This is a genomic window from Streptomyces megasporus (genome assembly GCF_000718985.1).
Lineage (GTDB): Bacteria > Actinomycetota > Actinomycetes > Streptomycetales > Streptomycetaceae > Streptomyces > Streptomyces megasporus.
This window is the reverse complement of record NZ_JODL01000015.1, coordinates 56395-112930: the sequence shown is the minus strand read 5'-3', so window position 1 is coordinate 112930 and position 56536 is coordinate 56395. Positions and strand designations below refer to the sequence as shown.

The following is a 56536-nucleotide window of genomic DNA, read 5'->3' as shown; positions in this document are numbered from 1 at the left end:
AAAGGGGGCGTACGGGTGACGGTGTCCCGTGGCTCTTCCCGTGATTCCGCTCTGGGCGAACAGAAGCCCGCCAAACGAGTCGCGGCGGCGAGAGCGACGAGAGCGGCGAGCGGAGGCAAGCCGGAGTCCCGGCTCGCCATGGTGCGCCGTGCCCGGCGCATCAACCGCGAGCTGGCCGAGGTGTACTACTACGCCCACCCCGAGCTGGACTTCGAGAACCCGTTCCAGCTCCTGGTGGCCACCGTGCTCTCCGCCCAGACCACCGACCTGCGGGTCAACCAGACCACCCCCGCCCTCTTCGCCGCCTATCCCACCCCCGAGGAGATGGCCGCGGCCGATCCCGAGCGGCTGGAGGAACTGATCCGCCCCACCGGGTTCTTCCGCAACAAGGCCAAGTCGCTGCTCGGGCTCTCCGCGGCCCTGCGCGACCGTTTCGACGGAGAGGTGCCCGACAGCCTGGAGGCCCTGGTCTCCCTGCCCGGCGTCGGACGCAAGACGGCCCACGTGGTGTTGGGCAACGCATTCGGCAGGCCCGGCATCACCGTGGACACGCACTTCGGGCGGCTGGTGCGCCGCTGGAAGCTGACCGAACAGACGGACCCGGAGAAGGTCGAGGCCGAGATCGCCGAGATCATCCCCAAGAGCGAGTGGACGATGTTCTCGCACCGGGTGATCTTCCACGGCCGCCGCATCTGCCACTCCCGCAAGCCCGCGTGCGGGGCCTGTCCGATCGCCTGGTTGTGCCCCTCTTACGGGGAGGGCGAGACGGACCCGGAGAAGGCGAGGAAACTGCTGAAGTACGAGATGGGCGGCCTGCCCGGCCAACGACTCAAGCCACCGGCGGACTACCCGGGGCAGCCCGCGCCGCCGCTGGGCGCGGGGTGAGGCTCATGAGTCACGTCCACCACGTACACGAGGCGCCCGGCCGCTCTGTCACCGGATCCGCCACCGGGTCTGTCACCGGATCCGCCACCGGGCCCGTCACCGTCACCGACCAGGGGCTGCCCGACTGGCTCCGCCCGGTCGCCGAGGCCGCCGCGACGGTGCGGGCACGGCAGCTCAGCCGCTTCCTGCCGCCCAAGGAGGGCGGGCGGCAGTCGGCCGTCCTGGTGCTCTTCGGGGACGGAAACCGCCGGGAGGACGGCACGGAGGGCGGTGAGCCCCGGCCCGAGCTGCTGCTGACCGAACGGGCGTCCAGCCTGCGCTCCCACGCCGGACAGCCCTGCTTCCCCGGTGGCTCCCTCGACCCGGAGGACGGGGACCCGGAGGGCGAGGGGCCGCTGCGGGCCGCGCTGCGGGAGGCGGAGGAGGAGACCGGGCTCGACCCGTCCGGGGTGCAGATCTTCGCCCGGCTGCCGCGCGTCTACATCCCGGTGAGCGACTTCGTCGTCACGCCCGTGCTGGGGTGGTGGAAGGAGCCGAGTCCGGTGGCGCCGGTGGACCCGGCCGAAACGGCCCGGGTGTTCACCGTGCCGGTGGCCGACCTCACCGATCCGGCGAACCGCGCCACCGTGGTGCACCCCAGTGGCTACCGAGGCCCGTGCTTCTTCGCGCGCGGAGCCCTGGTGTGGGGCTTCACGGCCGGGATCATCGACAGGGTGCTGCACTTCTCCGGTTGGGAAAGACCGTGGGACACCGAGAGGCACGTCCCCCTCGACCGGCACGCATGAGACGGTGAGCGACGTGAACGTGCTGGACGTACTGCTGCTGCTCGCCGCCGTGTGGTTCGCGATCATCGGCTACCGCCAGGGTTTCGTGGTGGGCGTGCTGTCGGTGGCCGGGTTCCTCGGCGGTGGACTCGTCGCGGTCCACCTGCTGCCGATCATCTGGAACGAGGTGACCGACGGGGCGTCGCCCGGCACGCTGGGCGCGGTCGCGGCGGTGGTCGTGGTGATCGTGTGCGCCTCGGTGGGCCAGGCCTTCACCACCCACCTGGGCAACCGGCTCCGCGGCCACATCACCTGGTCCCCCGCGCGGGCCCTGGACGCGACCGGCGGCGCGCTGGTGAACGTCCTGGCCATGCTGCTCGTCGCCTGGCTGATCGGTTCGGCGCTGGCCCGCACCACCCTGCCCACCCTCGCCCGCGAGGTGCGCGACTCCACGGTGCTCCAGGGCGTCTCCGGAGTGCTGCCGGACGACGCCGACACCTGGTTCGCGGACTTCACCTCCGTCCTCGCGCAGAACGGGTTCCCGCAGGTCTTCTCGCCGTTCGCCAACGAACCCATCACCTCCGTGGACCCCCCGGACCCGGCGCTCGTCGACAGTCCGGCCGTGGTCCGCGCCAAGCGGTCCATCGTCAAGGTGACGGGGACGGCGCCCAGTTGCGGCAAGTCCCTGGAGGGCACGGGTTTCGTCTTCGACGAGGGGCGCGTGATGACCAACGCGCACGTCGTCGGCGGCGTCGACGAGCCGGCCGTGCAGGTGGGCGGCGAGGGCCGGCTCCACAACGCCACGGTCGTCCTCTACGACTGGGAGCGCGACATCGCCGTACTCGACGTGCCGTCACTCGACGCGCCGGCGCTGCGGTTCGCGCGGGACGACGCGGAGACCGGTGACGACGCGATCGTCGCGGGCTTCCCCGAGAACGGCGGGTTCGACGTCCGCTCCGCGCGGGTACGCGGACGCATCCAGGCCACCGGCCCGGACATCTACCAGCGCGGCACGGTGCGACGCGACGTCTACTCCCTGCACACCACCGTCCGGCAGGGCAACTCCGGCGGCCCGCTGCTCACCCCCGACGGAAGGGTGTACGGCGTCATCTTCGCCAAGTCCCTGAAGGACGACAGCACCGGGTACGCCCTCACCAACGACGAGGTGCTCCCGGACATCCGGCAGGGGCGCGCGGCCCAGGGTCCGGTGGACAGCCAGGGCTGCGCGATGTGAGGCGAAGACGACGCCGGGGCGGACGCCGGGATGGCGGGGCGGTGGCCGTCAGCCGCGGGTATGCCGCAGCCGCGCGCCGACCCAGCGGGCGCGCCGGCGCAGGATGTGGGGAATGCCGAGTCGGGGATCGCGGGGATCACGATGATCCAGCGGGGAATGCGGGGACGAGCCCCGCGCGCTGCTCTGTTCCCTGATGTCGCGTGACACGTCACGGTAGTCGTGCGTCCAGCTCATACCCCGGACTCTGCCCGGGCCTCAAGGTCGGTAATCGCCCAATGGTCCGTCAATTGGCCTATGCGCGCGACACGTGCCCATATCATCGGTCCGGTTCGGGGTCCTTGAGCCAGTCGATCAGTTCCGTGGTGAACGCCTTCGGGTCCTCCTCGTGCGGGAAGTGGCCGAGCCCGTCGAAGAGACGCCAGCGGTAGGGGGCCTCCACGTACTCGCCCGAGCCCGCCGCGCTGCGGGTGCGCATCACCGGGTCGAGGGAACCGTGCAGATGGAGGGTGGGGACGCGGACCGGGCGCTTCATGCGCCGGTTGAACTGGAAGCCGTCCAACCGCGCCAGCGACCGGACCAACCAGCGGTACGGCTCGATCGAGCAGTGCGCGGTGGACGGAACGCACATCGCCTGCCGGTAGACCTCGACGGCCTCCTCCTCCGGCAGCCGCGGCCCGGACCACTCCCGCAGCAACCGACCGACCAGCGCCCCGTCGTCCGCCACCAGCCGGCGCTCGGGGAGGAAGGGGCTCTGGAAACCCCAGACGTGCGCGCCGGCCGCCGTCTGCCGGGGATCGCCCAGCATCGCCGCGCGCCAGCGGCGCGGGTGCGGCATCGAGGCCACGGCCAGCCGACGGATCAGCTTCGGACGCATCACCGCCGCCGTCCACGCCAGGTAGCCGCCCAGGTCGTGCCCGACCAGCGCCGCGTCCGGTTCGCCCAGCGAACGGATCACACCGGTGACGTCGAGCGCGAGGTTCGCCGGGTCGTACCCCCGGGGGGTGCGGTCGCTGCCGCCCACCCCCCGCAGATCCATCGCGACCGCGCGGTAACCCGCCTCGGCCAGGGCGGGGAGCTGGTGCCGCCAGGTCCACCAGAACTGTGGGAAACCGTGCAGCAGCAGCACCAGCGGGCCCTCGCCCATCTCGGCGATGTGGAAACGAGCGCCGTTGGCCGCGACGTCCCGGTGCGTCCAGGGGCCGTCCATCCGGACGACGGACGAGGGGGATGACGAGGAGGGGTCGGGGGGTGTGGTGCCGGTCATTCCTGTCGTGCCCGTCTTGTCGCTCATGCGGAAGAGCGTGACATGCGCTCGATGGCCTCGGGTGCCGTCCTCCCCTTCGGGACGGCCCGCGGGTGCGGCTTGACGTTCGACAGCAGGGCCGCCGACTCCTTGGCCGAGGCGATCGAGCGCCGCGGCGGCTTGACCTTGGACAGCTTGGCCTTGGCCAGCAACAGGAGGATGGCCGCGAGCACCAGGTACACGCCGCCCACGATGGTGAAGGACCAGGCGAGCCCGATCCCCAGGTTGTGGATGCCGTACGCGGCGGCGAAGCTGAACACGGGCAGCGAGAAGAGCAGCAGCACCCCCGCCGCGACGGCGGCGCCGCTGCCGATCGCGCCGCGCTTGACGTCCTGCCGCAGTTCGGCCTTGGCCAGCGCGATCTCCTCGTGGACCAGCGCGGACAGCTCGGTCGTGGCCGCGGCGACCAACTGGCCGACGCTGCGGCCGTCTTCGGCTGCGCTCATCGCGTGCTTCCTCCCGTCGTGGGCTATCGAATGGGTCAGATCATGCCGGACCGCGGTCCCCGGCGTCGCGGCGGCGAGCCGTCGGAGCCCGGTCGAGGCGTATCTCACCCCTGATCTCACCCCCTACCTTGCCCTGTTCTCGCTCCTTCCGGTCCCACCCCGCCCGACGACGGACGCGGGGCGTGCCGGCCACCGTGTCGACGGCGGCCGGACGCCCCGCGTCCGTCGTGTGCCGGCTGTGCTCGTGTGCCGGCGCGGCCTCGCTCAGTCGTCGCCGCCGGTGGAGCCCGGCAGCTTGGCCTGGATGAGGTCCATCACCGTGGAGTCGGTGAGGGTGGTGACGTCGCCCAGCGCCCGGTTCTCGGCGACGTCGCGCAGCAGGCGCCGCATGATCTTGCCGGAGCGGGTCTTGGGCAGCTCGTCCACGGGCAGGATGCGCTTGGGCTTGGCGATCGGGCCGAGGTGCTTGGCGACGTGGGCGCGGAGCTCCTCGACCAGGCCCTCGTCCTCGGCGGCGTTGCCGCGCAGGATCACGAAGGCGCAGATGGCCTGGGTGGTCTGCGGGTCGGCGGCGCCGACGACCGCGGCCTCGGCGACCTTCGGGTGGGAGACGAGCGCGGACTCGACCTCGGTGGTGGAGATGTTGTGGCCGGAGACCAGCATCACGTCGTCCACCCGGCCCAGCAGCCAGATGTCGCCGTCGTCGTCCCTCTTGGCGCCGTCGCCCGCGAAGTAGCGGTTCGGGAAGCGCGACCAGTAGGTGTCCAGGTACCGCTGGTCGTCACCCCAGACCGTCCGCAGCATCGACGGCCACGGCTCGGTCACGACGAGGTAGCCGCCCGAGCCGTTGGGGACCTCGTTGCCCTCGTCGTCCAGGACGGTCGCGGAGATGCCGGGCAGCGGCACCTGCGCCGAACCGGGCTTGGCCTCGGTGACGCCCGGCAGCGGGCTGACCATGATGGCGCCGGTCTCGGTCTGCCACCAGGTGTCCACCACCGGGGTGCGGTCGCCGCCGATGTGGTGGCGGTACCAGACCCATGCCTCGGGGTTGATCGGCTCGCCGACCGAGCCCAGCACGCGCAGCGAGGACAGGTCGAACTTCGCCGGGATGTCGTCGCCCCACTTCATGCAGGTGCGGATGGCCGTCGGGGCGGTGTAGAGGATCGTGACCTTGTACTTCTCGACGATCTCCCACCAGCGGCCCTTGTGCGGGGTGTCGGGGGTGCCCTCGTACATCACCTGGGTGGCGCCGTTGGCCAGCGGGCCGTAGACGATGTACGAGTGGCCGGTGACCCAGCCGACGTCGGCGGTGCACCAGTAGACGTCCGTCTCCGGCTTGAGGTCGAAGACGGCGTGGTGGGTGTAGGACACCTGGGTGAGGTAGCCGCCGGAGGTGTGGAGGATGCCCTTGGGCTTACCCGTCGTGCCGGAGGTGTAGAGGATGAACAGCGGGTGCTCGGCCTCGAACGCCTGAGGGGTGTGCTCCTCGGACTGGCGGTCCACCAGCTCGTGCCACCACACGTCCCGGCCCTCGGTCCAGGCGACCTCCTCGCCCGTGCGGCGGACGACGAGGACGGTGCGCACGTTCTCGGTGCCCGGCTGGGTCAGGGCCTCGTCCACGGCGGGCTTGAGCGCGCTGGGCTTGCCGCGCCGGTAGCCGCCGTCGGAGGTGATGACGACCCGGGCGTCGGCGTCCTGGATGCGGGAGGCCAGCGCGTCGGCGGAGAATCCGCCGAAGACCAGCGAGTGCGGGGCGCCGATACGGGCGCAGGCCAGCATCGCCACGACCGTCTCGGGGATCATCGGCATGTAGATCGCGACCCGGTCGCCCGCCTGGACGCCCAGCTCGATGAGGGCGTTGGCGGCCTTGGAGACCTCGCGTCGCAGCTCGGCGTAGGTGATGGAGCGGGTGTCGCCGGGCTCGCCCTCGAAGTGGATGGCGACCCGGTCGCCGAGGCCCGCCTCGACGTGGCGGTCGACGCAGTTGTAGGCCACGTTGAGCCGGCCGTCCTTGAACCACTTGGCGAACGGCGGGTTGGACCAGTCCAGCGTCTCGGTCGGTTCGGTCTCCCAGCTCAGTCGACGGGCCTGCTCGGCCCAGAAGCCCAGCCGGTCCGCTTTCGCCCGTTCGTACGCCTCCGCGGTGACGTTGGCGTTCGCTGCCAGCTCGGCGGGCGGCGCGAACCTCCGTTCCTCCTTGAGCAGGTTGGCCAGGCTTTCGTTGCTCACGACATCTCCCTTTCCCAGGGTGTCTGCTGTGTCCCAGGTCTTAGCTCATCAGCCCATGTGCCTGCTGACAAGACTTGTCTGCCAGGTGGTGTAGACCTTTTGCGCCCAGGGGTTCATGTGCGTCGGCGAGCGGGCGACGAGCGGTCGAACGGCACGTTCCGCCCCCTCCGGACCACGCCGTCCGCTCGCCCGATCCGTCGTTCAGACCACCACCACATCGGGACGCACGGGAGTGAACACCGGCCCTTCCGCACCGTCGCCGCCGGCCGTGTCGTTCAGGACGTACGCCTGTGCCTCGCCCACGTGGAAGTACATCCCGTGCAGCTCCAGCGAGCCCTCGGCCAGGCGTCGGGCCACACACGGATGGGCCCGCAGGTGCTCCAGTTGCTGCACCACGTTGGTCAGGCACAGCGCCTCCGACTCGTCGGCCTCGCGCGGGGCCGGGCCCCGGTCCGCGATGCGCGGGCCCGAATCGCGCCGCGCGGCCGGCCGCTCCAGGCTGGGGCGGCCGTGGCGCAGCCAGCGGTGCAGGGGAGTGGCGGCGGCGTTCGGCCCGGAACGGCGCAGCGCCTGCATGGCCCCGCAGCCGGAGTGCCCGCAGACGGTGATCGACCTCACGCGCAGCACCTCCACGGCGTATTCGATCGCCGCCGCCACCGAGTCGTCGTTCACCTCCGAGCCCGGAGGCGGCACCAGATTGCCGACGTTGCGCACGGTGAAGAGGTCTCCCGGCCCGCTGGAGGTGATCATGCTGGTGACCAGCCGTGAGTCGGCGCAGGTGATGAAGAGGTGGGAGGGCCGTTGTCCCTCCCGCGCCAACCGGGCCAGTTCCTCGCGGACCAGTGGCGCGGTGGCGCGCTGGAAGTTGCGCACCCCGCCGAGGAGCAGGCCCCGCTCGGAGCCCCGCTCGGAGCCCGGGTCGGAGCCCCGTTCGGAGCCGGTCCGGGGCCTGGTGCACTGGTGATCGCGCCACGGGAGCCACGGCGTGCAGCCGTGCGGGGACGAGGGCTCCCGCACGCAGGGCGCGGAACGGCCGGTGATCTCCACGCTGCCGCCGCGCGCCGTGTGGGAGGTCCGCCAGTCCCGCAAGGTCTCGTACGCGGCGTGGTCCATGAAGGAGTCGCCCAACTCGACCGCCACCCGGCTTCCCTCGGGCACCCGGCCCAGGACCCGGCTCAGCCGCGGCACCGCGAGGAACGTCAGCCGGCCGCGCACCCGTACCCGGTGGACTCCACTCTCCTCGTCGATCTCGCAGTCGATCCGGGCGCGGGCCAGGCGGTGCAGGGCGACGGCGGCGGCGACCGCGACGCCGATCCCCACCCCCTCGAGCACGCCGAGCAGGACGACGCCCGCCGTCGTGGCCGCGTACACCGGCGCCTCGCGATGGCGGGTGACGCTGCGGATGTGGACGATCTTGACCATCTGCACGCCGACCACCATCACCAGGGCGGCGAGGACGGCCAGCGGGATCAGCTCCAGCGCGCCGACCAGCAGCCCGGTGGCGAGCAGCACCCACACCCCGTGGAGGACGGTCGAGTCGCGGCTGACCGCGCCGGCCTGGATGTTCGCCGCGGTGCGCACCGCCACTCCGGTGATCGGCAACCCGCCCAGGGCTCCGGAGACCATGTTGGCCAGGCCCTGGCCACGCAGCTCCCTGTCCAGATCGGCACGTGGAATCCGCACCGTCGACAGGTGCTCCGGGAGGGTGCGGGCGACGGCCAGTTTGTCGGAGGCCATGGCGGACAGCAGCGACTCCACGCTGGCGACCAGGGTGACGGTCAGCACGGCGGCGAGCAGCCCCAGGACCGGCCCGTTGGGCAGGGAGGGGAGGGCGTGGCCGTGCCAGGACGGCAGGTCCACGCGGGGCAGCCGCAGGCCGACGAGGGCCGCCACCGCGGTCGCCGCCGCCACCGCGGCCAGCGCGGGAGGGAACACCCCGCGGACCCGTTCGCCCGCCCGGCCGGGCAACCGAGGCCACAGCAGGACGACGGCCACCGTGAGGACGCCCACCGACAGGGCGTCGGGACGGGGGTCGGCCAGTTGTCCGGGCATGGCCAGCACGTTGGCGACGGCGGAGCTCTCCGGGCTTCCGCCGAGCACGATGTGCAGTTGGGCGAGGGCGATCGTCACGCCGATGCCCGCGACCATGCCGTGCACGATCGCGGGGCTGATCATCAGCGCGGAACGGGCCGCCCGCAGCGCGGACAGGCCGAGCTGGGCGAGACCGGCGAGCACCGTGATGGCGCACGTGGTGCGCCAGCCGTACCGCTGGATCAGTTCGGCGACGACCACCGTCAGGCCCGCGGCCGGCCCGCTGACCTGGAGGGGAGCGCCACCGAAGCGTCCGGCGACGATGCCGCCGACGGCCGCCGCGACCAGGCCCGCCTGGAGGGGCGCGCCGGTGGCCAGGGCGATGCCCAGGGAGAGGGGCACGGCGATGAGGAAGACGGCCATGGAGGCCGAGAGATCGGCGGACAGGGCGCCCTTGGGGCGGCCCCTGAGCCAAGGCGAGCGGGTGGGGAGGTCGGACCGGCCGGTACGACCGGTGGGGTCGGAGTCAGGGGAGCGGGAAGGGGCGCAGGCGGACATATCCGTCTCCGTCACAGAGATCCATCACGTTCCGTGTGTGAGTAATCACTCAAAGTTTTGGTAAACGAACCGTAATGTCACGTAAAGGATCTTGGAAGGAGGTCCGGGCAAATGGGCTCATTGTTCATGCCTGAGGGTGAATAAATCATGGGAACCGCTTGTCGCACTTGCGCCTCTCACAGTGCGTGTGAGGTTGGTCGCAGGCCGAACGCGTCGGCCGTACGAGCACAGAAGCGGTGAGGTGGAACTCATGGGAATCACAGGGAGGTTGACCAGAAGCGTCGCGGGGGTGGCCGCGCTGGTCGTGCTGGCAGCCGGTTGTTCGAGCGCCTCGACCACGCCGGGGAACGGCAAAGGGAACGGCAAAGGGAGCGGCAAGGGGGACAAGGCGAACAAGGACGGGCGGGAAGAGAACCGAGCGGGCACGATAGAACTGATAGGCGACGGTTCCACCGCCTACATAGGCGCCCAACCCAACCAACCCGAGTTCGAGGAGCTCCGGCCCGGTCGGAAGCCCCCCCAGTTCGTCATCTTCTCCTGGGACGGCGCCGGCGAGGACGGCAAGAAGCTCTTCTCCCACTTCCGCGAGGTGGGCAAGGAACACGACGCCCACATGACGTACTTCCTCAGCGGCATCTACGTCCTCCCCGAGTCCAAGGCCGACCGCTACGCCCCGCCCGGCCGCTCGCCCGGAGCCTCCGACATCGGCTACCTCAAGGACGAGAACGTCAAGGCCACGCTGGAGCAACTGCGTGGCGCCTGGCTCGACGGCAGCGAGATAGGCACCCACTTCAACGGCCACTTCTGCGGGCCCGGCGGCGTCGGCACCTGGACGACCGAGCAGTGGAAGAGCGAGATCGAACAGGCCAAGTGGTTCGTCAAGAACTGGAAGACCACCACCGGCTGGAAGGACGAGGAGCCGCTCCCCTTCGACTACGACAAGGAGCTGGTCGGCGGCCGGACCCCCTGCCTGGAAGGCCGTGACAACCTGCTGCCGGCCGCCAGGGAGATGGGCTTCCGCTACGACTCCTCCGGCAGCGGCACCCAGGTCTGGCCCGACAAGGAGGGTGGACTGTGGGACCTCCCGCTCCAGCAGGTCCCGATGCCCGGACGCTCCTTCGAGACGCTCGCGATGGACTACAACTTCCTCGCGAACCAGTCGGGGACCGTCAACGGCGACCCATCACAGCGCGAGGCGTGGGGACGTCAGATGCGCGACGGTCTGCTGCAGGGCTTCGAGCGGGCCTACGAAGGCAACCGGGCTCCGATGATCGTCGGGAACCACTTCGAGGACTGGAACGGCGGCGTCTACATGAAGGCCGTCGAGGACGTCATCAAGGAGATCTGCCCGAAGAAGGACGTCCACTGCGTCTCCTTCCGGCAGCTCGTGGACTGGCTCGACCGGCAGGACCCCGCCCTCCTGGAGGAGCTGCGGACCCTGGACGTGGGGCAGGCCCCCGAGGGCGGCTGGGGGAACTTCCCGGCCGGACCTGCTGAACCTGCTGAGCCTGCTGAACCTGCCGGGCCGGCCGAGAAGCGGACCGCTCCGCCGTCCGTCTCACCCGACCCCGCCGCGTGACCGTCCGCGTGACCGTCCCGTCCGTCACCGCGCCGGGCCGGAGCCGGACGGGCTCCGGCCCGGCGCGGTGGGGCGGATCAGGCGGGCCGGGTCAGGCGGGCTGGGGCGTCGGGGCCCGCTCCTCGCCCAGCACGAAGGAGGGGTCGACCTGGGCGGCCAGATCGACCCCCGTCCTCGCGTTGCCCCAGCTCTCGGCGTTCTTCAGGTGGAAGTGCACCATCTGCCGGGTGTACCGCTCCGGGTCGCGCGACTCGTACGAGGCGTCCGCCGCCTCGTACATCGCGTGCAGCGCCTCGCGGACCCCGTCCTCCAGCTCCGAGAAGGGCCGGGGACGGCCCCGCTCCATCGCGCGGACCCAGTCGGAGTCCCCCACGGTCACCAGCAGGTCGTCGCCCGTCTCGGCGCGCAGGAAGTCCAGGTCGTCCCGGCCGCGCACCTTGTTGCCGATCACGCGCAGGGAGACGCCCCAGTCGCGGGCGTACTCCTTGTACTGCCGGTAGACCGCCACGCCCTTGCGGGTCGGCTCGGCCACCAGGAACGTCGTGTCGAAGCGCGTGAACATCCCGGAGGCGAAGGAGTCGGAACCCGCCGTCATGTCGACGACCACGAACTCCCCCCGCCCGTCGACCAGGTGGTTCAGGTACAGCTCCACGGCGCCGACCTTGGAGTGGTAGCAGGCCACGCCCAGATCGGCCTCGGTGAAGGGGCCGGTGACCATCAGCCGCACCTCGCCGCCGTCGAGCCGGACGCGGCGGGCGCAGGCGTCGTGGACGGGGTTGTCCTCGGTGATCCGCAGCAGCCGGGAGCCCTCGCCCGGCGGGGTCGTCTTGATCATCGTCTCGGTGGAGGCGATCCGCGGGTTGGTGCCGCGCAGGTACTCCTTGATCAGCGGCAGGTGGGCGCCCATCGCGGGCAGGGCGGCGGCCTCCGCCTCGCCCAGCCCCAACGCGACCCCCAGGTGCTGGTTGATGTCGGCGTCCACGGCGACGACGGGGGCACGGTGGGCGGCGAGGTGACGGACGAACAGCGAGGACAGCGTCGTCTTGCCGCTGCCGCCCTTTCCAACGAAAGCGATTTTCATAACCGGGAGCGTAGTCGGACATCCCAGGGTGAGACGGAACCACGTGAAGAAGACCACTCGAACGTGGGGCATGGCCGTCGTTCGGGGATGCGTAGGGTCTAGGCATGCCTACGACTGCTGATCCCCTCGCCGCGCTGGGCGCGCTGCCCGGCGTCGCCGACTCCGTCGAATCGGTGCGCGGAGCCGTGGACCGGGTGTACGGACACCGGGTGATGCGGCGCCGCAGCAGCGAGGTCACCGCGGAGGCGACGCTGCGCGGGGCCAGGGCCTCCGCCGCGCTCGGCGGGGCCGACTGGCCGCTGGAGGAGGTGCGCCGCCGCAGTGACTTCGGGGCGGACGCCGAGGCGCGCACGGTCGGCGCGGCGCTCCGGGTGACGGCCGAGGTCGGGCAACTGCTGGACGTGTGGCGGCAGTCGCCGCTGCGGGTGCTGGCCCGGCTCCACCTGGTGGCGGCGGGCGGTGACGTGCGGAACGCGAACTCGGTGCGCTCCGGGGACGAGCCGGTGGGCCGGCCGCGGCTGCCGGGCGAGCCGGTCACCGAACCGCTGCTCGACGGGTTCCCGCTGCTGGATGCCACCGAGGTCTCGGCGCGGTTGGACGGTCTCGCCCAACTCGTCGTGGCGGGCACGTCCGCGCCGGCGCTGGTGTCCGCGGCGGTGGTGCACGGCGAACTGATGGCCCTGCGCCCCTTCGGCATGCACAACGGCCTGGTCGCCCGGGCGGCGGAGCGGATCGTCCTGATCGGCGGCGGTCTGGACCCGAAGTCCATCTGCCCGGCGGAGGTCGGCCACGCCGAGCAGGGTGGCGAGGCCTACGTCCGCGCGCTGGAGGGGTACGTCTCGGGGACGCCGGAGGGCATGGCCGAGTGGATCGCCCACTGTGGCCGGGCGGTGGAGTTGGGGGCGCGCGAGAGCACGGCCGTCTGCGAGGCCCTTCAGCGGGGAGCGGCCTGACGACCCTCCGGGCGCTCGGCGAGGCGCCCGGTCTCGTGCGGCGGCCTCGGGTGACGGCCCCGCCCCGGAACGGAGATGCGGCGGCACCGACGCGAAGTCGGTGCCGCCGCTGGCATGTCCACCGGGGTACCAGGCGTGCACGGTATCTGCCGGAACATCAGGGGGGACTTCGCCCGACCCCGATGCGGCTGGCCCGATCGCGGGTCTGCTGCGCGTGGGTTCCCGGTTTCCATGTGTCAGGTCCGTGGGGCCTTTGTCTGTACCGGACTTCCTCTCGGATGTGTTTCGGTTCAGGTCTCGCGGGCCTTCTGATTCCTTTGTACTCCACCGGGCGACGAAGCGGAACATCTCCCGACGGAATTCACTTCTGACTTCAAACGCCTCTATACGGCGTCGAATCGGGCGCGTCGTCGGCTCGCGTACCACACCAGGCCGGCGGTGGCCGCCGCCGCGCCGACCGCCACCGCGGCGGCGAGGGCGGGCCGTTGGGGCATGGAGAACGCGGGCAGTCGCTGCTTGAGGCGGACCGGACGCTGGAAGGTGAGGATCGGCCACTCCCGGGCCATCGCCTCCCGGCGGAGCGCCCGGTCGGGGTTGACGGCGTGCGGGTGGCCGACCGCCTCCAGCATCGGTATGTCGGTGATCGAGTCGCTGTAGGCGTAGCAGCGGGAGAGGTCGTACCCCTCGGACTCCGCCAGCTCGCGCACCGCCTCGGCCTTGGTCGGGCCGTACGCGTAGTACTCCACCTCGCCCGTGTAGCGGCCGTCCTCGACGACCATGCGGGTCGCCACGACGCGGTCCGCGCCGATCAGCTCGCCGATCGGCTCGACCACCTCGGAGCCGGAGGTGCTCACGATCACGACGTCGCGCCCGGCGAGGTGGTGTTCCTCGATGAGGGACGCGGCCTCGTCGTAGATGATCGGGTCGATGAGTTCGTGGATCGTCTCGGCGACGATCTCCTTGACCTGTTGGACGTTCCAGCCGCGGCACAGCGCGGACAGGTAGGCGCGCATCCGTTCCGTCTGGTCGTGATCGGCGCCGCCCACGAGGTACACGAACTGGGTGTAGGCGGTGCGCAGAGCGTCGCGTCGATTGATCAGACCGCCCTGGTAGAAGGACTTGCCGAAGGTGAGCGTGCTCGACTTCGCAATGACCGTCTTGTCCAGGTCGAAGAAGGCGGCGGTGCGCGGCAGCGAGTGGTTTTCCACGAGGGTGAGCATATGCGCCCACCATTCGGCGTAAGGTGGGGCGCGTGGGTTTGCCTGAGAAGGCTCTCGGGTACACCATGGAAGTCACGGATCGTTCGCGACCGTGCTACCCCGGTCCGGCTCCTCCCCCCCCCGAGTCGGCCGTGGGGACGACCCCCGCTCTCCCCCCCGGCGGGGGTCGTCGCATGTCCGGGGGCTTTCGCGTCGTTCGACGCCTTTCCCGCGCCCTGCTCGACCTTCCGAGGTTCGAGCGTTCGCACCCTTGTGGACCGTTACTCTCGGTATTCGTCAGGCTGCTCACCGGAGGCCACTCGTTTGGGTGAGCGAGTTATTCACAACTGCCGAGTTGTCCACGTATTTAGACCAAGATCATCTCGTTTTTCCGATCCCCCGCACGGTGATTGAGCACGGCGTTCGCGGATGTGCCGCGAACCGGGAGGTGCGAATCCGGAAGGGGATCGTGATGGTGACCGGAAGTGTTCTGATCGTCACCGAGGACGAGAAACTGCTGGACGATCTGCTCCGGCTCTGCGCGGCGGCGGGAGCCGAGGCGGAGGTGGCGCACGGGGGTCCGCCGGGGCCTGGCGCGTGGGAGAGCGCTCCGCTGGTGCTGGTCGGGGACGACCGGGCCGGTCCACTGGCCCGCTCGGCGCGTGCCCCCGCGCGTCGGGCCGGCGTGCTGCTGGTCGGCAGGGACGTGGACGACCCCGGCATCTGGCGGCGCGGCATGGGGATCGGAGCGGAGCACGTGGTGCTCCTGCCGGACGGGGAGTCCTGGCTCGCCGGGCGGATCGCCGACGCGGCCGAGGGCGTCGGACGGCAGGCGCTGACCGTGGGGGTGATGGGCGGTCGGGGCGGTGCCGGGGCGTCCACCCTGGCGTGTGCGCTGGCCGTCGCGGCGGCGCGGGCCGGGCACCGCACGGTGCTCGTCGACGGCGATCCGCTCGGCGGCGGGCTGGACATCCTGCTCGGCGGGGAGCGGACGGAGGGCCTGCGCTGGCCCGCGTTCGCCGAGTCGCGCGGCCGGGTCGGCGGTGTGGCCCTGGAGGAGTCCCTGCCGAGGCTGCACGGGCTGCGCGTGCTCAGTTGGGACCGCGGGGGCAGCGTGGTCGTCCCGCCCGAGGCGGTGCGCGCGGTCCTGGGCGCGGCCAGACGCCGTGGCGGGGTGGTCGTGGTGGATCTGCCGAGGCGGCTGGACGAGGCGGTCGCCGAGGCGCTGGCGCAGCTCGACCTGGGCCTGTTGGTCGTCCCCGCCGAACTGCGGGCGGTCGCGGCGGCGCAGCGGGTGGCCTCCCGGGCGGGCATGGTGCTGCGGGATCTGCGGGTGGTGGTGCGCAGACCCTCCGGGGGCGGTCTGGGCGGTGCGGAGATCGCCGGGCTGCTGGGGATGCGGCTCGCCGGTGAGGTTCCCACCGAGGAAGGACTCTCGGCGGCGGTGGACGGGGGTCGGCCGCCCGGCGCGGACGCGCGGGGCCCACTGGCCCGGTTCTGCTCGGAGTTCTGGGCGCGTGCGCTCCCCGAGAGCGGTGGGGCGCCGTCCTCCGGCGGACTGGGGAGCGTGGCCGTATGAGCGCGCGCACGGATGTCCGCGCGGGTACGGGCACGGAAGGCCCGGCCGTCGGAGCCGGAGCCCCGCGGACGCTGGTGGACGCGGTGCGGCTGCGGCTGGCGGAGACCGGCGCCGAACCCACGCCCGCCAGGGTCGCGGCGGCGCTGCGCGCCCAGGGACGGCTGCTCGGGGACAGCGCTGTGCTGGGCGTGGTGGAGGCCCTGCGTTCGGAGATGGTCGGCGCGGGCCCGCTCGAACCGCTGCTGGTCGAGCCGGACGTGACGGACGTGCTGGTGACGGCTCCGGACGAGGTCTGGGTGGACCGGGGGAACGGGGTGGAGCGCACCGAGGTCCGCTTCCCGGACGCGGCGGCGGTCCGCAGGCTGGCCCAGCGGCTGGCGACCTCGGCGGGACGGAGGTTGGACGACGCCCGTCCCTGGGTGGACGCCCGGCTCCCGGACGGCACCCGGCTGCACGCGGTGCTGCCGCCGGTGGCGGTCGGCTGCACGTGCCTGTCCCTGCGGGTGGTGCGACCGCGCGCCTTCGCCCTGTCGGAGCTGGTGGCGGCCGGAACGGTGCCGCCCGGCGGTGACGGGCTGCTGCGGGCGGTTCTGGAGGCCCGGCTGTCGTTCCTGGTCAGCGGCGGGACGGGCTCGGGAAAGACCACTCTGCTGTCGACGTTGCTGGGATTGGTCGGGTCGCGGGAGCGGATCGTCCTGGCGGAGGACTCCGCGGAGCTGCGCCCCGATCATCCGCACGTGGTCCGGTTGGAGACCAGACCGGCCAACCAGGAGGGCGCGGGACGGGTTTCCCTGCGGGACCTGGTGCGGCAGGCGCTGCGGATGCGGCCGGACAGGCTCGTGGTCGGCGAGGTGCGCGGCGCGGAGGTCACGGATCTGCTGGCGGCGCTGAACACCGGCCACGAGGGCGGCTGTGGAACGGTGCACGCCAACGCGGCGGCCGACGTGCCCGCCCGGTTGGAGGCGCTGGGCACCACGGCCGGGCTCGACCGGGCCGCGCTGCACAGCCAACTCGCGGCGGCGCTGTCGGTGGTGATCCACCTGGCGCGAGACCGCCGCGGACGGCGCCGGATCGCCGAGGTCCACGTACTGGAGCAGGACCGCCACGGTCTGGTGACGACGGTGCCGGCCGTGGTGTGGGGTTCGGAGGGCTTCCTCCGAGAGCGGGGCTGGCCGCGCTTGGAGCGGCTGTGCGCGCGAGGCGGGGGTGGTGCGCCGTGACGGCGGTGGGGACGTCGCTGGGGGCATCACTGGGGACGCAGCCCGAGGCGGTGTACGCGGGGTCGGTGTGCGCGGCGATGGTGTGCGCCGGCGTGCTGAGCCGGTTGTCGGGCGGCTCCCGGGAGGGGGCGCGCCGGGCACGGTTGCTGTGCGCGGACGGCGCCGAACCGGTCTTTCGGTGGGGTGGCCCCGGACGATCGGTGGCGGAGGCCGTCGCCCGGGTCGGGCGGCGGCTCGGGGCCCGGCTGGGCCGCGAGGGATGGTGCCTGGCGGCCGGTGCGGTGTTGGCGCTGTCGGGGGAGTCGGTGCTGCCGCTGTTGGCCGGTGCGGTGGCCGTCCCCCTGCTCGGGCGCCGGTTGCGGCGACGGGAGCGGAGGCGAGCACGGGAGGCGCGGGAGGAGGCCGTCATCGACCTGTGCACGGCGGTCGCCGGCGAGCTGCGGGCGGGCCGTACACCGGAGAGGGCCCTGCCGGCCGTCGGCATGCCCGACTTCGGGGACGCCGGGGCGGCGGTGCAGGCGGCGGCCCGATTCGGTGGGGACGTGCCCGGCGCGCTGCGCAGGGCGGCCCGGCAGGAGGGGGCGGACGGGCTGATCGGGATGGCCGCCTGCTGGCAGGTGGCGGTGGACGGAGGCGCGGGACTCGCCGACGGCCTGGACCGGGTGGCCGGGGCGCTGCGTTCGGAACGCGATCAACGGGAGGAGTTGCGCGCCCAGTTGGCGGGGCCGCGGTCCACCGCGCTGGTACTGGCGCTGCTGCCCGCCTTCGGGCTGCTGCTGGGCGGTGCCATGGGGGCGCAGCCCCTGCGAGTGCTGCTGCACAGCCCGGCCGGGTGGGCCTGTCTGACGGCGGCGGGACTGCTGGAGTGGGCCGGGCTGGCCTGGGTCTCCCGCATCGTCCGGACGGCGGAGGAGGGGGACCGGCGGTGAGCGGCGCGTTCGTCCACAGGCTGTGGGCAACTTTTGAGGCTCTGCCCGCGTCGGCCGCCGCACGCCTGGCGGGCGCGGTGCCCTCGGGGAGGAGGGCTCGGCGGCGCCTGGAGGTGCTGCGAGGGCCTGGGGGCGTCTCCCGGACACCCTCCCGGACGTCCGGGGCGTGGCGACGGTTGCCGGTGCGGGACGCGGCGGTGGCGTTCGGGGCCGTGGCGTTGGGGGTCGTCATGGTCGGCGGCCCGTTGGGTTGCCTGCTCGGGGCGGTCGCCGCGTACGGCCTTCGACGCCTCGCGCGCACCCGCGCCGCGCAGGCGGGCGAATCGAAAGGAGCATATCCGAGCAAGTTTCTCGAAACGGGCGATCGCGGCGTCGAGTCGCGCCTGACCGGACAACTGCCGATCGTCGCGGAACTGCTCGCCGCCTGTCTGGCGGCCGGGTCGAGTCCGCGCGAGGCGGCGGGCGCGGTGGGCGGCTCGATCGGCGGGCCGCTCGGCGAACGGCTGGTGCGGGCCTCGGCCGAGTTGAGGCTCGGCGGCGACCCGGCCGCCGTCTGGGGACGGCTGGGTGAGGTGCCGGGAGCGGCGGGGCTGGCGCGCTGCCTGGAACGGGCGGGGACGACCGGAGTGCCGGCGGTGGAACCGGTCGGGCGGCTGGCGGCCGAGTACCGGGCCCGCCGCGCGAGGGCGGCCACGGAGCGGGCCCGGCGGGCGGCGGTACTGGTCACGGGGCCGTTGGGACTGTGTTTCCTCCCCGCCTTCCTGTTGGCGGGGGTGGTTCCGGTGGTCATCGGCCTGGCGGAAGCGCTGCTGTGAGCCGGGTGGCCCGCGCGGCGGGACACCGGAACGGCGGTGGGACGACGGCGACGGCGACGCAACAGCAACGACAGCAACGGCGACGGAGAAGCACGTGGAAAGCGAGGAGAGGACCATGTGGGCACGGACGAGGGACGGGATCGATCGGGTCGTGCGCAGGGCACGGAGCCAGGACGCGCAGGCCGGTATGAGCACCGCGGAGTACGCGGTGGGCACGGTCGCGGCGGCGGGGTTCGCGGCGGTGCTCTACAAGATCGTGACCAGCGGCCCGGTGAGCACGGCGATGCGGGGACTGATCGAGCGGGCGCTCGATGCGGGCTTCTGACGGGGACGGAGCGGATGCGCGGGAACGGGGCCATGTCACGGCCGAGACGGCCGTGGTGGTGCCGTCCCTGGTGGCCCTGCTCGGAATGCTGCTGTGGGGGGTGACGGCGATGGTCGCGCAGGTCCGGTGTGTGGACGCGGCGGGAGCCGGGGCGCGAGCGGCGGCCCGGGACGAACCGCCGGAGAGGATCCGACAGGCGGTACGGGCGGTCGCGCCGCACGGAGCGCGGGTGGAGATGTCCAGGGAGGGCGAGTTGGTGCGGGTGAGGGTGACGGCCCGAGCCGCCGGACCGGGGCCGCTGGGCGTGGGCCTGGAGGCGGAGGCGGTGGCCCATGCCGAACCGGGGTGATCGGGAGCGGGGCTCGGCCACGGTGTGGGCGGTCCTGTGCGGCGTCGCGCTGTGCGCGGTGGCGGTGGGCGCGCTGGGTCTGGGGCAGGCCGTCACCGCGCGGCACCGCGCGGGAGCGGCGGCGGACACGGCGGCGCTCGCGGCGGCCGACCGGGCCGTCCTGGGCGCGGAGGCGGCGTGCGCCGCCGCCCGGGAGGTGGCCGCCGCACAGCGGGCGCGGGTGATGCGCTGCGAGGTGCGGGGTCTCGTCGCCGACCTCACGGTGCGGGTGCGGGCGGGTCCGTACGGGACCGAGGTGCGGGCCCGGGCGGGGCCTGCCGCAGCAGTTCGGTGAGGAGCCGGACGGCGCCGCGCTTGTGCAGGGGATCGTTGCCGTTGCCGCACTTGGGCGACTGGATGCACGACGGGCAGCCGCTGTCGCACTCGCACGAGGCGATGGCCTGGCGGGTCGCGGTCAGCCAGTCGCGGGCGGTGTGGAAGGCGCGCTCGGCGAAGCCGGCGCCACCGGGGTGGCCGTCGTAGACGAAGACGGTCGGCAGAAGGGTGTCGGGATGGAGGGGGACGGAGACGCCGCCGATGTCCCAGCGGTCGCAGGTGGCGAACAGGGGCAGCATGCCGATGGAGGCGTGCTCGGCGGCGTGCAGGGCTCCGGGCAGGATCTCCGGACCCACGCGGGCGGCGTCGAGCTGCTCCTCGGTGACCGTCCACCACACCGCGCGGGTGCGCAGGGTGCGCGGTGGCAGGTCGAGTTTGGCCTCGCCGAGCACCTCGCCGGTGACGAGCCTGCGGCGCAGGTAGGAGACGACCTGGTTGGTGACCTCGACCGAGCCGAAGCACAGTCGCGCCGCGCCCCACGGGACCTCGGCGTCGGTCTCCAGCACGGAGATCGAGGTGGTGTCCCGCGCCATCGTCGTCCAGGGCGGGGCGGCCTCCTCGACCAGGGCGACCGAGTCGTCCAGGTCGAGACGCCGGACCACGTAGGTGCGGCCCTGGTGGAGGTGGACCGCGCCGTCGTGGACGGTGGTGTGGGCGGCAGCGGCGTCGACCGTGCCCAGCAGCCGACCGGTGTCGGCCTCCACCACCTGGACGGGCCTGCCGCCCCGGCCGCGGATGTCGGTGAGGTCGGTGGCTCGCTCGCGGCGGGTCCAGTACCAGCCCGTTCCCCGGCGGCGCAGCAGCCCGCGCCGCTCCAGCAGCGGCATCAGCTCGGGAACGGTCGGACCGAACAGCGCGAAGTCGGCCTCGGTGAGGGGGATCTCCGCCGCGGCGGCGCACAGATGGGGGGTGAGGACATAGGGGTTGTCCGGGTCCAGGACGGTGGACTCCACGGGGCGGCGGAAGATCGCGTCGGGGTGGTGGACGAGATAGGTGTCCAGGGGGTCGTCCCGGGCGACGAGGACGGCCAGGGCGCCCTGCCCCGCCCGCCCGGCGCGTCCGGCCTGCTGCCACAGCGAGGCCCGGGTGCCGGGATACCCGGCGAGCAGGACGGCGTCCAGGCCGGAGACGTCGATGCCCAGTTCGAGGGCGGTGGTGGCGGCCAGACCGAGGAGGTCGCCGGAGTGCAGGGCCCGCTCCAGGGCGCGCCGCTCCTCGGGCAGGTAGCCGCCGCGGTAGGCGGCGACCCGTCCGGCCAGGGCACGGTCCACCTCGGCCAGCCGCTCCCGGGCGATCACCGAGATCAACTCGGCGCCGCGTCGGGAGCGGACGAAGGCGACGGTCCGCACTCCCCGTACGGCCAGGTCGGTGAGGAGGTCGGCGGTCTCGGCGGTGGCCGTGCGCCGCACGGGGGCGCCGCGCTCGCCGCGCATCTCCGTCAGCGGCGGCTCCCACAGGGCGAAGACCACCTCGCCGCGCGGTGAGGCGTCCTCGGTGATCTCGGCGACGGGCAGACCGGTGAGCCGCGTCGCCGCCTCGCCCGGTTCCGCCGCGGTGGCGGAGGCCAGGAGGAAGACCGGGGCGCTGCCGTGGCGGGCGCACACGCGTCGCAGCCGGCGCAGCACCTGGGCGACGTGGGAGCCGAACACGCCGCGGTAGGTGTGGCACTCGTCGACGACCACGTAGCGCAGGGCGCGCAGGAAGGAGGACCAGCGAGGGTGGGCGGGGAGCATCCCGTGGTGGAGCATGTCGGGGTTGGTGAGCACGAGATTGGCGTACCGGCGCACCCACTCGCGCTCCTCGACCGGGGTGTCGCCGTCGTACACGGCCGCGCGGACCGCGTGGCCCAACGGCGCGGCCACCTCGCCCACGGCCCGCCGCTGGTCGGCGGCGAGTGCCTTGGTCGGGGCGAGGTACAGGGCGGTGGCACCGCGTCCGTTCGGGGCCTCGGAGCCGTCCAGCAGGGCGCTGAGCACCGGGGCCAGGTAGGCCAGGGACTTGCCGGACGCCGTGCCGGTGGCGATGACCACCGACTCGCCGCGCAGGGCGTGCTCGGCGGTGCGGGCCTGGTGCTCCCATGGACGCTCGATACCGGCCGCTCGGATCGCGTCGATCACTTCTTGCCGAATCCGACCAGGCCAGTCCGCATGACGACCGTTCCGTGGGGGCAAGTGCTCCGTATGGGTGATGCGCATGGCCCGGTCCGCCCCGGCGGTGAGGCTTTGGAGGACCGCTCGGGGAGACAGGGGCGAGGGGCGTGCGTCTGCCGACGTCGCATGGTGGTCGTTGGCCATCGGCATCGAGTGTGTCACCGGCGCGACGGACAATGCCCGCAAGGCGTCGTGCAGGCCCCTGGGTAAGTGATTGAATGCTTCTGCGGCTGCCGATCCGTCCCCTACCTTCGGTGGGGAGGCCCCAGCCCTGCCTTCGGTGGGGAGGCCCCAGCCCCACCCCGGGCGGGGATACTCTCCGCCACCGGTGGGGAGGCCCCCTTCCCGCTCTTGGCGGGGAATCCCAGGGGGCGGACCGCTCGATAGCAAGGTGCTGGAGGATCCGTGGGCCTGTCCCTGTCGACCCGTACCGTCGGCGATCGCACGATCGTCTCGGTGGGTGGCGAGATCGATGTATACACCGCGCCCAAGTTGCGTGAGCAACTGGTCGAGCTGGTGAACGACGGCAGCTACCACTTGGTCGTGGACATGGAGGGCGTTGACTTCCTCGACTCCACCGGCCTGGGTGTGCTCGTCGGCGGGCTCAAGCGGGTGCGTGCCCACGAGGGCTCGCTGCGCCTGGTCTGCAACCAGGAGCGCATTCTCAAGATCTTCCGTATCACGGGCCTGACCAAGGTGTTCCCCATTCACACCTCGGTCGACGAGGCCGTGGCCGCCACCGACTGAGCCGGTCGGGAAGCCGAGCCGGAACAAGCCCGCACAAGGCGGTTGTCAAGGGTGCCGGGCCGTGCACACGTGCGCGGTCCGGCACCCTTGGCGCCACGGACACGCGGGGCGTCAGGTGCCCGCACGTACTTACCGAGGGGGATGGCATGGCCACCGTCGAACTGCGTTTCAGCCCGCTGCCCGAGCACGTCAGAACAGCGCGTCTGGTGGCGGCGGCCGTGGCGCGTCGGGCGGGTGTCGACGAGGCCGTGCTCGACGAGGTGAGACTCGCGGTGGGTGAGGCGTGCAGCAGGGCGGTCGGCCTCCACATCGGGCACGGCCTCGAAACGCCCGTCCGGTTGGCGCTGATCGAGGACGAGAAGGCGTTCCGCATCGAGGTCGGCGACGACGTCCCGCAGGCCGTGCGCGGGCCGGCCCACGGCTCTCCCGGCGGGGAGGGCGCGGAGAACGATGACGAGGGCGACATGGGACTCGCGGTGATCAGCGGGTTGGTGGACGACCTCGAGGTGACCGCCGACGCCCACGGTGGCCTCATCGCGATGAGCTGGCCCACCGCCCCGGAACCCATCGAACCCTGACACCCGATCCCGGATCCGGCCGGTGTCCGTCCGGCCGGTGTCCAACTGTCCGGTGTCCATCTGTCCGGTATCCGGCGAGAACATTCCCCCGCGGCGCGGAAGACGAGTATCCGCCTCCGTTCGGGGGAATTGTTTTTTCTGCCCGTCCGTCCCCGCCATTCGATCCCTGCGGGTGCGGACCAATAGCGAATACCGCACTCTGGTTGTGACGCGGAACGCCTCCCGCGATCCGTCCCCGTCCTTTGCGGCAGGACGCCCCAGCACGCTCGCGTGCGCCCATGTGCCAAACGTCAAGGAGGACGAATGGCGCGGCAGAACATCTCCCCGCAGGATCGGCTGCATCTGGCAGAAGCCGCGCTGACCAGCGGCAACCGTGGTCTTGTGCTGGTCGTCGCATGCGTCGCGGCAGCGGCCCTCGTCGTCGCCGTGGTGCTGGTGCGCCAGGTGCTCGCGGCAGGCGAGGGCACCGACAACATGAAGAAGATCGCCGCCGCCGTGCAGGAGGGCGCCAACGCCTATCTCGCACGGCAGTTGCGCACGCTCGGCGTATTCGCCGTCGTGGTCTTCTTCCTGTTGATGCTGCTTCCGGCGGACGGCGTCGGCCAGCGAATCGGCCGTTCGGTGTTCTTCCTGATCGGTGCCGGATTCTCCGCGGCGACCGGCTATATCGGGATGTGGCTCGCGGTGCGCAGCAACGTACGGGTCGCCGCCGCGGCGCGGGAGGCGACGCCCGGCGAGGGGGAGCCCGAGAAGGACCTGACCGAGGTGTCCCACCGGGCGATGAAGCTCGCCTTCCGCACGGGCGGGGTCGTCGGCATGTTCACCGTTGGCCTCGGTCTGCTGGGCGCCGCCGTCGTGGTGCTCGTCTACGCGGCCGACGCCCCCAAGGTGCTGGAGGGCTTCGGCCTGGGCGCCGCCCTGATCGCGATGTTCATGCGGGTCGGCGGCGGCATCTTCACCAAGGCCGCCGACGTGGGAGCCGATCTCGTCGGCAAGGTCGAACAGGGCATCCCCGAGGACGATCCGCGCAACGCCGCCACCATCGCGGACAACGTCGGCGACAACGTGGGCGACTGCGCGGGCATGGCCGCCGACCTCTTCGAGTCCTACGCCGTCACCCTGGTGGCCGCGCTCATCCTGGGCACGGCGGCCTTCGGCGACTCCGGTCTGGTCTTCCCTCTGCTGGTCCCGGCGATCGGCGTCGTCACCGCCGTGATCGGCGTCTTCGCGGTCGCGCCGCGCCGCGCCGACCGCAGCGGCATGAGCGCCATCAACCGCGGCTTCTTCGTCTCCGCGGTGATCTCCCTGCTCCTCGTCGCCGCCACGGCGTTCGCCTACCTGCCGTCCAGCTACGCCGAACTCGACGGCGTCACCGACACGGCCATCACCGCGAACGACGGCGATCCACGGGTCCTGGCACTGGTCGCGGTGGCCATCGGCATCGTGCTCGCCGCGCTGATCCAGCAGCTCACCGGCTACTTCACCGAGACCGACCGCAAGCCCGTCCGCGACATCGGCAAGACGTCGCTGACCGGCCCCGCCACCGTGATCCTCTCCGGCGTCTCCATCGGCCTGGAGTCCGCGGTCTACACGGCCCTGCTGATCGGCCTCGGCGTCTACGGCGCCTTCCTGCTGGGCGGCGCCTCCGTGATGCTGGCGCTGTTCGCCGTCGCCCTGGCGGGCACCGGTCTGCTCACCACCGTCGGCGTCATCGTCGCCATGGACACCTTCGGACCGGTCTCCGACAACGCCCAGGGCATCGCCGAGATGTCCGGCGACGTCGAGGGGGCGGGCGCCCAGGTGCTCACCGACCTCGACGCCGTGGGCAACACCACCAAGGCCATCACCAAGGGCATCGCCATCGCCACCGCGGTGCTGGCCGCCTCCGCCCTCTTCGGCTCCTACCGCGGCGCGATCGCGGAAGCCGTGGAGGAGGTGAACGCCAAGGCCGGGGAGCTGGGCCTGAGCCTGGACATCTCGCAGCCGAACAACCTGGTGGGCCTCATCCTGGGCGCCTCCGTCGTCTTCCTCTTCTCCGGACTGGCGATCAACGCGGTCTCCCGGTCGGCGGGCTCGGTGGTCTTCGAGGTGCGGCGCCAGTTCCGCGAGCGGCCCGGAATCATGGACTACACGGAGAAGCCCGAGTACGGCCGCGTGGTGGACATCTGCACCAAGGACGCGCTGCGCGAACTGACCACCCCCGGCCTGTTGGCCGTGATGGCGCCCATCGCCGTCGGCTTCGCCCTCGGCGTGGGAGCGCTCGGCTCCTTCCTCGCCGGCGCGATCGGCACGGGCACGCTGATGGCGGTCTTCCTCGCCAACTCCGGCGGGGCCTGGGACAACGCGAAGAAGCTCGTCGAGGACGGCCGGTACGGCGGCAAGGGCAGCGACGCGCATGCCGCCACCGTCATCGGCGACACGGTCGGCGATCCGTTCAAGGACACCGCCGGTCCCGCGATCAACCCGCTGTTGAAGGTGATGAACCTGGTGGCGCTGCTGATCGCGCCCGCGGTGGTGCGGTTCGGCCACGGGGACGACGCCAACGTCGGGATGCGAATCCTCATCGCGGCGGTGGCCCTCGTCGTCATCGTCGGAGCGGTCCACGCCTCCAAACGGCGCGGCATCGCGGTCGGGGACGAGAGCGGTGAGCGCGGGAGCGGTGCGGGTGGCGGTGCGGGGGACGGGGAGGAAGGAGGCGGAAGGGCCGGTGGGAAGGCCGGTCGCTCCTCCGGCACCTCCCGTGGCGAGTCGGGCCCGTCGGAATCCGGGGCCACGGTGACGACCCCATAGGCACCCCACGGCTCTCCGCTCCGTGTCCGTGCGCCCCGGCCGAAAGTCGGGGCGCACGGACACGGAGCGGAGAGCTGTCGGGGGAGCCGTGGATGTGTGAGATGCGCTTGCCTCAGACAGTCATATAACCACTCATATGCCCTCACAAGGTGTGCCGTGCTTACCGGCCATTGGTCCGTCTGCGTGTATGTTCCGGCCCGGACAGCCACGAAGGGACCGATCCGGAGTGAACAAGAAGCTTGCGACCATCCTGGCCGGCAGCGCGGCGCTCGTCCTCACCCTGAGCGGGTGCGGGGACGAGCGAGACGAGAAGGCCGCGCAGTGGGTCAAGACGTACTGCGGAGCGCTGCGCACCCAGAACGCGACGATCGACGACGCCAACAAGGCCCTGGCCCGCATCTCCGAGGGCGAGAAGTCGCCGGAGGAGATAAAGGAGACCGACGTGAAGGCGTTCCAGGACCTCTCCGTCGCGTTCAAGGCCCTGTCCGACGCCCTGCGGAAGGCGGGCGCTCCGCCGGTCGAGGACGGCGCCAAGCTCCAGAAGAACGCCACCGGAGCGCTCGACAGACTGTCCACCTCGTACTCCGACCTGAAGCAGCAGGCCGAGCAGTTGAACACCGAGGACCAGGCGGAGTTCGCCGACGGCCTGCAGGACATCACCGACGACATGAAGGAGGTCCCCAAGCAGTTCGAGGCCGTCGAGAAGGCGCTGGGCGAGCTCAGGGAGGGGGACCTCAAGTCGGCCATGACCGAGGAGGAGGGCTGCCGGAAGGTGTCGTCGTCGCCGTCCGCGTCCGCCTCGGCGGCCTGAGCGGAGGCGGACGGCGCACGCCGGGTGCCGTCACGGGACAATGGGGGCGTGAGTACGGACCGTCTCCCCACCCCCGGCCCTGCCCTTCCCCGGCTGCGCGATGCCTTCCTCGCCGCCGGCTTCACCCCCGACGGACTGCTGGAGTTGCTCGGCGCCTCCGCCTACGCCGCCCTGGCCCGCAGCGAAACGGTGCCCGCGCTGCGCGCCACGCGCGGTGACGGACCGCTCGAGACGCTGGTACGGCTGTTCCTGCTCCAGCGGCCCGTGCCGTACGAGCGGGCCCGTGCCGCGCTCCCGGTCGAGGACGCGCTCGCCGACGGCTGGCTGTACGGCGCCGACGCCGGACCGGACGGCGGCACGGTACGGGCGACGGTGGACGTACGGCCCTACGGTGGCCCTACGGGGCAGAACTGGTGGATCGTCTCCGACCTCGGCTGCGCGGTCGGCGGCGCCGGCGGAATCCGTACCGCCATGGACACGGGCACGGCCGCGGCGGCGGGCGCGGCCGACCGCTCGCGGCTCGTCCTCGGGGTCGGCGGCGCCTCGACGACCCTGGCGGGCATCACGGTGCGGAACCCCGTGGCCCGCGCCCTGGACCTCGGCAGCGGCTCGGGCGTCCAGGCTCTGCACATCGCCCAGCACGCCGGCCACGTCACCGCCACCGACCTCAATCCCCGCGCCCTGCGCTTCACCCGCCTCACCCTGGCCCTCTCCGAGGCGCCCGAGCCGGACCTGCGCGAGGGGTCCCTCTTCGCCCCGGTCGAGGGCGAGGAGCCCTACGACCTGATCGTCTCCAACCCGCCCTTCGTCATCTCCCCTCGCGCCGCCGACGGGACCCGCCTCACCTACCGGGACGGCGGCATGGGCGGCGACGACCTGTGCCGCACCCTCGTCGAGAGGGCCGCCGACCACCTCGCCGACGGCGGTTACTGCCAGCTCCTGGCCAACTGGGAGCACGCCGACGGCCGGGACTGGCGCGAGCGGTTGGCCTCCTGGGTGCCGCGCGGCTGCGACGCCTGGATCGTGCAGCGGGAGGTGCAGGACGTCGCGCAGTACGCCGAGCTGTGGCTGCGCGACGGCGGCGACCACCTGGGCGACCCGGCGGTGTACGCCGCGAAGTACGACGCCTGGCTGGACGAGTTCGAGGCGCGCGGGACCACGGGCGTCGGCTTCGGCTGGATCACCCTGCGCAAGTCGGGCGCCGAACGGCCGTCGATCACCGTCGAGGAGTGGCCCCACCCCGTCGAGCAGCCGCTCGGCGAGACGGTGCGCGCCCACTTCGAGCGCCGTGACCTCCTGCGGACCATGGACGACGCGGCCCTGCTCACCACCCGTTTCCGACTCGCGGAGGAAGTGGCGCAGGAACAGATCGGCAAGCCCGGCGCGGACGACCCGGAGTACGTGGTGCTGCGTCAGAACCGCGGCATGCGCCGGGCGACGAGGGTGGACACGGTCGGCGCGGGCTTCGCGGGCGTGTGCGACGGGTCGCTCCCGGCGGGCCGCATCATCGACGCCATCGCCCAACTCCTCGGCGAGGACCCGGTGGAGCTGCGCGACCGCACCCCGGAGTCGATCCGGCTGCTGGTCGAACAGGGCTTCCTGATTCCCCTGCGGGACACGTGACGGCGGGACGACACGGGTGACGGGCCCGGCGGGCGGGGTCGTCCGCCGGTTCTCCGGCGGCGTTCACTCCGCGTTCGCCCACAGGTCCCTCGGGGGTGCGACCGTGCCCCGCATGGAGAGTGGACCCGCTGTCTTCGCCGGGGCGGCCTTCACGCTGTTCGGCGTCGGACTGCTGTTGTGGACCTCGGTGCGCGTGCGGCTGCGCGAGCCCGTGGCGGAGGGGGCGAACCCGGCCATGGCGGCCGTGCTCACCTCCCTGTTCGGCGTGGGGTTCCTGATCGTCGGGGTCTGGGCGTTCACACGCCCCTGACGCCTTCCGTCTCCCCCTTCTCTTTCACGTCCGACGCCCGGCGTCCGCTCGCCGGGGAGGCGCCCGGTGGACGGAAGCGACGGCCCGCGTCCTTCCGGGACGCGGGCCGTCGCTCTGTCGTGGGACGGCGCGCCGGGCGGGGCGGCCGTCGGCCGACGGGTCAGGGACGCAGGACGCGCCCCTGGCTGTCGGTGCGGTCGTTGCTGGTGAGGAAGAGGATGCCGTCGATCAGCGACCAGATGCCGCAGCCACCGCAGGTGAGGAGCTGAGCGATCGCCATGCCGGTGTGGCCGGTGTAGAAGCGACCGATGCCCAGGCCACCCACGAAGATCTGCAGCAGACCGGCGGTCATCTTGGACTTCTCTGAGTACGGCTGCCCGTTGGGCGCGGTGCCGTTGAACGCCATGGGTGGCTCCTTCGTGCTTCGTCGGTTACAGCCGCGGCTCCTCGGCGTACACCCGTGTGCCGCAGCACAGTCCCCGACATGTGGGGAGCCCCGAAGGTTGCCTCCGTCCCCGAGACGTGATCGAACAGTTATCCGAAAGGATTCGGACAGGTTTGGGTGGACGCGGAACGGACTCGGGCGGGATTCGGCGGGAGGAGAGGGAAAGAAATCAGCCGACCAGATTCCGTGCGATCGTCCACGCCACGGCCAGCCCCAGCACCACCGCCGTCCCCACCTTCCCCGGTGTCGGCCGGTAGCGGCGACCGCGCAGCCCCGCCACGAGCCACCGCCCGCCGAGGTACGCCGCCGCCGGAACCCCCAGCGTCAGCAGCAGGGCGTTGTCGTGGAAGGCGGCGACGACGTCCCCGTGCATCAGGTCGTACGCCATGCGCGTACCGCCGCACGCCGGGCAGAGCAGCCCGGTCACCAGGTTGAACGGGCAGCGCGGCAGCAACTGCCCGGGCTCGTGCGGATTGGTTCCCCACAGGTAGACGGCCCCGGCGAGCCCGGCCGCGAGCGTCGCCAGCGGCGGCGCGGCGGGGTGGGACCACAGGGAGCGGAACCGGGCGAGGCCCTCGGTCATCGCGGATCAGCTCCGCAGCACACGGCCCTGGGCGTCCGTGGCGCCGTCCTGGGTGAGCAGCATGATCCCGTCGATCAGCGACCAGATGCCACAGCCGCCACAGGTGAACAGTTGGCCGAGGGCCAGTCCGGTGTGGCCGGTGTAGAAGCGCCCCACGCCGAAGCCGCCCAGGAAGAGGGAGAGCACGCCCGCGACGACCTTGGACTTGTCGGAGTAGGGACGGCCGTAGGCGTCGTACCCGTACGGGGCGTTCGGGTCCCCGGTGTAGGCGCCCGGGGCTGCGGGCTGGCCGGGGTGACCGGGCTGCTGGGGATATCCGTACGCGGGCTGGCCGGGCTGCTGGGGGTATCCGTACGCGGGCTGACCCGGCTGGCCGGGCTGCTGCGCGTAGGGGTTGTCCTGCGGCTGCTGTGGCTGGCCGTACGGGTTCTGCTGGTAGGGGTCGGACATCGGAATTCCCCCGAGAGGTGCGTGGCTGGGACAGACAGATGCCCACATCTTGCCAGTCCCCACCGGGCGGCAGGAATGGTGGTTGTCGGGTTACCGTTCGAGTGGCGTTGTGGACTTTTCCCGTTTGACACGGGGGCGGGAGGTACCGTCACACTCCGCAGCGAGGGCGCGAACAGAACACCGTCCGACCGCACAGCCGACCACGGACCGGAACCAGGAAGCCACGGAACCGGAGAGAAGAGCGAGAAGAAGTTGTCCCCGACCAGCAAGACCACACACGGCGGGCGCCGACTCGTGATCGTCGAGTCGCCGGCCAAGGCCAAGACGATCAAGGGCTACCTCGGTCCTGGCTACGTGGTCGAGGCCAGCGTCGGGCACATCCGCGACCTGCCGAACGGGGCCGCCGAGGTCCCGGCCAAGTACAAGGGCGAGCCGTGGGCCCGGCTCGGCGTCAACGTCGACCACGATTTCGAGCCGCTGTACGTCGTCAACAGCGACAAGAAGGACCAGGTCAAGAAGCTCAAGCAGCTCCTGGCGGAGTCCGACGAGCTCTACCTGGCCACCGATGAGGACCGGGAGGGCGAGGCCATCGCCTGGCACCTGCAGGAGGTGCTCAAGCCCAAGGTCCCGGTCCGCCGGATGGTCTTCAACGAGATCACCAAGGACGCCATCCGCGCGGCCGTCTCCAACACCCGCGAGCTGAACCAGCGCCTGGTGGACGCCCAGGAGACCCGCCGCATCCTCGACCGGCTCTACGGCTACGAGGTCTCGCCGGTGCTGTGGAAGAAGGTGATGCCGCGGCTCTCGGCGGGCCGTGTGCAGTCCGTCGCCACCCGGCTGGTCGTCGAGCGCGAACGCGAGCGCATCGCGTTCCGGCCCGCCGAGTACTGGGACCTGACCGGCACCTTCGCCGCCGGCCGGGGAGCCGGCGGCGCCGCCGACCCGTCCTCCTTCGCCGCCCGGCTGACCGCGGTGGACGGTCGCCGCGTCGCGCAGGGCCGCGACTTCGGCCCCGACGGTCGGCTCAAGGACGGCGGCAAAGGACAGGTCCTCCACCTGGACGAGGTCGCCGCCCGCGCGCTGGCCGCCGCCCTGGAGGACACCGACTTCGCCGTCCGCTCGGTGGAGTCCAAGCCGTACCGCCGATCGCCCTACGCCCCGTTCCGTACGACCACCCTCCAGCAGGAGGCGAGCCGCAAGCTCGGCTTCAGCGCGAAGGTGACCATGCAGGTGGCCCAGAAGCTGTACGAGAACGGCTTCATCACCTACATGCGGACCGACTCCACCACCCTCTCCGACACGGCGGTCGCCGCCGCCCGGGCCCAGGTCGCCCAGCTCTACGGCGCCGACTACCTGCCCGACCGCCCCCGCACCTACGCGAGCAAGGTCAAGAACGCGCAGGAGGCGCACGAGGCGATCCGTCCCTCCGGAGACCGCTTCCGCACCCCCGCCGAGACGGGACTGACCGGCGACCAGTTCAAGCTGTACGAGCTGATCTGGAAGCGGACGGTGGCCTCCCAGATGAAGGACGCCACCGGCAAGTCCGTCACCGTGAAGGTCGGGGGCCGCAGCGCGGACGGCCGGGACGTGGAGTTCAGCGCCTCCGGCAAGATCATCGACTTCCACGGCTTCCTCAAGGCGTACGTCGAGTCCGTCGACGACCCCGGCGCCGACCTCGACGACCGCGAGCGCCGGCTGCCGCAGGTCGCCGAGGGCGACCCGCTGACGGCCACCGAGCTGTCGGTGGACGGCCACGCCACCAAGCCCCCGGCCCGTTACACCGAGGCCACGCTGGTCAAAGAGCTGGAGGAGCGCGAGATCGGGCGCCCCTCGACGTACGCGTCGATCATCAGCACCATCCTCGACCGCGGCTACGTCTTCAAGAAGGGCACCGCGCTCGTCCCCTCCTTCCTCTCCTTCGCCGTCGTCGGCCTGCTGGAGAAGCACTTCGGCCGGCTGGTCGACTACGACTTCACCGCGAAGATGGAGGACGACCTCGACCGCATCGCCGCCGGTGAGGCCGAGGCCGTGCCGTGGCTGCGCCGCTTCTACTTCGGCACCGACGAGCCGGGCGCCGGCGACGCCGCCGCGGCCGACGCCGGGAACGGCGACGGCGACCACCTCGGCGGTCTGAAGGACCTGGTCTCCGACCTCGGCGCGATCGACGCCCGCGGCGTCTCCTCCTTCCCTGTCGGCGACGGCGTCGTGCTGCGCGTCGGTCGCTACGGTCCGTACGTCGAGGAGGTGGGCCCCGACGGGGAGTCCGGCCGCCGCGCCGACGTGCCCGCCGACCTGCCGCCGGACGAGCTGACGGTGGAGTACGCCAAGGAGCTGCTGGCCAAGCCCAGCGGCGAGGTCGAACTGGGCACCGACCCGGAGACCGGCCGCACCATCGTCGCCAAGGCGGGCCGCTACGGCCCGTACGTCACCGAGGTGCTGCCCGAGGGCACGCCGAAGACGGGGAAGAACGCGGTCAAGCCGCGCACGGCCTCCCTGTTCAAGTCGATGTCCCTGGACACCGTCACCCTCGACGACGCCCTGCGGCTGCTCTCCCTGCCGCGCGTGGTCGGCACCGACCCCGAGAGCGGGCAGGAGATCACCGCGCAGAACGGCCGCTACGGCCCCTACCTGAAGAAGGGCACCGACTCGCGGTCGCTGCAGAGCGAGGACCAGATCTTCACGATCACCCTCGACGAGGCGCTGGCCGTCTACGCCCAGCCCAAGCAGCGCGGTCGGGCCGCCGCCAAGCCGCCGCTGAAGGAGCTGGGCACCGACCCGGTCAGCGGACGCCCGGTGGTGGTGAAGGACGGACGGTTCGGTCCGTACGTCACCGACGGGGAGACCAACGCGACGCTGCGCCGCGACGACGACGTGGAGACGATCACGCCGGAGCGCGGATACGAACTCCTCGCGGAGAAGCGCGCCAAGGGCCCGGCGAAGAAGACGGCCAAGAAGACGGCCGCGAAGAAGACCACCGCGAAGAAGGCCACCACCAAGAAGGCGGCGGCCAAGACCACGGCCAAGAAGACCGCGGCGAAGGCCACGACGAGGAAGGCGGCGGCCGAGAAGACCGAGGAGTGAACCGAGGGGTGAGCCGTCGGGAGGACGGCACGCCGGGAGGCGAACGCGGCGGATCGTTCCACACGGACCGGGCGACATCGCTCGCGTGTTCGGAGTGGTCCGTCGCTCCGGTGTTTCCGCCCGCTAGGCTGGCGGAATGACGCGTGCAGAGCAGCCACCGGTCGTGCCCCCCACCTCCGACGCCCTGGCCGCGGACTCCCGCGAGCGCGCCGTACGGGCCCTGCTGAGGCATGCCCCCCTGCGGCGGTTGTGGGGCGGGCAACTCGCCGCCGGCGTCGGCGACGCACTCGCCCTGCTCGTCCTGATCCTCCTCGCGCTCCAGGCGGCCATCGTGGTGCCCGCCATGGGAGGCGACCCCGTCCTGGGCGGCGGCTACCGCGGGGTGGCCCTCTCCGTCGCCGCCGTCCTCGGCGTCCGACTGCTGGCCACACTGCTGTTCGGCGCCGTCCTGCTGGGCCCGCTCTCCTCGCTCACCGCCGACTCCTCCGGCGCGCTCGACCGCCGCTGGACCATGATCGGCGCGGACGGCGTGCGGCTGGCGCTGATGGTCGTCGCGCCGCTGTGGATCGACTGGACCCCGGACCAGGCGTTCGCGTTCCTGCTGGTCACCGTCTTCCTCCTCGGCGTCGCCGAGCGCTTCCGGGCCGTGGCCAAGGACAGCACCGCCCCCACCCTCCTGCCCGCGCCGCCGCCCGAGGGCGCCGCCGTGCGCCCCCTGCCGGACCACCACGACGCGCTGCGCCGCCTGTGGCTGCGGACGGGCTTCGTCGCCGTCCCGCTGGCCGCCGCGACGCTGGTCGCGGTCACGCTGGTGAGCAACCTGCTGGGCGCGGGCGTCGCGTGGTTCACCACCCACCAGGCGGCTCTGGCGTCGTACGCCTCCGCGGGCCTGTTCGCCGCGGCGATCTGCCTGCAGTACTTCCTGCGCCTCCCCGGTGGCGCCACCCCGCGTCCCCGCTCCCCGCTGGAGGGCCTGCGCCGGCCCCGGATCGGCACGGTCGAGAAGGGCGACAAGGGCGCGCGCAAGGCGGTGGACAAGGGCCGCACCGGCGCCGCGCCGCTGCTCGTCCTCACCTGCGGCTGCGTCGCCGCCGCCATCGCCGCCGCCGCGGCGCTCGCCGCGCTGCACGCCGCCGACCTCGGTGGCGGGCCGGTCCTCTTCGGCCTGTTCGTCCTCGCGCTGACCGGCGGCACCGGCGTCGGCATCCGGCGGGCATCGCGCGTCCTGCCCGCCCTGTCCCGGCGTCGGATGCTCGCCCTGGCCACGGCGCTGACCGGCCTGGCGCTGCTCGCGGCCGGGCTGACCCCCGACACCACGACCGTCCTGCTGCTGCTCCTGCTCGCGGGCCTGGCCGCCGGGGTCGCCGCGAACACCGGCCACACCCTGCTGGACGAGGAGACCGAGGAGTCCCGCCGCGCCCGGACGACCGACCACCTGAACGCGGTCGTCCGGGTCGGCATCGCGCTCGCCGCCATCGTCGCGCCCGTGCTGGCCGCCCTCATCGGGCCGCACCGGGTCGTCAACGGCGACTTCGTCTTCGACCACGGCGGCGCCGCCTTCACGCTGATGCTCGTCGGCGCGCTGCTGCTGCCGGTGGCCGCCCTGGTCCTGGTCCGCCTCGACGACCGGCAGGGCGTGCCGCTGCGGCGCGACCTGCGCGACGCGCTCGGCGGCGGCGCCGAACCGCGCCCCGCCCCTGCGCCGAACGGTTTCTTCATCGCCCTGGAGGGCGGGGACGGCGCCGGCAAGTCCACGCAGGTGGAGGCGCTGGCCGAGTGGATCCGCGCCAAGGGACACGAGGTCGTGGTCACCCGCGAGCCGGGCGCCACCCCGATCGGCAAGCGCCTGCGCTCGATCCTGCTCGACGTCTCCTCGGCCGGACTGTCGCACCGCGCCGAGGCCCTGCTCTACGCCGCCGACCGCGCCGAGCACGTCGAGTCGGTGGTGCGGCCCGCCCTGGAGCGCGGCGCGGTCGTCATCTCCGACCGCTACGTCGACTCCTCCGTCGCCTACCAGGGCGCCGGACGCGACCTGTCGCCCACGGAGGTCGCCCGCATCTCCCGCTGGGCCACCGAGGGACTCGTCCCGCACCTGACCGTGCTGCTGGACATCTCGCCCGAGACCGCCCGCGAGCGGTTCACCGAGGCACCCGACCGGCTGGAGTCGGAGTCCACCGAGTTCCACCAGCGGGTCCGCGCCGGCTTCCTCGCCCTGGCCGCCGCCGACCCCACCCGCTACCTGGTGGTGGACGCCGGTCTGGAACCCGAGGCGATCACCACCGTCGTGCGCCACCGGCTCGACCGGATGCTGCCGCTCTCCGAGGCCGAGATCGCCGCCCGCGAGGAGGCCCGCAAGCGCGCCGAGGAGGAGGCCCGTCGCCGCGCGGAGGAAGAGGCCGCCCGCAAGGCCGAGGAGGAGCGCCTGGAACGCGAGCGCCAGGAGCGACTGGCCCGCCTCCGCGCCGAGGAGGAGGAGCGCCGCCGACGCGAGGAAGAGGAGGCCCGTCGGCGCGAGGAACTGCGTCAGGCCGAGGAGGCTCGTCTCCGTGCCGAGGAGGCCCGCCGCCTGGCGGCGGAGGAGCGCGCCCGGCGGGAGGCCGAGGAGCGTGCCCGGCGCGAGGAGGAGGAACGCAGGCGCCGTCTCGCCGAGGAGGAGGCCCGGCTGCGGGCCGAGGCCGAGGAGCGTCGCCTGGAGAAGCAGCGCAGGGCCGAGGAGGCGCTGCTCCGTGCCGAGGAGGCCCGCCGGGCCGCCGAGGAGGAGCAGCGGCGCAGGCTCTCGCTCCGCAAGGACGACCGCCCCGGCGACCGGCCCGACACCCGGCCCGACGACCGACCGGAGCAGCGGCACTCGCTCCGCAAGGACGAGACGCCCGCCGACCCCGACGCCGAGGAGACGGCCGTCCTGCCGCAGATCCCGCAGCCGGACGCGGAGGACACGATCACGCTGCCGCAGGCCCAGCCGCCCGTCCCGCCGTCCGGCCCGGACGCCGAGGAGACGGCCGTCCTGCCGCAGGTCCGGCCCGACGCTCCCGCCCAGGGCGACCCCCGGACGCCGTGGCCGTACCACCCGGCGGAGCCCGGCGCCGGCGGGAACGTGCCGGAGGGGGAGGAGCGCACGCGGGAACTGCCGCAGGTCGACGAGCGGGGCCGCCCCCGACGCCGCCCCGAGTGGGCGGAGGAGACGCCGATGGACGACCTGCCCACCCTCGCCGACGAACTGCTCGGCCCCCGCCAGGAATGGGTCGGGGACGAGAACTCCGACGAGGACGAGGGACACCGCCGGGGCGGTCGGGGCTGAGCGCCGGATCCCGCGCCGCGGCCGGTGGCTGCCGGCGGTTGTCGTTGGCTGTCCGCGGTTGTCGGTGTCGTACGGAACAATGAACGACGCCGACGCGACACGGGAAGGAGGGCGGTGGAGCCATGGCCGTATGGGACGACCTGGTCGGGCAGGACAGGGTCGTGGAGCAGCTCGTCGCCGCCGCCCGTGACGCGGACGCCTACGTCACGGCCGCCGCGTCCGGCGTCGAACCCGAGCTGTCCGGCTCGGCGATGACCCACGCCTGGCTGTTCACCGGCCCGCCCGGTTCCGGCCTGTCGACCGCCGCCCGTGCCTTCGCCGCCGCCCTGCAGTGCGTCAGCCCCGACCGCGCGCTGGGCGGCGCGCCCGGCTGCGGCTTCTGCGACGGCTGCCACACCGCCCTGATCGGCACGCACGCCGACGTCGAGATCGTCCGCACCGACCGGCTCAGCCTCGGCGCCGACGTCACCCGTGAACTGGTGCGCCGCACCCAACTCTCCCCGTCCGGGGGGCGCTGGCAGGTGGTGGTCCTGGAAGAGGCCGGCCGGCTGACGGAGAGCGCGGCGAACGTCCTCCTCAAGACCGTCGAGGAGCCCGCGCCCCGCACGGTGTGGCTGCTGTGCGCGCCCTCCGTCGAGGACGTCCTGCCGACGATCCGCTCCCGCTGCCGTCACCTGGTCCTGCGCACCCCGCCGGTGGACGCCGTCGCCGACATGCTGATCCGGCGCGACGGCATCGAACCGGACGTGGCCGCCACCGCCGCCCGCGCCACCCAGGGCCACATCGACCGGGCCCGCCGGCTGGCCACCGACGAGCGGGCCCGCGCCCGCCGGGCCGCCGTCCTGCGCATCCCCACCCGCATCGAACAGATCGGGGACGCCCTGCGGGCCGCGCAGGAACTGATCGACGCGGCGAACGAGGACGCCAAGGAATCCGTCGAGGAGGTCGACGCCAAGGAGACGGAGGAGATGCGCGCCGCGCTCGGCGCCTCCGAGGGCGGCCGACTGCCACGCGGCACGGCCGGCGTGATGAAAGAACTGGAGGACCGCCAGAAGAGTCGAGCCACCCGCGCCAAGCGCGACTCCCTCGACCTCGCCCTGGTGGACCTCACGGCCTTTTACCGCGATGTGCTGGCCCGGCAGTTCGGCTCGCCGGTCGCCATCGCCAACGAGGACGTCCGGGACGCGGTGGAGCGGATCGCCACCACCACCCGTCCGGAACAGACGCTGCGCCGCGTGGAGGCCGTGTTGGAGTGCCGTCGCGCCATCGAGCGGAACGTGGCGCCGCTGCTCGCCGTGGAGGCGATGACGGTGGCGCTCCGCGCGGGCTGACGCGGCCGGCGGCGCCACTGACGCGCGGGCCTCTCCCTTCGCGTGACTGACGCGCGGGCTTCCCCTTCCGGCGGCGGCTCACGCCCGTTCGGCCCTGGCCCGTATACGCTCCGGGGCATGGACACCAGGCGTCTGCTCCGTACCGGTGGCGTCGCGCTCGCGGCGACCGCGCTGTTGCTGTCGGGATGCTCCGATTCCGGCGCTCCCGACCCCGAGCGCAGCCCCAGCGCCGCCGAGCCGTCCCCGCGGCTCTCGGACGACCGCGCGGCCCGGAACGCCACGTTGCTGGAGGCGCTGCCGGAGGAGATCCCGGCGAACCTCAAGCCGTACTACGAGCAGAAGCTGACCTGGAAGGACTGCGGTGTCCCCGGCTTCCAGTGCGGCAAGCTCAGAGTGCCGCTGGACTACGACAGTCCGAACCGGGATGAGGACCTCCACCTGGCGGTCACCCGGAAGAAGGCATCCGGGCCGGGCAAGCGCCTGGGTTCCCTGCACGTCAACCCCGGCGGTCCCGGCGGCTCCGCCGTCGACTACGTCCAGCTCGCGGCGGGCATCGGCTACCCGGCCCCGGTGCGTGCCCGGTACGACATCGTCGGCATGGACCCGCGCGGCGTGGCGCGCAGCGAGCCCATCGAGTGCCTGAGCGACAAGGAGATGGACGCCTACACCCTGACCGACGTCACCCCGGACGACCAAGGCGAGATCGAGAAGCTGACCGCCGCCTACGAGAAGTTCGCCAAGGGGTGCGAGAAGCAGGCGGGCAAGCTGCTCGGCCACGTCTCGACCGTGGAGGCCGCCCGCGACATGGACGTCCTGCGGGAGGTGCTCGGCGACGACAGGCTCACCTACGTCGGCGCCTCGTACGGCACCTACCTCGGCGCCACCTACGCCGGGCTCTTCCCGTCCCGCGTCGGCCGGCTCGTCCTGGACGGCGCGATGGACCCCTCGCTCTCCTCCGAGCAGCTCAACCGCGACCAGACGGCGGGCTTTGACACCGCCTTCACCGCCTTCGCCGAGGACTGCGTGAAGCAGCGGGACTGCCCACTGGGCACCAAGAGCGTCAAGGACGCCGAGCGGCGGCTGGGCGCCTTCCTGGAGCGCCTGGACGCCCGGCCGTTGGAGACGGGCGAGTCGCGCAGGCTGACCGAGTCGCTGGGCACCGTCGGCGTGCTGAACGCCATGTACACGGAGTACTACTGGCCGAAGCTGCGCACGGCGCTCGCCTCCGCCATGAAGGACGGCGACGGCGCGGAGCTGCTCTCGCTGGCCGACGACTACTACGAGCGGGACGCGGACGGCTCCTACGGCAACATCATGTACGCCAACGCGTCCGTGAACTGCATCGACCTCCCCGCCCCCTTCGAGAGCCCGGCCGAGGCGAAGAGGGCCGTCGCGGAGTTCCGGAAGCACTCCCCGGTCTTCGGCCGCAACTTCGCCTGGTCCGCCCTGAACTGCACCTACTGGCAGCACGAGCCCACCGGCGAGCCCCGCCGCATCGAGGCGAAGGGCGCGGCGCCCATCCTGGTCGTCGGCACCACCCGCGACCCGGCCACCCCCTACAAGTGGGCCGAGGGACTGGCCGGCCAGCTCTCCTCGGCGACCCTCCTGACGTACGACGGCGACGGCCACACGGCATACGTGCGCGGCAGCGACTGCGTCGACTCGGCGATCAACGACTACCTGATCCGCGGCACGGTGCCGAAGGACGGGACGAAGTGCTCCTGACCCGGGCCCGGACCCGAATCCGGTACGGAGCACTCCCGCACACTGTGTAGACTTAACCGCGCTGCGGCCCCGCCGCACGCACTGCCGCCTTAGCTCAGTCGGCCAGAGCGACGCACTCGTAATGCGTAGGTCGAGGGTTCGATTCCCTCAGGCGGCTCACCCTGGAAGGGCCCAGGTCACCCCGGTGACCTGGGCCCTTCTCCGTTACCCGATCCTGTGGCGACGGAGCCGGGCGTGGGCCTGCGTGGTCGTGCTGGTCTCGGTCCTGGTCTCGGTCTGCGGCCAGAGAGCGTCACCCATGCGCCGTACGGCCTCCTGTGTGAGCGGGGTCGTGGCGTGCACGGTTGGAGGACCGGAACCCTGCCACCCGCCGTCAGGTCTGGAGGGCCGGCGGCCGGACGGATGCCGGCAAAGGAACGGCAAGTTGTCGAATCCTGTGGCTCCGGCAGCGGAAATCGCTTCTACTTGTCCTGGCGGCCTGCGGGACGTCGCCGCCGTCAGTCGCCAACCCTCACCGGAGCGCGGGTGTCGGCGATCGGAACGGCCACTGGACCGGCACGACTCCGTCGGGCTGTCCCAGCGCGGCCGCAAGGCATCCGAGGGGGGATGGGCGTGCGAGCAGGGGTATGTGCCGCCGCTGAATGCAGTGGGCCGACGTTTCCCGGCTACGACTACTGCTACCACTGTCACCGGGCCAACCAGCATGCGCGGGAACTCGCGATCGCACAGGCAGAGCGGGAGAAGCGCCGAGAGTTGGCCAAACAGCAGCGCAAGGAGCGGAAGGCCGCGGAGCGCACGGACCAGTCGGCACGCACCACGTCCCAACGGAGCGGCCCCAGGCGGCGGAGCGCGCCCGTGGAGAAGAAACCTGGGACGAGCCGACCTCGCGCGGCGAAGCACCCGCGGAAGACGCCGTCGAAGTTCTGGATCTGTGGACACTGTGGCGTTGTCATGGACAACGCCAAGGCGCGTTGCGTCTCCTGCGGGAGATGGGCCGTACCCTCGGCCGCGTCCACGCGTCAAGGCGATCGCGGAAGGACCCCGCAGGGACAGGGCCCTGTGAAGGAAAGCTCCCGGCGTGTGGCCAAGCCGAGGTCGCCGGTCGGGACCAGACCGCTCCAGAGCACACCGAAACCCGCGATCGTCAAGGCACCGCCGACGCCGAGAGTCCGAGCTCTCAAGCCGCCGCCGGCGAAGCTGCCCGAGCGCTCTCCCGGTTGGTGGGAGACGAACGACAGGTGGTGACGTCGGAACCAGCCCCGGGACGGCTCCACGGGAGGTCGTGACAGACCTCCACCGGCTCTGGTCTCGTGTCCGACCTCGGTCGGAGGGTCCGACAGGGCTTTGTGGTGATGCCGGTGCGGCGCGAGCCGGTGGGGTCAGCCCTTGACGACGCCGAGCGGCACCAGACGGACGACCACGTGGGCGAGGCCGGCGCCCTCGGTGGCGGCGGCGACCGCGTCGACGTCCTTGTACGCCTCGGGCGTCTCCTCGGCGAGACCGCGCCAGGAGGAGGGGCGGACGGCGATGCCCCTGGACTCCAGGGCGTCGCGGAGGGCCTCCCCGCGGACCTCGCGCAGGGCCTGGTGACGGCTCCACACCCGCCCCGCGCCGTGGCAGGCGGAGTGGAACGCGTCGTTCCCCTTCTCGCCGACCAACACGTACGAGGCGGTGCCCATGGTGCCGGGGACCAGGACCGGCTGCCCGGCCTCGGAGATCTCCTCCGGCAGGTCGGGGTCGCCGGGCGGCAGGGCCAGGGTGGCGCCCTTGCGGTGGACGCAGAGCCGGCGCGACGCGCCGTCCACCCGGTGGGTCTCGATCTTCGCCATGTTGTGGGAGACGTCGTAGACCAGGTCCACCCCCACGCCCGCCGTCGTGGCGAACGCGCGGCGTACGGCCTCGGTGAGCAACTGCCGGTTGGCGCGGGCGTAGTTGGCGGCGGCGGCCATCGCGCCCAGGTAGGCCCGCCCTTCGGGGGAGTCGACCGGGGCGCAGGCCAGTTGCCGGTCCGGGAGGGAGATGCCGTACCGGCCCAGCGAGCGGTCCATGGTGCGGACGTGGTCGGTGCACACCTGGTGGCCCAGGCCCCGCGAGCCGCAGTGGATCATCACGCACACCCCGCCGGGGCGGAGGCCGAAGGCGGACGCGGCCTTCTCGTCGTACACCCGGTCCACGGCCTGCACCTCCAGGAAGTGGTTGCCCGAGCCCAGGCTGCCCACCTGTTGGAGTCCACGCTCCACGGCCCGCGCCCCCACCTGGGACGGGTCGGCCTCCTCCAGCGCCCCCTCGTCCTCGCAGAAGGTCAGGTCGCGCGGTACGCCGTGGCCGTGTTCGACGGCGTATCCGGCACCGCCCACCAGCAGTTTCTCCATCTCCGCGCGTCCGGAGAGCCGCCACAGGCCACCGCGTCCCATGCCGCGCGGGATGGTGTCGCCGAGGACGTCCATCAGTGCCCGCAGGTGGGGTTCGAGTCCGTCGCGGTCGATGTCGGCGGCGAGCAGCCGGACGCCGCAGGAGATGTCGAAGCCCACCCCGCCGGGCGAGACCACGCCGCCTGTGTCGATGTCCGTCGCGGCCACCCCGCCGATGGGGAAGCCGTACCCCCAGTGCACGTCGGGCATGGCGTAGGACGCGCGGACGACGCCGGGCAGGGTCGCCACGTTCGCCACCTGCTCCAGCGCCTCGCCGCTCGCCGCCTGTGGCAGCAGCTCGGACGTCGCGAACACGACACCGGGCACGCGCATCGGGCCCCGCGGCTCGATGCGGAACCGGAACGGGGTCTCCTCCACCAGGGAGATGTCCACGGCTTCCCTCCGGGTGTTCCGCGGGTGGTTCCGTTCAGCCGGCCGGCACCGGGACCCGCTCGTGCAGGGCGCGGACGTCCTGCGGCAGTTGGTCGAGCGCCCTGTCGAGCTGGCCGGGCGAGACGTGCTCGCGCACGACGGCGGTGACCGCCGGGACGATCCGGGGAACGTCCTCGACGGCGACCTTCGCCTCCTGCGCGAAGCGGTTCACGTACGTCTCGCGGTCGTACTTGACCGGGACGCTGCTGGGCACCCAGCCGTCGTAGTAGACGCCGCGCAGCAACTCGGGCAACTGGGCCGCGAAATGTGCCGCGACGTCGACGGTGAGCCGGTCGCGGAAGGTGTGCAGCCAGGCGCGCAGGGCCCGGCGGGCGAGGTGGCGATCCTCGGTTCCCAGAGCCTTCGTCACCGCCTTCAACCAGATGTTCGCCGTGTGGATGACGTGCTCGAACTCGGCCGTGTGCGTGGCGGACATGGGTCTTTCCCCTCGTGCGCGGGGTCGTGGGACGTGGAGCGGCCGGCGCGCCCGAAGCGCGTCCCGTGTGGCTGTGCTGCCCTCTTTTGGATGTGATGCGGGTGGAACGCGGAGAAACAAAGGCTTTGTCCCGCTCCGCTGTCCAGGGTATTGCGGACGGGGGCGGCCGGCAGCCGGAGCCGTCCTTCCGTCCTCGGACGCCCCTCGGGCACCTCTCGGACGTTCCTCAGACGTCGAGCGTCACGGAGCACGTCCAGCCGTCCGGGCCGTCGGCGAGGCGCAGTCCGTGGAGCGTGACCGCCTTCGGCGCCGCCCCCGTCACCGGGAGCGTGTCGGCGTCGGCCATGTGGAGTTCGGTCCGCAGTCCGCCGGGGACGGGTTCCAGCTCGACGCCGACCGGGACCTCGCCGTCGGCGTCGAGCCGGTACACGACCTCGTCCAGCAGGGCCACCAGCAGGTCCTCGTCGGCGTCCGCCCGCACCTCGACGTCTCGCCGGCGGACGGCGACCGCGTCCGTCAGGTCCAGGAAGGACTCGCAGGCGCCGCGCACCGCATGCGCCAGGCACTCCTCACGGGTCGGGGCCCACGCCTCCACCCGTACGTCGGCGGTGTGCGGGACGCCGCGGTGTCCGCCGCGCGGCGCCGCGCGCTCCGGTCGCGTCATGGTCCGGTTCCTCTCGTGCCGCGGCCCGTGCCTCCATCGTCGCCCCGCCGAACCGTTTCCGCCGCGCGGCGGGCGTCGCCCGGTACGAGATCACGACGATCGATCCGGGCCGCGTCCATCCGGCCCTGGCGGACGTCCTGGGGGTGGACGCGAGCCGGGTGCGGGGGTGACGGTCGTCGCGCGCGGGGAAGCGGAAGCCGTTCCTCCGGGACGCTCAGGAAGATCCCGGAGCGGGTCGGCGCGTGGATTTCTGTCGAATTTCTGTCGAACATGTTTCGGCCATATGGCCGGGGGTAACGCATTCACAGCCAATGGGAGCGCTCCCAGGTGAAAGCCGCACACCCTCGAACAGTAAGGTGGAACCCCCCATGAATTGTCATGATCATGCCTTAGCGCCCCGGTGGGTGCTCCGTGCCCTCGCCGTGTTGGCCGCCGTCGTGGTCGGGCTGGTGCCCTGGACCGACACCGCGTCCGCCCACGGGTCCGTCATCGACCCCGCCTCCCGCAACTACGGCTGCTGGCAGCGCTGGGGGAGCGACTTCCAGAACCCGACCATGCGGCAGCAGGACCCCATGTGCTGGCAGGCGTGGCAGGACGACACCAACGCCATGTGGAACTGGAACGGCCTGTACCGGGAGAACGTCGGAGGCAACCACCGGGCGTTCATCCCGGACGGACAACTGTGCAGCGCGGGCCACACCGAGAACGGTCGCTACAAGTCGATGGACGTCCCCGGCCCGTGGCGGAAGACGAACGTCGGCACCGACTTCACCGTGCACCTGCACGACCAGGCCCGGCACGGAGCGGACTACCTCCGGATCTACGTCACCAAGCAGGGCTTCGACCCCACCACCCAGCGGTTGGGCTGGGGCGACCTGGAGTTGATCGAGGAGACCGGCCGCTACGCCCCGACCTCGGACATCCGGGTCGGCGTCAGCGCTCCCGGTCGCAGGGGACACCACGTCGTGTACACGATCTGGAAGGCCTCGCACGCGGACCAGGTGTACTACATCTGCAGTGACGTGAACTTCTCCTGAACCACCGGACCCGGCGGCCCGCGTCAGTGGCCGCCGGGCTTGCGGTAGACCAGCAGGTACCTCCAGAAGAGAAGCCTGCGCAGGGTCGATCCGGGCAGCAGGGCGGCGGCCTCCCGCCGGATCTCCGTCAGCGGTGTTCCGGGACGCCTCACCGGCGCCCGGACGGAGGCGAGGCCGTCGCGGACGTCGTCGCGGGCGCCTCGGGCGTCGCCGCGGCCGGGGCGGAGCCGCTCCCGAGCGCCGACCGCGAGCCTGGCCGCCGCGTTGACGGGGACGGCGGCCAGGCTCCAGGCCCGGTCGGTCTTCGAGACCTCCGGGTAGCAGCCCAGGACGACCAGGACGCCGCCGGGGGCCAGCGCGTCACGGAGCCCGGCGACCGTGTCGAACGGCACGTGGTGGAGGCTCGCCAGGCAGGAGACGTAGTCGTAGTGCTCCCGAGGCAGGTCGGTCCGGGTGACGTCCGCCTGCCGGAAGCGCGGTGTGGGCCGGCCGGTCCCCGGGGGCGGCGACAGGGAGCGGGCGGCCTCGATCACCTCCGCCGAGGCGTCGATCGCGTCGACCTCGACACCCCGTTCCGCGAGACGGAGGGCGAAGCGCCCGGTGCCGCAGCCGACGTCCAGGGCGGTGCGGCAGTCGGAGGGCAGCAGGCGCAGCAGCAACCGGTGGTAGTGGTCGTTGTGGTCGAACGGCATGAGGTCGAGTGTGCCGTCGGGTGCGCCAGGGAAGTGGCACATTTCTTTTACGAGTAAAACATAGGTTAATGTTTTACGAGTGAAGTATCCCGAGGCAGTCCTGGAAACACCGACCGAGAAGACCGGGAGAGAAACCCCGCTCACCGGGCGCATACGCCCCTTGCCCGTCCGCGGCATCGCGCGGATCGGCAAGGGCAGCGACATCTGGCACAAGCCGGCGTTCAGCGCGGCCACCGCCCTGGTGATCCCGCAACTGGTGCTGCTCGTCATCGGCCGCCTCGACCTGGCCCTCTACACCTCCGCCGGCTCGATGTGCGCGCTGTACGCCCACAGCCTCCCGTACGCCGCCAGGGCGCGGACGCTGGTCTGGGTGATCGTCGGCATGCTCGCGGGCTTCGGCGTGGCGCTGACCACCGCTTCCCTGACCGACTCGGGACCGGTGCTGGTGCTGGGCGCCGCGCTGGTCGCCGCCGCGCACAAGATGCTCTGCGACGCGACCCGCATCGGACCGCCCGGCAACCTGATCTTCACCTTCATCGCCGCCAGTGGCTTCTTCCTCCCTCAGCGGCTGTCGGACGTCCCCTTCCACATGGCCCTGGCGCTGGCGGGCGCCGCGGTGGCGTGGCTGGTCTGCATGGCGCCGGGTCTGGTGCGACCCCACGGACCGGAGCGCATCGCCACCGCGCGGGCCCGAGGGGCGGCCGCCGCCGCGGTCAACGCGGCGTGGCACACGCTCTTCCTGGTCAGCGGGGGCTCCACGGCCTCGGCCGTCTCCCGCGCCGGCCTCGAACGTCTCCTGGTGCGCGCCGAGGCGGCGCCGGCGCGCGGCTCGACGGGGCCGGCGGCCGAGGCGGAGGCCGGACGCCTGGCCGTCTGGGCCCACGACCTGCGCACGAACCGGCCGCTGCCCCGGGTGGCGCTCACCGCCGAGCAGAGCGACGAACTGGCCGGCATCGCCGTCGAACGGGCCGCCCACCGGCCGCGGGGCGTGCGGGCCGTGCTGCGCCGGCTGCGTCCCGGCTCCCCGCTGCTGCCGATCGGGCTGCGCGTGACCATCGGATGTTCCCTGGCGGGGTGGGCGTCGCTGGGCTTGGGCGTCGGCCACCCGTACTGGGCGGTGGTGATGGCGGCGTCCGTCTTCCAGGCGAACACCGTCCTGTCCTGGCAGCGCGCCGCACAGCGCGTCCTCGGCAGTTTCCCCGGGGTGCTGGTCTTCGCCCTGGTGCTGCCGCTGGCCCGCACCGGGGACCTCGCCCTGATCCTGCTGATCTTCCTGGCGCAGATCGGGGCCGAGGCCCTCATCCCCCGGAACTACTGGATCGGCACCATCTGCGTCACGACCCTGGCGCTGCTGCTGACCGAGTTCGGGGAGAAGGCCCCGGCCGGCGAGCTGATCGGCGACCGGCTGATCGACAGCCTGCTGGGCGCGGTCCTGGGCGTGCTGGTCTGCCTGGTGGTGGCCAATCGCCCCACCGGCGGACGGGTCGAGAGGGCCCTGCGGCAGGTGGAGCGGCTGCGCGCGGAGGCCCTCCGTCCGGTCGCCGCCGCCCCCGAGGCGCGGCGGGAGGCGGAGCGGGTCGTGGGACGGCTCACCGCCGCCCTGGTGGAGTTGCGCGACGCGGCGGAGACCGCCTCCGGCGAGTGGTGGCTGCGCGCCCTGCCCCAGGAGCGGGTCGCGACCGCCGAGCGGGAGGGCCACCGGGCGCTCGCCGACCTCCGGCGCCGACTGGACGCCCCTCGCGTGCCGGAGCCGACCGACCGGCAGAATTGACCGCGGACCCGGACGGGAGGAGCACCACGTGGCGGCGGAGGACGGCAGGGACGCCGGGAGCGCCAGGGACATCGTCGCGCGCGTCCTGTCGCAGTGGCAGCAGGTCCGCCCCGAACTCGACACGGCCCCCATGGCGGTGATCGGCCGGCTCAACCGCTGCGTCGCCCTGCTCCAGCAGGCGGAGGAGGCGCCGCTGGTCCGGGAGGGGCTGGCGCGTCCGGAGTTCGACATCCTCACCACGCTGCGGCGGGAGGACCGGGCGATGACCCCCGGACAGATCGCCCGCGAGACGTTCGCCTCGGGCGCGGCGGTCACCAAGCGGCTGCGTCTGCTGGAGGAACGGGGGCTCGTGGGGCGCCGCACCAGCGCCCGTGACCGCCGCGTCTCCGAGGTCTCGCTGTCCGACGAGGGACGCGAGCTCATCGATCGACTGCTGCCCGACCAGCTCGCGTACGAGTCCGAGCTGCTGTCCGGCCTCACCGACGGGCAGCGGGCCGAGCTCTCCGCGATCCTGGCGGAGCTCCTGGTGCTGCTGGAGGGGCGGCTCGGCGGGCTGCGGAGCTGAGACGCCCCGCCCCCGTCTTGTCCGCCCCGCGCGCCCGGCCTCCGGCTCGTCGGGCCGGTCCGCGAGGCGGTGGGCCCGGCGCGGGGGAACCGAGGGCGGCTCGGGAGGGGTCCCGCTCTGTGTACCCCGACACCCGACCACGATTGTCACCATGACCCTCCCTGACACCTTCAGCGACGAACTGCTCAAGCAGGCCCGCCCCAACCTCGCCTGGACCATCGAACAGATCGACCTGTTCGACCGGCTCGTGCCGCGCGGCCCGACCCGGTTCGACTTGGAGGTCCCCATGGTGGGACGGTCCGGCGTGGCCCTGTCCGGGCAGCTCGTGGCCAGCCACGCCGCCGACGGCACCTGGCTGTGGGCCTGGGCCAACAACGGCATAGCCGACACCCCGGGGACGGCGGCGGCCCTGGAACTGCGCGCGATCGGCGAACGGCAGGGGATACCCGAGCTCACCACCCCCCTGCTCGACCTCAGCGGATTCCCCGACGCCCGGTCGGCCGCCGACCACCTGCTGCTGATCTGCGTGGGACTGCTCGACGGGCGCGGCGCCGCGGTGACGGCCGTCAACGAGCGGGGCTGGGCCTTCCTCGTCGTCGACGACCCCACCGTGCCGCGGGCCGAGCCGCGCCCCGAGCGGCTGGCCCACGCGCTGCGGTACGGCTCCGCGCTGTTGCCCGGCGCGGGGCCGAAGGCGGTGCAGGGCTGGTTCGCCCGGCACGACGTCGAGCCCGAGTACGGTCCGGGCACCGTGGCGGGCACGCTGCCCGACGGCGACCGGGTCACGGTGTGGCTGGGCGACGGCGGCGCGGTCGTGAACGTGGAGGTCAGCGGGCCGGACGGGGGCGTCCCGCTGTCCGCTTCGGCTCCCGAGCAGCGGTTGATCGACCCCCGGCCCGACCCGCGGTCCCTCCACCGGCTGTTCCCGGCGGAGCTGCTGCCGGTCGTGACGCGCGAGATCGCCTTCTCGCTGCGCGACACGCGGGGGATGGTCGAGTACGCCGGCGAGTACCTGGCCTTCGACGGCCGGGCGCCGTGGTGGGACGCGGAGGCGGGCCTGCTGATGTTCCCCGGCGGCGCCCTGGCGTGCCGCCCGTTGGGCCGGTACAGCCCGGAGGAGCTCTGGTTCGAGTGGGCTCCGGGCACCGAGGACGTCCGCGAGGCGCTGCGTCGGGCGGCCGGACTGCCGGACGGCGTGGACCTGCCGGAGCTGGCCGACCGGCTGGACCTGCGCCCGTACGCGGCTCCCGAGTCCGTCGCCGTGGCCCTCGCCCGGACCGGCGCTCGCGTCTCGGGGCGGGTCTTCACCTCGGTCGGCGACCGGTTCCTGGCCGTCGAGGACCCGCGGCTGCCCGCCCCGGCCGTCAACCCCGAGGTGGCCGCCGAGGAGGTCCGGGCGGGCGCGAGCTGGCTGAGGGGCCTCACCCCGCCGGAGGACCGTCCCCGGGTGATGCGCGAGGCGGCCGTCGCCTACTTCGAGCGGGCGGGCATGCAGGTGTGGCACCACGGCGAGCCGGACTTCCTCAGCGGCGTGACGGGCCTGTACGAGGTGCGGGTGTTCTTCGCCCCGGACGGCACCGTCACGGACACCTCGTGGGGGATGGCGGCGGCGCCGCGACCGTGACCGCGCGCCGGCCCTCGGTCGGGTCCGGCCGAGGGTCGGCGTCGGAAGCGTCGGAAGCGCCGGAAGAGCCAGGAGCGGTCAGGAGCGGCCGGGGACGCGCAGGACGAGAACGGCGATGTCGTCGTGGCCGTCGCTGGTGTGGTTGTCGGCCAGGACCCGGCACAACTCGTCGGGCGGCAGATTGGCGTGGGCGGCGGCGATCAGGGCGAGTTCGTCCATGCACGCGTCGATGGGGCGGCCGGGGTGCTCGACCAGCCCGTCGGTGAAGAGGACCACGGTGGCCTGCTCCGGCAGGGGACGGGTGTGGTCGGGCCGGGGCTGCGCGGGATCGATGCCGAGGGGGAGGCCGGGGTCGGCGTGCAGGTACTCTGCCCGGCGGTCGGGGTGGATCAGCAGGGGCGGCAGGTGCCCGGCGCTGCTCCAGCGCAGCGTCCAGCCGTCGTCCCCCGGCTCGATGCGGACCAGGCAGACGGTGGCCACGGGGTTCTCGGTGATCGCGTGCAGAGTGCGGTCGAGTTGGGTGAGGACCAGGCTGGGCGGGGTGCGCCGGTCGTAGAGGAGCGCGCGGAGCATGTTGCGGGTCTGGGCCATGGTGGCCGCAGCCCGCAGATCGTGTCCGACGACGTCTCCGATGACGGCCGCGCAGGCGTCGTCGGGCAGCAGGATGACGTCGTACCAGTCGCCGCCGAGCTGTTCGGGGGCGGCGGCGGGCCGGTAGACGGCGGCGCCGGTGAACGGACGCAGGTCGGGCAGTCGGGGCAGCAGCATGCGCTGGAAGTTCTCGGCCCCGGAGCGCACCTGCTCGAACAGCCGGGCGTTCTCGATGGCCACCCCCGCGGCGCCGGCCAGGGCGACGACGATGTTCTCGTCCGTGACGTCGAAGGGGCGGCCGTCGCGCTTGTCCGACAGGTACAGGTCCCCGTAGATCTCGCCCCGCACGCTGATCGCGACGCCGAGCAGGGTGCGCATCGGCGGGTGGCCGGGCGGGAAGCCGACGGAGTGCGGGTGGGAGGAGATGTTCTCCACCCGGATGGGCTCGGGGTTGTGGATCAGGTGCCCGAGCAGGCCGTGGCCGCGGGGGAGTTCGACGCCCGCCAGGGCGGCCTCCTCGTCCTCGCTGAGTCCCACGGGGATGAACCGCGCCAGTTCCCTCTTCTCCTCGTCCAGGACGCCCAGGGCCCCGTAACGGGCGTCGACCAGTTCCATCGCGGCGGTGACGATGCGGCGCAGCACCACGGGCAGTTCCAGCTCCCGGCTGATGGACATGACGGCGCTCAACAGGCTCTGCAACCGCTCCTGGGCGCGCGTCAGGTCCCGGAGCTGCTCGCCGATCCGCTCCATCTCGGCGTCGGGGCGGGGGCCGAGGCGGGCGTCGGGCAGGTGCCAGTCCTGCCTCGGTGGTTCCTGGCTCTGGCCCATGAGGTCTCCTCGTCCCTGCCTGCCGGGCGTCCTGCGGCGCGGTGCGCCGGAGGGTCGAGTGGACCGGTTCCTCGCTCGGGGGCGCTTATACCCGTCCGCTGTTCCCGGAGTCGGGAGGAGGGCGGGGAGGAGCCGGGATGAGGCCGGGGAAGGGCGGGGGTGCGGACCGGTCGCGCCCGGCGTGGGCTGGGTAGGATGCGGCCGTAAAGGTTACCGGCCGGTAGGTTCTCGTCCGCGGTGAGCGGACGGTCCCGTCCTCTGCCCGAAGGAGCTGCCCATGCCCACGCTGGAGCGCCAGGACGACGTCTTCGTCCTCGACCTCGGAGACAACGAGAACCGCTTCCACCCGGACTGGATCGCCTCGGTCGACGCCGCGCTGGACGAGGTGGAGAAGGCGGAGGGCGCACGCGCGCTGGTCACGACGGCGACCGGCAAGTTCTACTCCAACGGTCTCGACCTCGACTGGCTCTTCGCCCACGCCGACCAGGCCCAGAGCTACGCCGCGAGCGTCCACGAGCTGCTGGCCCGGACGCTGACCCTGCCCGTGATCACCGTGGCCGCCCTCCAGGGCCACACCTTCGCGGCCGGCGCGATGTTCTCCCTGGCCCACGACTTCCGCGTGATGCGCGAGGACCGCGGCTTCTGGTGTCTGCCCGAGGCCGACATCCACATCCCCTTCACGCCGGGCATGTCCGCCCTCATCCAGGCCCGTCTGACCCCGCAGACGGCCCACGAGGCGATGACCAGCGCCCGCCGCTACGGCGGTGGGGACGCCCTCGCCGCCGGCATCGTCGACCGCGCGGTGCCCGAGGACGCCGTCCGGGAGACCGCCCTGGAGATCGCCCGCTCCCTGACGGGCAAGGCGAGCACCACCCTCGGCACGATCAAGAGCCGGATGTACGGGCCGGCCGTCGAGGCGCTGCGCGACAAGGACATCCCGCTCTCCTTCGGCGGCTGAGCCGCCGCGGTCCGTCGGTCGCCGAGGGTCCGTCAGGGCCCCTCGGCGCCGCGTGCGCCGCGCGCCGCCCCTCGGCGGCTCAGTGGGCGCCCTCCAGGTTGAGCACCACGACACCCGCGACCACCAGGGCCACGCCGAGGACCTTCACCGCGGTGAGCGGCTCGTTCAGGAACAGGGCGCCGATCAGGACGATCAGGGTCGTGCCCAGACCGGACCACATGGCGTATCCGACACCGACGTTCATGCCCCGGGCGATCGCCGTGGCCAGGGCCAGGAAGGCCGCCCCGTAGGAGGCCAGGCACGCCACCGTCGGCCACAGGCGTGTGAAGCCCTCGGTGGCCTTGAGCAGGCTGGTGCCCACCACCTCCGCCACGATCGCCAGGACCAGGAACACGTACGGCATGGGACCGTCCTCGCTCGGATGTGTACGTATGTACCAGTGCGGAGCGTACAGGGGGTTTCTCCCCCGGGCATCGGGCCGTTTCCGCGACGGGCGCCGGGTGAGGAGGCCGAGCAGGGCGGACGGACCGGCCGCGGCGCCTCGCGGAGAGGGGACGGTGATTGCCGGAATCCGGCAGGGAGGAGCGAACCCGGTTTGCCCATCACGTCCGTGGTGCTCCCGCCCACGGTCGGGGAGGCTGTGGCGGGGGATTCGAAGCGACGCCCGGACGGCACGGCTTCGCGGCGGACGAGGAGGGGCGAGTGGTGACGACGGTGCGGACGGGCCACGGGGCGGGCGGATCGCCGCCGCCCCCGCCGAGCGGGGACCGACCCGCCCGACGAGCCCCGATCGGAGAGCGGATCGTGGGTGTGGTGCTGGTCGCCCTCTCCCTGCTCCCGGCGTCGGCCTGCCACTTCGCCTTCACCACCGGGCTGCCGTCCTACACCGAGCGGTACCGGGACTACGCGGCGGCCGAGCCGTGCCCCGCCCACTCGACGGCGGAGAAGTGGGAGGACTGCCTGCGCACGGTCCCCCTCACCGTCGAGAGCACGGAGGTCGAGAAGCAGAAGAGGGGCGGTTACACGGCGTTCCTGCACGGCGCGCCCCTCGGGGACGAGGAAGTGGGGTTCGGCGATCCGGGGCCGCTGCTCGAACGGCTCCGGCCGGGGGACCGGGTCACGGCCACCGTCTGGCGCGGCGACGTCGTGGTGATCGGCAAGGACGGCGTTCGGCAGAGCTCCTCCGACGAGCCGCGCGACGACGCCCAGATGGTGGCCGCCGTCAGCACGCTCGCGGGACTCCTGTCGGCCCTGGCGCTGGGGTTCGGCGCGGTGGCGGTGGCCCGCGGCCACCGGCCCGGCAGGTGGCGCTCGTTCGGCAAACCGCTGCTCGGCACCGTGGTGATCACCTGCTTCGCCGTGGGGTTCCTCGCCCTGGGGTTCGGCCTCCCGTGGTGGGTCGTGCCCATCGTCGCGGTGTCGGTCGTGGCGTACGCGGCCTGGCTGTTCCACCGGCGCCGGACCCGGCGGGAGCAGCCGGCGCGGTGACGGCGCCGGCCGTCCGAGGGCCCGTCAGGCACCCGGCGACGGGGGCGACGGGGGCGGTGCGGTGAGGACGTCCTCCCGCCGGGCGAGCCGGAACCCGAGGTCGTCGATGCGCAGGGTCGGGTGGCTCTTGCGGCGGCACGACGCACGGCACCCGCGGGGATGGTCCTGCCAACCTCCGCCCCGGAACACCCGATACGGGCCGTAGACCTCGGGGTCGTAGACGTCCCAGCACCACTCCCACACGTTGCCGATCATGTCGTGGAGGCCCCACGCGTTCGGCGCCCTGGTGCCGACGTCGTGCACCTCGCCGCCGGAGTTCCCCCGGTACCAGGCGATCTCGTCCAACTCCCCGTACCGGACGCCGGAATCACCGGCCCTGCACGCGTACTCCCACTCCGCCTCGGACGGGAGGCGGTAGCCGTCCGCCTCCCGATCGCACAGCACGTCCCGTCCGTCGGGATCGTCGCCGATCGTGTAGCAGGGCCGAAGGCCCGCCGCCCGGGAGAGCAGGTCGCAGAACCGGACGGCGTCCAGCCAGGAGACCTCGGTCACCGGCGTCCGAGGCCCGGCCGGACTCGGGGGAGCCTCGCCCCGGACGGCGCGGTACAGCTCGCGGGTCACGGGATGGGCGGCCAGACGGAAGGCCCCGACCTCGACCTCCCACTCCGTCCTCGTCCCCTCGTCCCGCAGGACGATCCTCCCGGCCGGAATCCCGACCATGGCCACGGCGATCTCTCGGCTCGGCGCCGACTCGGGGCTCACCACCGGTCCGCTCCCCCTCACGGTCCATGTATGCCGGCGGGGCACGGACGCGTCCGCCGGTGGACGCGACCCTACGCGTCGGGGGAGCGGACGGCGCGGTGTTCGGGCGCGGGGTCGTCCACGCCGCGGACGTCGGGAGCGGACGGCGGACGCGTGGGCGCCTGGACCGTCAGCCCGCGCAGGGCGCGGTACGCGGTGCGGATGAACGTGGCGCGCAGGGTGGGGGAGCCGTTGGAGAGGGCCGCCAGGGCGGTGCGGGCGGTGGGCGAGAAGCCGACGAACGAGGTGAAGCCGCGCGTGCCGCCCGAGTGGAACAGCAGGTGGTGGGTGCCGCCGTCGTCCGCGGGGAGCGCGCGCCGCTTCCACACCAGGCACACCAGGTCGCCGCCGGGCTCGGCGACGCGCGGCCGGGTGACCTCGTACAGCGCGGTGCGCAGCGCGGCGTCGACGGTCGGGGGCGGGGAGAGCAGGGCCGTCAGGTAGCGCTCCGTGTCGCGGGCGCTGGAACGCAGCGCGCCCGCGCCGGGCAGGCCCGGGATGAGCCAGGGCGGCCGGGGGCGTCCGCGCAGGTGGCCGGTGGCCTGGGGGAGCGTGGGGTCGCAGGTGGTGTCCGTCAGCCCCAGCGGCTCCAGGACGCGATCGGCGAGCGCCTCGGCGTAGTCCGTCCCGGCGGCGTCGGCCAGCAGCCGACCCAGCAGGCCGACCCCGAAGTTGGAGTAGCGCACCCGCGTGCCGGGCGGGCGGCGCACCCGGGTCCGGGGGAGGGCGCGCAGCAGCCGGCCGGGGGTGAAGGTCTCGTACGGGTTGGTGTACCAGCGGGGCAGGGCCGCGAGCATCAGGCCCGGCGGCAGCCTGGGCAGTCCCGAGGTGTGGGTGGCCAGGTGGGTGAGGGTGATCCGGTCGCCGTGTCCCTCGGGCAGGAGGGGGCCGGGAAGGTGGGCGCCGATGGGGGCGTCGAGGCGGACCTCGCCCCGCTCCGCCATCACGGCCAGCAGCAGGGCGGTGAAGGTCTTGGTCACCGAGCCGAGTTCGAAACGGGTGTCGGGGGCCGCGCCCTCGCACAGCGTCGCCGATTCGTCGGCCCGCAGCGCCACGGTCGCCACCGCCGGGCCAGGCGCGGCGGTGGCGACCGTCTCCAGGATGCCGTGGAGTTCGGACGCCGCCGACTCGGAGCCGGGCTCGGGCCCGACGCCGGAACCGGCGGCGGTGGGGGCGGTCACCGGCCGGTGGCGCGGGAGAGCGCCAGGGTGCCCGCGACGGCGGCGACGACGGTGGGGTGGTGGTGGTCCCGGAAACGCTGGGCGGGGTCCTCGTCGACCTCCTTGCCGTCCCTGGGGACCAGCCCGTCCTCGTGCTGGGCGGCGGCCAGCGCGTCCCACGCGGCCGGGTCGAGGTACGGCTCCCCCAGGCAGGCGCCGACGATCAGCAGCTCGGCGAAGAGGTCCCACTCCTCCACCTCCCGCCACACGTCCAGCCACACCGGCAGCCACAGGTGGAGGTACTCCTCGACGCGCGGCGGCAGGTCGTGGGGCCGGGCGCCCCAGTCGGTGATGTGGAAGACGGTGTGGGTCACGGAGTAGGCCGTCATCCAGTCGATGACCCAGGGCTCGGGGGTGTTCCCCAGCCAGGTGGCGTCGGTGAGCCGCTTCCAGTCGATGTCGCGGTCGATGCCCATCAGACGCGCGGCGTTGGCGATGGCCAGCCGGCGGTTGGGCACCTGCTCGACGGCGTACACCGTGACCAGTCCGGCCAGGTGTTCCAGCAGCGCGTCCAGGCGCGCGTGCCGGTAGCCGGCGCGGACGAAGTGCGTGTACAGCTCCAGCGGGTCGGTCATCATCATGTACCGGAGCTGGCGCTCGTAGAGCATGTCGCCGCCGCGCAGTTCCCACCAGGCGAAGTCGAGCAGCTCACGGGCCGTCTTCGCCTCCCGGTCGGAGGCCGGGCCCTCGCGGAGCACCAGGGAGGCGGCCAGGGCGGTCTCGCCCAGGGGCTTGTAGATGCTGTCGGGGTGGGCGAGTTCGGCCGTGGTGCCGGGGGGCAGGGTGCCCAGTTCGCAGTGGCGGCGCAGCCAGCCGAGGGCGCGGCCGGCGACCAGGCGCGCCGACTCCCGCACCGGGGCCGGGGCCGGGGCGCTCATGGGGGACGTGGTCATGGTGTCGGGCCTCCCGGCCTCTCCGTCCGGTCCGCCCGTTCCAGCATGCGGCGGGCGATCGCGGTGTCCAGGGCGGTGCGCGCCCCGCCCACGCCGTGCAGTTCGATGTGTCGCACCATGGCCGCCACGTCGAGGTCCGGCCGCGTCCCGCGGAGCCGCGCGCAGGCGAGCCAGCGGGCCAGACAGGCCGCGATCGGGTAGTCGCGGCGGAGCATCGCGCGGGTCGCGCCCCGTGCCAGGGCGCGGCACCGCCGGTCCGCCGCCTCGTGGACGGGGCCGTCGATCCCCGGCAGGGCGAGGGGGGAGAGTCGCGCCATGCGCAGGGACCAGGCCCGCCAGGGGGAGTCCG

At 72.8% G+C, this 56536-nt stretch carries 49 protein-coding genes and 1 tRNA gene (1 of these 50 cut by a window edge); 29 read left to right on the top strand and 21 right to left on the bottom strand.

Annotated features, from left to right (window positions below):
* Positions 1-138: 138 nt before the first annotated feature.
* Genes nth through IF47_RS0114785 form a run of 3 tightly spaced genes read left to right on the top strand, consistent with a single transcriptional unit; the run spans position 139 to position 2883 of the window.
* A complete protein-coding gene (gene nth, locus IF47_RS28755) occupies positions 139-885 on the top strand; it encodes an endonuclease III (protein WP_031509239.1) in 747 nt (248 codons plus the stop codon).
* A gap of 5 nt (positions 886-890) precedes the next feature.
* Positions 891-1670: an NUDIX hydrolase gene (locus IF47_RS27805; RefSeq protein ID WP_078591831.1), complete on the top strand. Its 780-nt coding sequence runs from the start codon at positions 891-893 to the stop codon at positions 1668-1670.
* Positions 1671-1683: 13 nt separating this feature from the next.
* On the top strand, positions 1684-2883 hold the full coding sequence (locus tag IF47_RS0114785; protein WP_031509237.1) for a MarP family serine protease: 1200 nt from the start codon (positions 1684-1686) through the stop codon (positions 2881-2883).
* Between the two features lie 48 nt (positions 2884-2931).
* Here the strand turns inward: IF47_RS0114785 and IF47_RS31535 are convergent, their stop codons facing one another.
* The 5 genes from IF47_RS31535 to IF47_RS0114765 form a co-directional block, all read right to left on the bottom strand.
* Positions 2932-3117: a hypothetical protein gene (locus IF47_RS31535; RefSeq protein ID WP_078591830.1), complete on the bottom strand. Its 186-nt coding sequence runs from the start codon at positions 3115-3117 to the stop codon at positions 2932-2934.
* Positions 3118-3199: 82 nt separating this feature from the next.
* Entirely contained in the window at positions 3200-4147 is a 948-nt protein-coding gene (locus tag IF47_RS0114780) for an alpha/beta fold hydrolase (RefSeq protein ID WP_031509236.1), read from the bottom strand.
* Between the two features lie 23 nt (positions 4148-4170).
* Positions 4171-4632, bottom strand: a complete 462-nt coding sequence (locus IF47_RS0114775; protein WP_031509235.1) for a phage holin family protein — start codon at positions 4630-4632, stop codon at positions 4171-4173.
* 264 nt (positions 4633-4896) lie between these two features.
* Positions 4897-6861 carry an acetate--CoA ligase gene (acs, locus tag IF47_RS0114770; RefSeq protein WP_031509234.1) on the bottom strand — a complete coding sequence of 655 codons (1965 nt, stop codon included), beginning with the start codon at positions 6859-6861 and terminating at the stop codon, positions 4897-4899.
* 201 nt (positions 6862-7062) lie between these two features.
* Entirely contained in the window at positions 7063-9450 is a 2388-nt protein-coding gene (locus IF47_RS0114765) for a SulP family inorganic anion transporter (protein WP_051717687.1), read from the bottom strand.
* Between the two features lie 250 nt (positions 9451-9700).
* Here IF47_RS0114765 and IF47_RS0114760 point away from each other — a divergent pair, with 250 nt between their 5' ends.
* Positions 9701-11029 (top strand): polysaccharide deacetylase family protein, encoded by a 1329-nt coding sequence (locus IF47_RS0114760; RefSeq protein ID WP_051717686.1) that lies wholly within the window; start codon positions 9701-9703, stop codon positions 11027-11029.
* Positions 11030-11120: 91 nt separating this feature from the next.
* Here the strand turns inward: IF47_RS0114760 and IF47_RS0114755 are convergent, their stop codons facing one another.
* Positions 11121-12110 (bottom strand): ATP-binding protein, encoded by a 990-nt coding sequence (locus tag IF47_RS0114755; protein WP_031509231.1) that lies wholly within the window; start codon positions 12108-12110, stop codon positions 11121-11123.
* 104 nt (positions 12111-12214) lie between these two features.
* Here IF47_RS0114755 and IF47_RS0114750 point away from each other — a divergent pair, with 104 nt between their 5' ends.
* On the top strand, positions 12215-13063 hold the full coding sequence (locus tag IF47_RS0114750) for a Fic family protein (protein ID WP_051717685.1): 849 nt from the start codon (positions 12215-12217) through the stop codon (positions 13061-13063).
* 383 nt (positions 13064-13446) lie between these two features.
* Here the strand turns inward: IF47_RS0114750 and IF47_RS0114745 are convergent, their stop codons facing one another.
* Positions 13447-14283 carry an HAD family hydrolase gene (locus tag IF47_RS0114745; protein WP_031509229.1) on the bottom strand — a complete coding sequence of 279 codons (837 nt, stop codon included), beginning with the start codon at positions 14281-14283 and terminating at the stop codon, positions 13447-13449.
* A 451-nt stretch (positions 14284-14734) separates the two neighbouring features.
* On the opposite strand from IF47_RS0114745, the gene ssd reads away from it, so the two are divergent.
* From ssd to IF47_RS29460, 7 genes are all read left to right on the top strand, one after another.
* Complete coding sequence (ssd, locus tag IF47_RS0114740; protein ID WP_051717684.1) at positions 14735-15841, top strand: septum site-determining protein Ssd; 1107 nt, start codon at positions 14735-14737, stop codon at positions 15839-15841.
* Positions 15838-17061 (top strand): TadA family conjugal transfer-associated ATPase, encoded by a 1224-nt coding sequence (locus IF47_RS0114735; RefSeq protein ID WP_078591829.1) that lies wholly within the window; start codon positions 15838-15840, stop codon positions 17059-17061. The genes ssd and IF47_RS0114735 overlap by 4 nt, the downstream gene beginning before the upstream one ends.
* 77 nt (positions 17062-17138) lie before the next feature.
* Positions 17139-17990 (top strand): type II secretion system F family protein, encoded by an 852-nt coding sequence (locus IF47_RS0114730; RefSeq protein WP_037732626.1) that lies wholly within the window; start codon positions 17139-17141, stop codon positions 17988-17990.
* Positions 17987-18805, top strand: a complete 819-nt coding sequence (locus IF47_RS0114725; protein WP_051717683.1) for a type II secretion system F family protein — start codon at positions 17987-17989, stop codon at positions 18803-18805. Before IF47_RS0114730 ends, IF47_RS0114725 begins: the two co-directional genes overlap by 4 nt.
* Before the next feature lie 115 nt (positions 18806-18920).
* Complete coding sequence (locus tag IF47_RS0114720) at positions 18921-19130, top strand: DUF4244 domain-containing protein (RefSeq protein ID WP_031509224.1); 210 nt, start codon at positions 18921-18923, stop codon at positions 19128-19130.
* Positions 19117-19479, top strand: a complete 363-nt coding sequence (locus tag IF47_RS0114715) for a TadE family type IV pilus minor pilin (protein WP_037732624.1) — start codon at positions 19117-19119, stop codon at positions 19477-19479. Before IF47_RS0114720 ends, IF47_RS0114715 begins: the two co-directional genes overlap by 14 nt.
* Positions 19463-19813, top strand: a complete 351-nt coding sequence (locus IF47_RS29460; RefSeq protein ID WP_078591828.1) for an Rv3654c family TadE-like protein — start codon at positions 19463-19465, stop codon at positions 19811-19813. Before IF47_RS0114715 ends, IF47_RS29460 begins: the two co-directional genes overlap by 17 nt.
* Here IF47_RS29460 and IF47_RS0114710 read toward each other — a convergent pair.
* Positions 19737-22202 (bottom strand): DEAD/DEAH box helicase, encoded by a 2466-nt coding sequence (locus tag IF47_RS0114710; RefSeq protein WP_078591838.1) that lies wholly within the window; start codon positions 22200-22202, stop codon positions 19737-19739. The genes IF47_RS29460 and IF47_RS0114710 overlap by 77 nt on opposite strands.
* 207 nt (positions 22203-22409) lie before the next feature.
* Here IF47_RS0114710 and bldG point away from each other — a divergent pair, with 207 nt between their 5' ends.
* The 6 genes from bldG (at position 22410) to IF47_RS0114680 (ending at position 28863) form a co-directional block, all read left to right on the top strand.
* A complete protein-coding gene (gene bldG / locus IF47_RS0114705) occupies positions 22410-22751 on the top strand; it encodes an anti-sigma factor antagonist BldG (RefSeq protein WP_031509221.1) in 342 nt (113 codons plus the stop codon).
* A gap of 146 nt (positions 22752-22897) precedes the next feature.
* Positions 22898-23329, top strand: coding sequence for an ATP-binding protein (locus tag IF47_RS0114700; protein WP_031509220.1), 432 nt, complete (start codon positions 22898-22900; stop codon positions 23327-23329).
* Between the two features lie 303 nt (positions 23330-23632).
* Positions 23633-26119 carry a sodium-translocating pyrophosphatase gene (locus IF47_RS0114695; RefSeq protein ID WP_078591827.1) on the top strand — a complete coding sequence of 829 codons (2487 nt, stop codon included), beginning with the start codon at positions 23633-23635 and terminating at the stop codon, positions 26117-26119.
* Between the two features lie 226 nt (positions 26120-26345).
* The gene (locus IF47_RS0114690; RefSeq protein ID WP_031509218.1) at positions 26346-26930 is read left to right on the top strand and encodes a hypothetical protein; all 585 of its coding nucleotides are present in this window, start codon (positions 26346-26348) and stop codon (positions 26928-26930) included.
* 48 nt (positions 26931-26978) lie between these two features.
* On the top strand, positions 26979-28553 hold the full coding sequence (locus tag IF47_RS0114685; RefSeq protein WP_031509217.1) for a DUF7059 domain-containing protein: 1575 nt from the start codon (positions 26979-26981) through the stop codon (positions 28551-28553).
* Positions 28554-28665: 112 nt separating this feature from the next.
* The gene (locus IF47_RS0114680; protein WP_031509216.1) at positions 28666-28863 is read left to right on the top strand and encodes a hypothetical protein; all 198 of its coding nucleotides are present in this window, start codon (positions 28666-28668) and stop codon (positions 28861-28863) included.
* Between the two features lie 160 nt (positions 28864-29023).
* Here the strand turns inward: IF47_RS0114680 and IF47_RS0114675 are convergent, their stop codons facing one another.
* The 3 genes from IF47_RS0114675 to IF47_RS0114665 all read right to left on the bottom strand — a co-directional run bounded on the left by IF47_RS0114675 (position 29024) and on the right by IF47_RS0114665 (position 30341).
* The gene (locus IF47_RS0114675; protein WP_031509215.1) at positions 29024-29269 is read right to left on the bottom strand and encodes a TM2 domain-containing protein; all 246 of its coding nucleotides are present in this window, start codon (positions 29267-29269) and stop codon (positions 29024-29026) included.
* Positions 29270-29477: 208 nt separating this feature from the next.
* Positions 29478-29891: a DUF2752 domain-containing protein gene (locus tag IF47_RS0114670; RefSeq protein WP_031509214.1), complete on the bottom strand. Its 414-nt coding sequence runs from the start codon at positions 29889-29891 to the stop codon at positions 29478-29480.
* A 6-nt stretch (positions 29892-29897) separates the two neighbouring features.
* Positions 29898-30341 carry a TM2 domain-containing protein gene (locus tag IF47_RS0114665; RefSeq protein ID WP_031509213.1) on the bottom strand — a complete coding sequence of 148 codons (444 nt, stop codon included), beginning with the start codon at positions 30339-30341 and terminating at the stop codon, positions 29898-29900.
* Positions 30342-30593: 252 nt separating this feature from the next.
* On the opposite strand from IF47_RS0114665, the gene topA reads away from it, so the two are divergent.
* The 5 genes from topA to IF47_RS0114640 all read left to right on the top strand — a co-directional run bounded on the left by topA (position 30594) and on the right by IF47_RS0114640 (position 39933).
* Positions 30594-33422, top strand: a complete 2829-nt coding sequence (gene topA / locus IF47_RS0114660) for a type I DNA topoisomerase (RefSeq protein WP_031509212.1) — start codon at positions 30594-30596, stop codon at positions 33420-33422.
* Positions 33423-33558: 136 nt separating this feature from the next.
* Positions 33559-36720, top strand: a complete 3162-nt coding sequence (gene tmk / locus IF47_RS0114655) for a dTMP kinase (RefSeq protein WP_031509211.1) — start codon at positions 33559-33561, stop codon at positions 36718-36720.
* Positions 36721-36842: 122 nt separating this feature from the next.
* Entirely contained in the window at positions 36843-38051 is a 1209-nt protein-coding gene (locus IF47_RS0114650) for a DNA polymerase III subunit delta' (RefSeq protein WP_031509210.1), read from the top strand.
* A gap of 117 nt (positions 38052-38168) precedes the next feature.
* Positions 38169-39776, top strand: a complete 1608-nt coding sequence (locus IF47_RS0114645; RefSeq protein ID WP_031509209.1) for an alpha/beta hydrolase — start codon at positions 38169-38171, stop codon at positions 39774-39776.
* Positions 39777-39859: 83 nt separating this feature from the next.
* Positions 39860-39933, top strand: a tRNA-Thr gene (locus IF47_RS0114640).
* Between the two features lie 1222 nt (positions 39934-41155).
* Here the strand turns inward: IF47_RS0114640 and IF47_RS0114630 are convergent.
* The 3 genes from IF47_RS0114630 to IF47_RS0114620 all read right to left on the bottom strand — a co-directional run bounded on the left by IF47_RS0114630 (position 41156) and on the right by IF47_RS0114620 (position 43719).
* The gene (locus tag IF47_RS0114630; protein ID WP_342667271.1) at positions 41156-42580 is read right to left on the bottom strand and encodes an RtcB family protein; all 1425 of its coding nucleotides are present in this window, start codon (positions 42578-42580) and stop codon (positions 41156-41158) included.
* 34 nt (positions 42581-42614) lie between these two features.
* The gene (locus IF47_RS0114625) at positions 42615-43055 is read right to left on the bottom strand and encodes a DUF2267 domain-containing protein (protein ID WP_031509207.1); all 441 of its coding nucleotides are present in this window, start codon (positions 43053-43055) and stop codon (positions 42615-42617) included.
* Positions 43056-43281: 226 nt separating this feature from the next.
* Complete coding sequence (locus tag IF47_RS0114620) at positions 43282-43719, bottom strand: archease (RefSeq protein WP_031509206.1); 438 nt, start codon at positions 43717-43719, stop codon at positions 43282-43284.
* Positions 43720-44087: 368 nt separating this feature from the next.
* Here IF47_RS0114620 and IF47_RS0114615 point away from each other — a divergent pair, with 368 nt between their 5' ends.
* Positions 44088-44756: a lytic polysaccharide monooxygenase auxiliary activity family 9 protein gene (locus tag IF47_RS0114615; protein WP_031509205.1), complete on the top strand. Its 669-nt coding sequence runs from the start codon at positions 44088-44090 to the stop codon at positions 44754-44756.
* Positions 44757-44779: 23 nt separating this feature from the next.
* Here IF47_RS0114615 and IF47_RS0114610 read toward each other — a convergent pair whose 3' ends face one another.
* On the bottom strand, positions 44780-45448 hold the full coding sequence (locus tag IF47_RS0114610; protein ID WP_031509204.1) for a class I SAM-dependent methyltransferase: 669 nt from the start codon (positions 45446-45448) through the stop codon (positions 44780-44782).
* Positions 45449-45527: 79 nt separating this feature from the next.
* On the opposite strand from IF47_RS0114610, the gene IF47_RS0114605 reads away from it, so the two are divergent.
* The 3 genes from IF47_RS0114605 to IF47_RS28750 all read left to right on the top strand — a co-directional run bounded on the left by IF47_RS0114605 (position 45528) and on the right by IF47_RS28750 (position 49408).
* Positions 45528-47219, top strand: a complete 1692-nt coding sequence (locus IF47_RS0114605; RefSeq protein WP_051717677.1) for an FUSC family protein — start codon at positions 45528-45530, stop codon at positions 47217-47219.
* A gap of 28 nt (positions 47220-47247) precedes the next feature.
* The gene (locus IF47_RS0114600) at positions 47248-47784 is read left to right on the top strand and encodes a MarR family winged helix-turn-helix transcriptional regulator (protein ID WP_051717675.1); all 537 of its coding nucleotides are present in this window, start codon (positions 47248-47250) and stop codon (positions 47782-47784) included.
* A 151-nt stretch (positions 47785-47935) separates the two neighbouring features.
* Positions 47936-49408, top strand: coding sequence for a DUF6882 domain-containing protein (locus IF47_RS28750; RefSeq protein ID WP_051717674.1), 1473 nt, complete (start codon positions 47936-47938; stop codon positions 49406-49408).
* 78 nt (positions 49409-49486) lie between these two features.
* On the opposite strand, the gene IF47_RS0114590 is transcribed toward IF47_RS28750, so the two are convergent.
* On the bottom strand, positions 49487-50827 hold the full coding sequence (locus tag IF47_RS0114590; protein WP_078591825.1) for a PP2C family protein-serine/threonine phosphatase: 1341 nt from the start codon (positions 50825-50827) through the stop codon (positions 49487-49489).
* A gap of 277 nt (positions 50828-51104) precedes the next feature.
* On the opposite strand from IF47_RS0114590, the gene IF47_RS0114585 reads away from it, so the two are divergent.
* Complete coding sequence (locus IF47_RS0114585) at positions 51105-51785, top strand: enoyl-CoA hydratase-related protein (RefSeq protein WP_031509199.1); 681 nt, start codon at positions 51105-51107, stop codon at positions 51783-51785.
* Positions 51786-51864: 79 nt separating this feature from the next.
* On the opposite strand, the gene IF47_RS0114580 is transcribed toward IF47_RS0114585, so the two are convergent.
* Entirely contained in the window at positions 51865-52188 is a 324-nt protein-coding gene (locus IF47_RS0114580; protein ID WP_031509198.1) for a DMT family transporter, read from the bottom strand.
* Between the two features lie 299 nt (positions 52189-52487).
* Between IF47_RS0114580 and IF47_RS0114575 the strand changes: the two genes are divergently transcribed.
* Positions 52488-53273 carry a hypothetical protein gene (locus tag IF47_RS0114575; RefSeq protein WP_245641117.1) on the top strand — a complete coding sequence of 262 codons (786 nt, stop codon included), beginning with the start codon at positions 52488-52490 and terminating at the stop codon, positions 53271-53273.
* Between the two features lie 24 nt (positions 53274-53297).
* Here the strand turns inward: IF47_RS0114575 and IF47_RS0114570 are convergent, their stop codons facing one another.
* The 4 genes from IF47_RS0114570 to IF47_RS0114555 form a co-directional block, all read right to left on the bottom strand.
* On the bottom strand, positions 53298-53993 hold the full coding sequence (locus IF47_RS0114570) for a formylglycine-generating enzyme family protein (protein WP_051717693.1): 696 nt from the start codon (positions 53991-53993) through the stop codon (positions 53298-53300).
* Between the two features lie 113 nt (positions 53994-54106).
* The gene (locus IF47_RS0114565) at positions 54107-55255 is read right to left on the bottom strand and encodes a serine hydrolase domain-containing protein (protein WP_078591824.1); all 1149 of its coding nucleotides are present in this window, start codon (positions 55253-55255) and stop codon (positions 54107-54109) included.
* Entirely contained in the window at positions 55252-56187 is a 936-nt protein-coding gene (locus IF47_RS0114560) for a DUF6895 family protein (protein WP_245641116.1), read from the bottom strand. The genes IF47_RS0114565 and IF47_RS0114560 overlap by 4 nt, the downstream gene beginning before the upstream one ends.
* Positions 56184-56536 carry the final stretch of a hypothetical protein gene (locus IF47_RS0114555; RefSeq protein ID WP_051717672.1) on the bottom strand. 415 nt of this gene lie beyond the right edge of the window, so the window shows 353 of its 768 coding nt (coding positions 416-768); the start codon falls outside the window, past its right edge; the stop codon is at positions 56184-56186. The genes IF47_RS0114560 and IF47_RS0114555 overlap by 4 nt, the downstream gene beginning before the upstream one ends.

What these genes read in the sequence shown, in the direction of transcription:
- IF47_RS0114720 (WP_031509224.1), top strand. Translation starts at nt 18,921, where the DNA reads ATGTGGGCACGGACGAGGGACGGGATCGATCGGGTCGTGCGCAGGGCA.
- IF47_RS0114580 (WP_031509198.1), bottom strand. Translation starts at nt 52,188, where the DNA reads ATGCCGTACGTGTTCCTGGTCCTGGCGATCGTGGCGGAGGTGGTGGGC.
- IF47_RS0114735 (WP_078591829.1), top strand. Translation starts at nt 15,838, where the DNA reads ATGAGCGCGCGCACGGATGTCCGCGCGGGTACGGGCACGGAAGGCCCG.
- IF47_RS0114675 (WP_031509215.1), bottom strand. Translation starts at nt 29,269, where the DNA reads ATGGCGTTCAACGGCACCGCGCCCAACGGGCAGCCGTACTCAGAGAAG.
- IF47_RS0114650 (WP_031509210.1), top strand. Translation starts at nt 36,843, where the DNA reads ATGGCCGTATGGGACGACCTGGTCGGGCAGGACAGGGTCGTGGAGCAG.
- IF47_RS0114680 (WP_031509216.1), top strand. Translation starts at nt 28,666, where the DNA reads ATGGAGAGTGGACCCGCTGTCTTCGCCGGGGCGGCCTTCACGCTGTTC.
- IF47_RS0114645 (WP_031509209.1), top strand. Translation starts at nt 38,169, where the DNA reads ATGGACACCAGGCGTCTGCTCCGTACCGGTGGCGTCGCGCTCGCGGCG.
- IF47_RS27805 (WP_078591831.1), top strand. Translation starts at nt 891, where the DNA reads ATGAGTCACGTCCACCACGTACACGAGGCGCCCGGCCGCTCTGTCACC.
- IF47_RS0114610 (WP_031509204.1), bottom strand. Translation starts at nt 45,448, where the DNA reads ATGCCGTTCGACCACAACGACCACTACCACCGGTTGCTGCTGCGCCTG.
- IF47_RS0114585 (WP_031509199.1), top strand. Translation starts at nt 51,105, where the DNA reads ATGCCCACGCTGGAGCGCCAGGACGACGTCTTCGTCCTCGACCTCGGA.
- IF47_RS28750 (WP_051717674.1), top strand. Translation starts at nt 47,936, where the DNA reads ATGACCCTCCCTGACACCTTCAGCGACGAACTGCTCAAGCAGGCCCGC.
- IF47_RS0114700 (WP_031509220.1), top strand. Translation starts at nt 22,898, where the DNA reads ATGGCCACCGTCGAACTGCGTTTCAGCCCGCTGCCCGAGCACGTCAGA.
- IF47_RS0114620 (WP_031509206.1), bottom strand. Translation starts at nt 43,719, where the DNA reads ATGACGCGACCGGAGCGCGCGGCGCCGCGCGGCGGACACCGCGGCGTC.
- IF47_RS0114590 (WP_078591825.1), bottom strand. Translation starts at nt 50,827, where the DNA reads ATGGGCCAGAGCCAGGAACCACCGAGGCAGGACTGGCACCTGCCCGAC.
- IF47_RS0114750 (WP_051717685.1), top strand. Translation starts at nt 12,215, where the DNA reads ATGCCTACGACTGCTGATCCCCTCGCCGCGCTGGGCGCGCTGCCCGGC.
- nth (WP_031509239.1), top strand. Translation starts at nt 139, where the DNA reads ATGGTGCGCCGTGCCCGGCGCATCAACCGCGAGCTGGCCGAGGTGTAC.
- IF47_RS0114730 (WP_037732626.1), top strand. Translation starts at nt 17,139, where the DNA reads ATGGTGTGCGCCGGCGTGCTGAGCCGGTTGTCGGGCGGCTCCCGGGAG.
- IF47_RS0114775 (WP_031509235.1), bottom strand. Translation starts at nt 4,632, where the DNA reads ATGAGCGCAGCCGAAGACGGCCGCAGCGTCGGCCAGTTGGTCGCCGCG.
- IF47_RS31535 (WP_078591830.1), bottom strand. Translation starts at nt 3,117, where the DNA reads ATGAGCTGGACGCACGACTACCGTGACGTGTCACGCGACATCAGGGAA.
- IF47_RS0114570 (WP_051717693.1), bottom strand. Translation starts at nt 53,993, where the DNA reads ATGGTCGGGATTCCGGCCGGGAGGATCGTCCTGCGGGACGAGGGGACG.
- IF47_RS0114695 (WP_078591827.1), top strand. Translation starts at nt 23,633, where the DNA reads ATGGCGCGGCAGAACATCTCCCCGCAGGATCGGCTGCATCTGGCAGAA.
- tmk (WP_031509211.1), top strand. Translation starts at nt 33,559, where the DNA reads ATGACGCGTGCAGAGCAGCCACCGGTCGTGCCCCCCACCTCCGACGCC.
- IF47_RS0114665 (WP_031509213.1), bottom strand. Translation starts at nt 30,341, where the DNA reads ATGTCCGACCCCTACCAGCAGAACCCGTACGGCCAGCCACAGCAGCCG.
- IF47_RS0114755 (WP_031509231.1), bottom strand. Translation starts at nt 12,110, where the DNA reads ATGAAAATCGCTTTCGTTGGAAAGGGCGGCAGCGGCAAGACGACGCTG.
- IF47_RS0114560 (WP_245641116.1), bottom strand. Translation starts at nt 56,187, where the DNA reads ATGACCACGTCCCCCATGAGCGCCCCGGCCCCGGCCCCGGTGCGGGAG.
- IF47_RS0114760 (WP_051717686.1), top strand. Translation starts at nt 9,701, where the DNA reads ATGGGAATCACAGGGAGGTTGACCAGAAGCGTCGCGGGGGTGGCCGCG.
- IF47_RS0114625 (WP_031509207.1), bottom strand. Translation starts at nt 43,055, where the DNA reads ATGTCCGCCACGCACACGGCCGAGTTCGAGCACGTCATCCACACGGCG.
- IF47_RS0114745 (WP_031509229.1), bottom strand. Translation starts at nt 14,283, where the DNA reads ATGCTCACCCTCGTGGAAAACCACTCGCTGCCGCGCACCGCCGCCTTC.
- IF47_RS0114765 (WP_051717687.1), bottom strand. Translation starts at nt 9,450, where the DNA reads ATGTCCGCCTGCGCCCCTTCCCGCTCCCCTGACTCCGACCCCACCGGT.
- IF47_RS0114715 (WP_037732624.1), top strand. Translation starts at nt 19,117, where the DNA reads ATGCGGGCTTCTGACGGGGACGGAGCGGATGCGCGGGAACGGGGCCAT.
- IF47_RS0114670 (WP_031509214.1), bottom strand. Translation starts at nt 29,891, where the DNA reads ATGACCGAGGGCCTCGCCCGGTTCCGCTCCCTGTGGTCCCACCCCGCC.
- ssd (WP_051717684.1), top strand. Translation starts at nt 14,735, where the DNA reads ATGGTGACCGGAAGTGTTCTGATCGTCACCGAGGACGAGAAACTGCTG.
- IF47_RS0114615 (WP_031509205.1), top strand. Translation starts at nt 44,088, where the DNA reads ATGAATTGTCATGATCATGCCTTAGCGCCCCGGTGGGTGCTCCGTGCC.
- IF47_RS29460 (WP_078591828.1), top strand. Translation starts at nt 19,463, where the DNA reads ATGCCGAACCGGGGTGATCGGGAGCGGGGCTCGGCCACGGTGTGGGCG.
- IF47_RS0114780 (WP_031509236.1), bottom strand. Translation starts at nt 4,147, where the DNA reads ATGACCGGCACCACACCCCCCGACCCCTCCTCGTCATCCCCCTCGTCC.